Genomic DNA, 40,503 nt, shown 5'->3' with positions numbered 1-40,503 from the left:
CAACAAATCATGTTCGGAACGGGTGTTTGGGACGGTTTGCGCGAGTGGCATTGGGTCCTTACGGGGCTTCATTGACGGGCTTGGTCGGTGGAATTTTGGACGGAAAAATCTAGGGCCAGGGGAGGACTGGGTGACGTCGCGCCGGCGCTGCGGGCAAGGGCCTGCCGCAGCAGAGAACGGCGGGTTTGCGGCCGTTGGGGCGGCTCCGGGGACGCTGCGTGAAATTCGGGACTAAGGACTAGCGCGTATGGCTGGCCCTGGAATTCCCGCCTACGGGGACAATGGTGCCAAGGGCGCATTCAACCCCGTGCAAATGCATCCGCATGGCTTGGGATGCCTCGTCGGCTGATCCCTTCTCGATGGCAGCGAAAATGCGGGCATGCTCCTCGCCTGATTCCTTGCGCCGGTCCGCCACGAGGTTGAGGGTGTTCGATTGGTTGGCCATGGCGTCACAGATGTCCGACAGGAATGTCTCGAAGACGCCATTGCCGCTGGAGCGCGCGATTGTCACGTGGAACTCCGTGTTCAAAAGCACCCACTGCTGGAGATCGTCCTCCTCCGACATTTCCCGAAGGATTTCCCGAAGAGCCTCCAGGTCTTCGGCGCTGCGGCGCTGCGCAGCGAGGCCCGCGGCCGGAACTTCCACGTGGGGGCGGGCTTCCACGAGGGCGCTGGCCGAGTACTTGCCGAGTTTGAGGTCCTTGGCGACTTTGTCAGCAATGACGAAAGTTCCCTTGCCGGTGTGCGTCGCGGTCAGCCCCAGCGCGGTGCACGAACGCAGGGCCTCCCTGACCATCGTGCGGCTCACGCCGTACTGCTTCGCTAGCGCAGCCTCCGAGTCGAGGCGTGTTCCAACAGGAATCATGCCGCCTTCAATGGCGCCGCGGAGGGATGCGAAAACCGCTTCAGCCGCGCCAACGCGTACCACGCGGTCTTGTCTAGCTGTCCAGCTGTCCAACAGGTCCATACGGAAACTATGGCACCTGTCACACTGCCTGTCAAAGCATCCCGCAAGGTTGCGGAAAACGGCGCAAATGGTCTCGCACCCACGGCGGAATCCCATGGAGTTTTTGTCCAGATAAAGGGACTTCCGAAGAGATTTGGACCCATTATCTGGACAAAAACTCCCCGATTGGATCCATCATGGCGCAGACCTGCCAGTTACCGGCCCGCGCGCTGCGCCTCTGGCCGCCACCGGTGTTTTGTGCTGGACTGGCTTTCGGGCCGCGCCTCCCGTTGGGCAGCCCACCAGTCGGCCAGCCGGCTCAGACCGGCCCAAGGAAGGGATCTGTCGCATGGCAACGTTCAAGATCGGCTACTTTGTCGGAAGCCTGGCCAGTGGCTCCATCAACCGCATCCTCGCCAACGCCCTGATCAAACTGGCTCCCGAGGACCTCGAGTTCACGGAAATCCCCATCAAGGATCTCCCGCTCTACAGCTACGACTACGACAGCGATTTTCCGCCGGCCGGCCGTGCACTCAAGGAAGCCATCGAGGGCTCGGACGGCATCCTTTTCGTGTCGCCCGAATACAACCGCTCCATCCCCGGCGCCCTCAAAAACGCGATCGACTGGGGATCACGCCCGTGGGGCACCAACTCCTTCGCCCGCAAGCCCGCCGGGATCATCGGCGCCTCACCTGGCAGCATCGGCACAGCCGTCATGCAGTCCTCCATGCGCGCCGTCCTCAGCTTTCTCGACGCGCCCCAGCTGAACGCGCCTGAAGCCTACGTCAAGTTCAACCCCAAGGCGTTCGACGACGACGGCACCGTCACGGACCAAGGAACCGCCGACTTCCTGCGCCACTACATGGAGGAATACGGCGCCTTCGTTGAACGGGTGCTTGCCGCCAACGCGCCAGGCCACATCGGCGACCCCAACCCCGACAAAGCCAAGCTCTCCCGCTGAGGGCACTGCGCAGAATAGGTAGGGACCAGGCGTCCTTGTCATCTGCCTGGGTGCTTTCAGGAGTACAGAAGCCGCAGGCCCGCTTCGACGAGTTCACGCAGTTCACGGGGGTGGGAAGCCCGCGGGTTTTTCGCCCCTATGTACTCGTTGAGATTCTTGTGCAAAGCCGGCAGGTTCGGGAGCCCCGGAGGCGGCCGAAGAAACCAGTCGTAACCCCGCGGGCGGTGAGGAATCTTTGCGGCAGCCAGGTGTTCATCGATGGTGCTATCGATGATCTCTTGGTCATCCGCTTTGATCCCCCTGCCGCTTCGCAGTTGCCTCAACACGTTTCGTTCGCCTGCCAACGCTGAGATCAGTGCATCCCACGTCGAGTCTTCAAGCTGTATCCACTCGAAGGGCGGCGCTGACACCTTGACGAGCTCCCAATCAATCCAGTCCATGATCCTCCTGGCTGACGCGTCGGGTTAGGCCGGTGGCGAGCCGGTCTGCTCAAGAATGAACCGCACCGTCGCCTCGGGCTGGTCCCCTTGCGGGAAGTGGCCGCAGTTCTCGAACCAGTGAAACGTCGCGTCCGGGTACAGCGGGGCTGCGGCCGCGGCCTCGCTGGGCGGGGTGACCCTGTCCTGCCGACCCCAGCCGATGGCCAGCCGGCCCTTGAGCGACCCGCGCGGGGCCCCGGGCTGCTTGGGCCCGTGCGCCAGGGCCCTGCGCGCCTCGTCGAGACTGGGCGACGCCTTGATGCTGCGGAGCTCGGTCAGCACCTGCGCCGGGTCCAGCTTCCAGGGCTTGGCGGAAAACTGCGCCAGCAGTGCCGTCCGGCCCGCTGCATGCCTGGTGAGGAACGGCATGGCCTGCTGGAGGCGGCGCACCAGGGCCACGGTGGCGGTGGTGCTCGCATTGAAAACCGCCTGCTGCCGGTCATTCCAGAATCCGCCCGGATCCAGCGCCACCATCGCTCCCGTATGGCCGCGGCATGCCATTTCAACCACAATCCGGCCGCCCATCGAGCTGCCCACCACGTCGGCCCCCTCCAGCCCCTCTTCATTGAGGAACTCCTGTAAGGCATCGGTCAGGGTGGCGATGCTGACTTCCCCGGCCAGGGGCGCACTCGCCCCGAACCCCGGAAGGTCTACGGCCACCACCTCCCGTTCGGCGCTCAGCGCCGGGACCACCGGATCCCAGTTGCGGATGCTGGAACCCAGCCCGTGGACCAGCACCAGCGGTTTGCCGGCGCCCGTCCGCTCGACGTTCAAACTGGTCACGGCACACCTTTCGTAGGCTCCTGTGCAGCCGGAAGCCGCCCAACAGCAAGTGATGCGTTGTGATCCCAGTCTAGGCAGACGCAAGCGGACGACGGCGGGACGTCCCGCCGTCGTCCGCTCTGCTTTGGTTACTTCGCGGCTTGGCGCTGCGCACTTACGGTCGCTGCGACGTCGTAGTCCGCCCCGTGCATGTCCTCGCAGAGAGCAACGCACGCACCGATGCGGGTCCTGACCCAGACCCCCGAAGCGTAATGCTCTGCCATCGGTCTCACACCCTTTCCAGACTGCCCCAATACGTCAATTTTATTCCGGGGGACGGGCGAAGAACCCGGCCAATGCGTGGATCAGGGGACAACCTGGCAGGGCTGTTGAAACTCGTCACGTGCCTCTGAATACTTGAAAGCAGAAAATCACGAATCGGCCAGGGACGGTGGGAACATGCCGAGTGAAGGAGCGGGAAGCGAGTTCCGTCGCCGGGTGGAACGTGCCGCAGAACTCCGCGCAGTCCGGGCCACCGGCATGACGGCCCAGGAGGAAGCCGAGCTCGCCGCAGCCGAGGAGAAAGACCGCGAAACACTCCGGAAGGTGGACTCCGCCAAGAGGGCCGAATACCTGATCCGGGACGCCATGGCACAGGGCAAGTTCGACAACCTTGAGTACGCCGGGAAACCCATCCCCGGGCTGGGTGAGGGCTACGACCCCGACTGGTGGGTCAAGGGCCTTATCCAGCGCGAGAACATCACGGGAATGGGGCCTAAGGCGATCCTCCTGCGCACCGAAGACGCCGAGCTGGACGCCCGGATCGACGCCCAGTACTCGGAGAAACAGGTCCGGGACATCTTGCAGGACTTCAACAAACGGGTGATTGATGCCCGCCGCCAGCTCCAGGGCGGGCCGCCCGTCATCACCAAGACCCGCGACGTGGACGCGGAAGTGGAGCGCTGGCACGCGCGCCGCGCTGCCGCCGCCGTAACGGCGCCGCCACCGGAGCCTGTGGCAAAGCGCTCCTGGTGGCGGCGGCTGTGGGCGGGACCCGCCAAAGGCGGAACCGCCTAGTTGTGGGAGGTGCCGTGGCCGGAGGCTGCGCTCAGACGGTGCGCGAAGCCCGCTCAACGTTGGCAGCCAATTCGGCCGCGTTCTGGCGCACCACATAGGCCGGGCGGTCCCGCTCCACTCGCCAGCTTTCGGACAGCGGGCCGACGTTCACAGTGTCGAAGCCGAACTCGTCGTAGATCCTCGTCACCAGTTCCGCGGCTTCAGGGTAGTCGCTGGCCGTGGCGAGGGCGCGCCGGTTCGGCGTGCCTGCCGGTGTTCCGTCGGTGCCGATCTGCTTGGCCATGATGTGGTTGAAGCCCTTGGCCACCTTAGACGTGGGCATGTGCTTTTGCAGCAGCCCGGACGTGGTGGCTTCACCGTTGTCGAGCTCGGGGAAGCGTCCGTCCCGCTCCCAGTAGTAGTTGTTCGTGTCAATCACGACCTTGCCCTCAAGCGGCTCCACTGGAATGTCGCCCATGCTCCGGAGCGGGACCGCGACGACGGCGAAATCACCGGCCGCGGCGGCCTCCGCCGATGTTGCGGCCCGGGCCCTGGGTCCGAGTTCCGCTACGAGGCCAGCCAGTGTTTCCGGCCCCCGCGAATTGCTGATCACCACGTCGTAGCCGAGTTCCACCGCCTTGCGGGCGATCTGGCTTCCAATGTGTCCTGCACCGATGATTCCAATTGTTGTCATGTCCGGGCCAACACCGTTCCGGCCGGAGATATTTCAAGCCGTGATATTTCAGGAGGGGCAACGTCCAGCTTCCGTTTCGCTGAGGGAACGGCGCGCGCCATTCGTTATGGCCGGCAACGGTTCGGCTCCAATCAGCCCCGGGCAGGGTCCGAAGAGCCGGCTGGAAGCCACAATGTAAGGACCAGCGCCAGCTCATCAAGGAGGATGAATGCGCCCACCAACATCGCCCCGCCTTGCGGCTCCAACCGCCATCCTGGTTGCCTGCCTCATGGCCGGCTGTGGCCAGCCGGCGGCCCCGCCGGCACCGTCGCAAAACGCCAGCGACCTGCCTGCCTCTGTGACTTCCAGCGCGGCGCCGAATGCGACAGTCCCGCCGGGCTCGACGTCGGCACCGGAGGAAACGAAAGAACCCCAAGCCACCGGGGCTCCCGCCCAGACCGCGGCGTGGACCAGTTACACGACGACGGACGGCCTCATCTTCGACCATCCCGCCGCGTGGAGCGTGGAGGATCCGGCCGGCGAACTGGCAGAGGGCGGGGGCACCTTCGCGGAGATCACCAACGCCGCCGGACAACCGCTGGCTACGCTGCGGACCAACATGGCCACAGGCTCCACGTGCCTGGACCGGTTCCCGTACGCCGTGCTGGATTCGCAGGACATGACGGCGCTGACCTTGAAGGGGGCCACCCCGCGGTTCATTTTCGAGACCCGCGGGACTCCGGAGGATCCGGGGCCGGCAAACACTCCCGCTGCCGCCTACGGCATCACATCCGGGCCGGCGCCGTCCGGCGACTCCGCCTGCGCCATCTTCCACTTCTTCACCTGGCCGCCGAACGGCGCCATGTTCGGGGCGTTCTACAACCCGGAAAACAACAAGACGCCCGGGGACGCGTCCCTGACGTACCTGGAGAAAGCCAAGATCTATACCGAGACGGACGAATACCGTGACATCAAGCGGATGATCACCTCGCTGCGGCCCGCGGGCTAGCCGGGAAGACCATCCTGCTCACAACCAGTCCTGCTCAAAATCCGGATGGTCGGCATACGGCAACGCCAGGGCCTTCAATGAACGCGTGGTCCACTCGATGGCTTCCGGAATCCAGCGGGATTCCTCCTCGAAAGGGTCGCTGACCATGGAGGCCAGCGCCGTCTGCCGTGCCGACTCCACAATGCGGATGACCCTCTTCTTCGCCTCGCACTCCAGCAGGAGGCGGTGTTCATACCATTTTCCTGACTCGGAAACCGTGCGGTCGCTGAGGATTTTGCGGGCCGCCGCCTCGTCCTCCCTGATGCGCTCGGACAGGAAATCGATAATATCCACAATGGTTCAGCCGCTGGCGGCCGCCCCATCCGTGACGTCGGCGCCTTCAGCCGGTTCCTGTGAATGCACCCGGATATCCCGCGGATCAGCGTTCTCGTCACCCTCGGCCGGAGCCTCGCTGTGGACACGCTCCGACGACTGTGGGTTTTCCCTCATGTCCGCTCCTTTTGCTGTGGTTCCTGCCGTGACTTCTGAATCCCACTACTGATCATCTAGCTCCCCGAGCCGCAGGACTGTCAAGAACCATTCGCCCGTAGCCAGGACGGCGGAGTGAGGCACAATAAGTCCCATCGGATGACGGCCCAGACAAAGGAGTTCTACGGTGTCAGAGACAAACGGACCACGGCGTGCAGCCCAGCAGATGCAGGAGGCGGCCCGCTACCTGGCCCGCGCCACAAGGAACCTGGACACGCCAACGGACAGCCACCAAATCCTCACCAGCCTCGTGGAAACGCAGGCCTCCATCGCGCAGACCATCCGGGAACTGGCCCAATGGCACCGCGCAGCAGCCGCAGGTACCCACTACTCCCGGCCTCACAATGAAAGCGCGCGCGGCGTGATGACCGCAGTGTCCGAGCTGGACCTGGCGGCGCAGGAAGCCGACGCCCTCCAGGAGACACTCAACAGGGCCCACGGCGGCAGCAGCGTGGTGAACTGGCTGGAGACACCCGAGACGGAGTCACCCGAACCCGAGTCACCGGAACCTGAGTCACCCGATCGCGACGACGACTGAGGCCCGCAGCAACGGAAGGTGGCTGCCGCGGGCGCCGAAGACGCGGGAAGCAGAAAACCCAAGCGGCAGAAACGAAAGAGGACGACGGCGGTGGTTCCGCCGTCGTCCTCTGCTTTCAGTTAGTGGTGGCTGCTACGCGTGGGCGTAGGTGAGGCAGTCCGCGTTGTCGGCACCGGGGCCCACATGGACCTCAGGTGCCTTGCACATCAGATGGTCGTTGTGGACGCATTCCGAGCGCTGGCAGGCTCCGACGTCGGCCAGAACCTTCGGCAGGCCGCCATGGATGCCGGTGTCAATGAACGTGGCACATGATGCGTGGTCCGTGGTTCCGCCCACTGTGATGGCGGCTGCGTTGCAATTCGAATGGTCATTGAAGGAACAGTTGGAAACACTGCAGTCTGCTACGTGCGTAGTCATAGGAAGATCCTCCGTGATTCGGCTGCCCGGTCGGGCTGCTCCCTGTGCCCACGGTAGGCCTGTTCGGCCCGATCAAAAAGACCCAAACGTGTAACCTAATTACCGGCTCGTAGCCGATAGGGCATTAGGGCCTATTTCCCGGCGACGCCCTGCTATCTATGATGGAGGTAGGGCCGACGGCACGACTCCCGGCATGTCCGGGGGGCCTTCCCAAATCCGCCGCCGGCCCCTCAACCCCGCGTCTCCCAGCTCCAAGCCGGCTGTTAGACCAGGCTGTCTTCCTTTTCCTGCTGAGCCTGCTGAGCCTGCGCGTTCTGTTGCGCCTGCGCGGCTGCCGGGACCGGTGCGTAGTGGTGGAACGGGTTGAACCGGCTGCGGGACAGTTCGCCGAATGCATAGGCCGTCTCGGCGTGTTCGGACAGGTCCACGCCCGCCGTTTCGGCTTCCTCGCTGACCCGGAATCCACGGGTCTTGTGAATGGCCAGGCCCAGGACGCCTGTCACCAGGCCGGAGAGCAGCACGGTTACGAGCACGGCAACTGTCTGCGCCACCAACTGCTGGATGCCGCCGCCGTAGAAGAGCCCGCCGCCCTGGCCGTCCACCGGCAGGGCAATGAGGCCAAGGGCCAGCGTACCGATCAGGCCGCCGCCAAGGTGCACGCCCACAACGTCGAGGGAGTCGTCAAAGCCGAACCGGTACTTCAGATCCACAAAGATGCAGCAGAGGGCGCCCGCCACCAGGCCCAGGCCGATGGCGGCCACCGGACTGATGTTGGCGCAGGACGGTGTGATGGCTACGAGACCGGCGACCACACCGGAGGCGGCACCCAGGGATGTGGGATGGCCGTGGCGGACCTTTTCAACGACCAGCCAGCTCAGCATTGCGGCGGCCGGCGCCGCCAGGGTGTTGACCCAGATCAGGCCGGCCTGCTCGGCCGTGGTGGCTGCCCCGCCGTTGAAGCCGAACCAGCCGAACCAGAGGATGGCGGCACCGAGCATGATGAACGGGATGTTGTGCGGGCGGTGGTTGGGGTCCTTGCCGAAGCCCTGGCGCTTGCCCACGATTACAGCCAGGACCAGGGCAGCGACGCCGGAACTGATCTCCACCACGGTGCCGCCGGCAAAGTCGATGACCTGCCCGAACACGGATGTGATGGCTCCCTCGGCGCCCATCAGGCCGCCGCCCCAGACCATGTAGGCAAGGGGGCAGTACACGACGGTCACCCAGATGGGCACGAAGAGGGCCCAGGAGCTGAACTTGGCGCGGTCGGCGATGGCGCCGCTGATGAGGGCGACGGTGACCATGGCGAAAGTTCCTGCGTAGGCCGCCTTGATGAGGTCCGGGGACCCGATGAGGTTCGTAAGTCCGAAGCTGGCGAACGGGTTGCCAAAGATGCCCAGGACACCTTCCCCGCTGCTCATGGAGTAACCCCACAGGACCCAGATGACGCCAACGATGCCGGCCGAGATGAAGCTCATCATGATCATGTTCAGAGCAGCCTTGGCGCGGGTCATGCCGCCGTAAAAGAGGCCGAGGCCGGGCGTCATGATCAGCACGAGGGCCGTTGACACCAGCACCCAGACGTTTTCCGCAGTGATTTCCACCTGCGTGTCCCTTCTCATCAAGTCTTCTGTACGGGACCTCGTGTGATTCCGGGCCACGCCCCCGCTCAATGTTTCACGTTCCGTGTTTCCGATAATGGGGCGTTAAGTTGCCGGAAAGTTACAGGAACGGAGCGTGCGTGAAGATCACGTGACCACCTTGTTTCAGGCATGTTAACGGCGCCTCTTAGCTGTGGCTGCTGCGTACGGCCTGTCGGCGCGGAATCCTTGCAATGACGGGGCCCCCGGGAGGGCGGCCCGCCTCCAGGTGATAGGGGGTGGCCAAATGCGGGACGTTTCGGCAAGATGACAGGCTGCTCACCGGGTACGGGGAAGCGGTTAGGCCTGGAAACCGCGTTGAGCTGAGCGGGCGTTAAGCGGAAAGAACGACGGCGGGAGGTTCCGTCGTCGTTCTTTCTGCGTTGTCTTGAGGTGCTTTAGTCGGGCTAGCCGGCCAGGCCCGCCACTCCGAAGATCGCTGCAGCGATGGCGAAGCCCATGACGCCGATAAATGTTTCCATTACCGTCCAGGTCTTCAGGGTGGTCTTGACGTCCATGCCGAAGAAGCGGCCCACCAGCCAGAAGCCGGAGTCGTTGACGTGGGAAACCACCACGGAACCGGCAGCCACGGCAATTACCAGGGCAGCCACCTGCATGCCGTTCAGGCCGGCAGCGGCCACGGCCGGAGCGATCAGCCCGGCGGTGGTGGTGAGTGCCACCGTTGCCGAACCCTGGGCGATGCGGAGGATGGCCGAGATGAGGAAGCCTGCGAGGAGCAGGGGGATGCCCACGTCGCCCAGCACATCAGCGAGGGCGGCGCCGATGCCTGAGGTACGCAGCACCCCGCCGAACATGCCGCCGGCGCCGGTGATCAGGATGACCGAGCACACCGGGCCCAGCGAGGATTCCAGCAGCTTTTCCAGGGTGGCGCCGCGGGAACCCCGGAGCCGGCCCAGGACGAACATGGCCACCAGCACGGCGATCAGCAGTGCCACCGGCGTTTCACCCAGGGTGCGCAGGATCTGGAACCAGGCTTCGCCCTTGACGGACGCCGGGAGGACGCCGGAGGAAGCCAGGGTGCTCAGTCCGGTGTTGAGGAAGATCAGGACCAGCGGAAGGAGCAGCACGCCCACGATGGTGCGGAAGCGCGGCGGGTTCTCTTCGGCGGCCCGGTCAGCGTGGCCCAGCAGTTCGGGCACGGGGAGGACCATCTTCTTTCCGGTCCACAGGCCGTAGAGGTACGCGGTGACGTACCAGGTGGGGATGGCGGTGATGAGGCCGGCGATCATCACCAGGCCCACGTTGGCTTCGAAGAATGTTGCCGCCGAGACCGGGCCCGGGTGCGGGGGCAGGAAGATGTGCATCACGGAGAACGCGCCTGCGGCGGGCAGGCCGTAGCGCAGCACGCCGCCGCCGAGGCGGTGGGCCACCGCAAAGACCACGGGCAGCATGACCACCAGGCCGGCGTCGAAGAAGATGGGGAAACCGAAGATCAGCGAGGCAAGGCCCAGCGCGAACGGGGCACGCTTTTCGCCGAAGAGGTTGATGAGGTAGTCTGCCAGCGCCTTGGCGCCGCCGCTGGTCTCCACGATGCGGCCGAGCATTGCACCCAGGCCGACCAGCAGGGCCACCGTGCCCAGTGTGCTGCCGAACCCGTTGACCAGCACCGGAACCACTTTGTCCGCGGGGATGCCGGTGGCGAAGGCGGTGGCCAGGCTGATAAGGATCAGGGCCAGCAGGGCGTGCATGCGCAGCCTGATGATGAGGAACAGCAGCACCAGGATGGCGGCGCCGGCGATCAGCAGCAGGGGACCTGCGCCGAGGGTTTGAGTCCATCCTTCGATGGTCATGGTTCTCCTTTGAAACAGATGTGTTGGGGGTGTTGGGAGATTAGGAGGTACAGGGGGCGTGGCCGGCCGGCAGCTGAAGGGCCGCCTTGATGTCCTGCACCAGTTCTTCGGGCGTGCGGGTGATCTCGAGCCGCATGCTTCCGGCGGCGAGTTCTTCTGGCATCAACGGTTCCAGTGTGGCCAGCTGGCTTGGCAGGAGCGTCACGGGCATGAAGTGGCCCTCGCGTCCGCGCATGCGCTCGCCGAGCAGGGCGGGATCACCGTCGAGGTGGATAAACACCACACGGCCTTCGGCCTGGGACAGCAGTTCCCGGTAGCTGTGTTTCAGGGCGGAGCAGGTCAGTACGGTGCAGTGTCCTTCCGCGGCCTGGGCGGTCATCCAGTCGCGGATCGACTGCAGCCAGGGCCAGCGGTCCTCGTCCTGGAGCGGCGTTCCGGCATTCATCTTGGCGATGTTGGACTCCGGATGGAACTGGTCTGCTTCGGCCATGGCCCAGCCGAGATCCCGTGAGAGGGCGCCGGCGATGGTGGACTTGCCGGCTCCGGCGACACCCATGACTACCAAATGCATGGCAGGAAACTTCATTGTTCTACCTCCGTAGAAGACGTCGTTGGCTTCGCAATGAAGCTCAGTCCAGCGGCTGACACTGGATAGGAAAATAAGATAGCACCATTCGAAGCGATAAGTAGTATCTTTTTGTTACACAGATCATACCTTTTACGTTCTTGGCCTAGACTGGAAGCGGGCGCCGAGGCGCAGAGGGAGGCTTCACAGGATGTCGACGGCGACAGAAGACCACGCAGGGACAAATGACGATGAGGGGGCGGTTCCCGCCCTGCACCTGCGGATATTGGATGCGCTCGGCGAAGCCATCGTCTCAGGGGAGCTGGCCCCGGGCCGCCGCCTGACCCTGGATGACCTGCAGCAGCACTACAACGTCTCCCGCACCCTGGCGCGGGACACCATGCGTGTTTTGGAGTCGATGAACCTGGTGTATTCGCGGCGGCGGGTTGGCATTGTGGTGCAGGACCCGGAGCTGTGGAACGTTTTCGATCCCAAGCTGGTGCGGTGGCGGCTGGCGTCCGGCCGGCGGGCCGAACAGTACAGCAGCCTCACCGAACTCCGGATCGCCGTCGAGCCCATCGCGGCAGCCGGTGCCGCCCGGCGCGCCGGAGCAGCGGAACGCCGTCAGCTCACGGCGCTCGCTGCCGAACTTAGGCGGTTGGGCGAAGCGGGGGAACTCGAGGCCTTCCTCAAAGCCGACATCGCTTTCCACAGCCTGCTCCTGCACAGTTGCGGCAACGAAATGTTCAAGGCCCTGGACGGCATGGTGGCCGAGGTCCTGTCCAGCCGGACCCAGCAGGGATTGATGCCCTTCAAACCGCGTCCCGAAGCGCTGGCAGCACACGAGGCGGTGGCGGCGGCGGTGGCAGCCGGCGATGCCGGTACCGCGGAGACGGCCATGCATGCCATCCTCGACGAGGTCCGCACCGCGATGGGGCTGCCTTAGGCCCTAATTGGGCGCTTGCTGGCGTCCAAACTCAACTGGGCTTGTTCATGGAGGCCGGGGGACCGGGGAAGGGTGCCGCCGGGTAGAGCCCGGCAACCTGCATCATGTAGTTGGCCCACTGGGGTCCGGCAAGCATGTAGCCGTCGATGGCTTTGTAGAACTTGCCGTTGACGGTGATGTTCTGGCCGGCCCGTTTCTGGCCCTCCAGTGTGTCGCCAAAGAACGACCCCGTCGCGAGGCCCGTGGTGTAGCCCGCCACCCAGGTGGCGCCGTTGTTGTTGGAGGTTCCGGTCTTCGCAGCCACCGGTACCTTGCTCTGGACCTTCGGTTCGATGTAGACCCCGGATCCCTTTTTCAGTACTTCCTGGAGCACCGAATTGACGCCGCGTGCCACCTCCGGCTTCACCGCATTGCGGCAGGAACTGGCTTCGGCGGGCAGGTGCCGCCCCGCCTGGTCGCTCACGTCGGCGATGGCAATCGGAGCGCAGTAGCGGCCGTCGTTGGCGAACGTGGCGAAGGCATTCGCCAGGTGCAGCGGAGCCACTCCGATGGCACCGAGCAGGTTGCCCAGCTGGTGCATGTTCACCGGCGCACCGTCCAGGGCGCTGTGGAGGCCGACGGCGTCCACCATCTTTTGGATGCCGCAGAAGTCCAGCTGCGTGGCAGTCGCGAAGGTGGCGGTGTTGATGGAGTTATAGAGGCCGTAGTCGATGGGCATGCGGCGGTAGTAGCCCTCGTCATTGTTCTGCAGGTCGTCCGCGGTGCCCAGGCCGGCGTTCTTCTGCGCCGTGCTGTAGCCGCCCAGGACCTTGCCGCAACTGGACCGCCAGGGGAAGTCGAGCGGATACGTCCGCCGGGAGGCATCAACCTCGGCGTTGAGGGGCTTGCCTTCATTCAGCCACTCCGCGAACGTGAACGGCTTCATGGTGGATCCCGGCTGGAACCCGCCGGCCCCGTTGAGGTCATTGCCGTTGGCATCCTTGGAATCGACGTTGAAATTCAACTGGGTGTCGAACTTACCCTCCTGCGGGAGGAACACGGTGTTCTGCGCCATGGCGAGGATCCGGCCGGAGCCCGGCTGGATCGTCACCAGGGCGGCGCCCCATTTGTCCGGATTGGCGCCTGCCGTGGCATCCACCTGGGCCTGCGCGGCGCCCTGCAGCCGGCTGTCGAGGGTGGTGACGATGGTCAGGCCGCCGCGGTACAGCAGCCTCTCCCTGTCCTGGGGGTTCTGGCCGTAGGCCGGGTTGTTGAGGATCAGGTGGGACACGTAATCGCAGAAGTACGGTGCCATGACGGCGCCGGCGCAGCCCTGCCGGCCCGGGGAGACCTTCAGCTCCACCCCGGTGGCGACGGCGGCGTCGTGGTCGGCCTGGCTGATCTTTCCCTGTTCCAGCATGTAGTCCAGCACCTGGTTACGGCGTTGGAGCGAGTTCTCCGGATGCACGGCGGGGTCGTAGAAGCTGGGGCTGTTGACCAGGCCGGCTAGCAGCGCAGCCTGGGGCAAGGTGAGGTCCTTGGCGGACGTGCTGAAGAAGTGTCGGGCGGCGGCTTCGATGCCGTAGGCGTCCCGGTTGAAGAACACAATGTTCAGGTAGCCTTCGAGGATCTGGTCCTTGGTGAACTTCTTTTCCAGCTCAATGGCGAGCTTCATTTCCCGAACCTTGTCGCCCACCGTCTTTTGCCCGCTGAGAATCACTTCCTCGCTTTGGTCCGAGGAGATAAACCGCTCGTTAAGCACATTGGTGACGTACTGTTGGGTCAGTGTGGAAGCACCCTGCCTGCCGCCCTCGGTGACGTTGTACGTTAGGGCCCGGAGGATGCCCTGGGGGTCCACGCCGGCATGCTCATAGAAACGGCTGTCCTCGATGGCGATGATCGCGTCCTTAATGAACGGCGACATCTGGTCGAGAGGGACCCGCACGCGGTTTTCCTCATAGAACGTGGCGATGGGCTGGCCGTCCGAAGTGACCATCTTGGTGGACTGGGCCGGCGGTTCCACTGTCAGCTCGCCGGGAAGGCTGTTGAAGAAGGTAATCGAGTTGCTCACCGTCATCCCGGCGGCAGCAACACTGGGAAGCACCAGGCTGGCGGCCAGTACGCCGCAAATGGCGCTCACGGCCACGAATCCGACGAGCCTGCCCAAGCCCGCGGCAAAACCAGATCCAATGCGCTTCATCGGTGCCACTCTGTCCAGCTATCAAGGGTGCGAGGTGAATCAAGAATACGCCGGAGACCGCCCGCCAGCCAGAGTCGGGGCGCAGGTACCGGCAGCAAAATCCCCCGGCACTTTTCGGGATCAGCGGTGCTCGTGCCGGGGCTGGCCGCTGGACGCACGAGGGATGAGCGTGGGCATGGATTTCCGGACCCGGGGTTCCTTGTCCGGATCCGTGATGAGGTCGATGGCGGTCCGGGCGATCTGGTCCAGGGGAACCCGGACCGAGGTTAGCGGGGTGGGAAGCCGCGAGGAGAGGGGAGTGTCGTTGTAGCCAACCAAGGCCAGGTCCGCGCCGATGGTGAGCCGGTAGCGGTGTGCCGCCGCGATGATGCCCAGCGCGATGTTGTCATTGGCAGCGAATATGGCGGTGGGCCGTTTTTCCCGGTCGGAGTTGAGCAGGCTTTCCCCTGCGGCGAACCCGTTTTCGATGCCGTAACCGCCGGCCTGCATCCATTCCGCGGGAACTTCGATGCCTGCCTCGTCGAAGGCTCTTCGGGCGCCGGCGAGGCGTGCGACGGCTGTGGAAGTAAATGATGGTCCCGTGACGACGGCGATGTCCCGGTGGCCGAGGTCGATGAGGTGGCGGACGGCGAGGTATCCGCCGACTTCGTCGTCTCCGAGGGCTGAGGGGCTGACGCCGTCGGTCCGCAGCACGAGTGCGTGGGCCACATGCCGTTGCCGCAGGAGCCGGGGCAGTTCGTCATCCAGGCGCGCGGTGGCCAGGATCAGCCCGTCCACGTTGCGGTCAAGCAGGGTTTCGGCGGCCCGTTTCTCGTCCCCGGGGTCATCCCCGCTGGTGGCGACCATGGCGAAGTAGCCACGGTCCGAAGCGGCACGCTCGAGTTCCTCGAACATGAGGGCCATAACGGTGTCGCTGAGCCGCGGCACGAGCACACCGAGGGTGCGCGTTTCGCCGCGGCGCAGGCTTGAGGCGAAGGAGTTCCGTCGGTAGCCGAGTTCTTCGGCTACTTTCCGGACATGGGCCGCGGCGGCAGACCGCGAAGCCGTCCGTTCATCCAAGGCACGGCTCGCAGTCGAGACGCTTACGCCGCTGGCGGCGGCCACGTCCCTGAGCGTGACGGTCGTGCCTGGTCCGGCGGGTTCCATGGCGATCCTCCTCAACGGTGTTGTTAGAGACACTCTATTCCTCCTTTTTGCAAACGTTCTCTTGACAGTGAGGTACGACACGTTGCAGAATGAAAACGTTCCCGCAAACGTTCTCATCATAGCGGGACTGCCGACCATCAAAGAAGACATGAGGTAGCTCAAATGACCATCGATCTCCGCGGGCTGGTCCCCGCCCCCGTCACCCCGTTCAACCGCGACGGCAGCGTCGACGTCGAGGCAATCCACCGGCTCGGCGGCTGGCTGGCCAGCGTTGAAGGCGTCAAGGGCCTGGTGGTCCTGGGCCACGCCGGCGAAGGAACCTTCCTGACCCAGGACGAGCAGGCACTGGTGATCCGCGAGTTCAAGAACGCCGTCAACGGCGAGATCCCCATCATCGCCGGCATCACCGGCGAGGGAAACACCGTCGGAGCCCTCGAAGCCAAGCGGGCCGTGGAAGCCGGAGCGTCAGCCGGTTTGGTGTACCCCTCGCACGGCTGGCTGCGCTTCGGGTACCAGAAGGGCGCACCGCAGACCCGCTACAAGGAAATCTACGAAACGTCCGGGCTGCCGCTGATCCTCTTCCAGTACCCCGACGCCACCAAGGCCACCTACGACCTGGAAACCCAGCTCGAGATCGCCGGCATGGAAGGCGTGTTCGCCACCAAGAACGGCGTGCGGAACATGAAGCGCTGGGACACAGAGATCCCGGTGCTGCGGGCCACCTACCCGGACCTGCAGATCCTGACCTGCCATGACGAATACCTGTTGCACACCATGTTCGACGTGGACGGCGCCCTGGTGGGCTACGGCGGGCTCGCCCCGGAGCCGCTGGTGGAGCTGATCGCAGCCGGCAAGGCCAAGGATTACGCAGCCGCCCGGGCGATCCTTGACCGCCTCCTGCCGGTGACCAAGAACGTCTATCACCGCGGCTCCCACATGGAGGGTACCGTCGCCCTCAAGGAAGGCCTTGTGGCCCGCGGTATCCTCGAGCACGCCACCGTCCGCCCGCCCCTGCTTCCCCTCGCGGAAGGCGCCGGCGACGAAATCGCACTGGCACTGAAGTCCGCCAACCTCGGCAACGTCACCGTTTCCGCCTGATCCCGCTTCCCCAGGATCCCTCAGGGTGGCGGGCCCGGCCCGCCACCCGTTCCAATCCTCTCCACCCCGGTCAAGGACGACCCCCAGCAATGTCGCTGTATAAGGAGGACTCGCCGATGCGCGAGCAGAATAAGACCATCACCCACCCCGCAACCAGGGAAGAACAGATGGCAACCCAGCAAGGAAACCAGGCACCAAGCACCACCAAGAAACACCGTACTTTCCTGGGATACCTCGCCCTCATGGGCCCTGCCTTCGTGGTCGGAGCCTGGCAGTTCGGCCCCGGAAACCTCACCACCGCCGTGCAGGCCGGAAGCCGGTTCGACTACACCCTCGTCTGGGTCATCGCCGTATCCACGATCCTCATGATCTTCTTCACCGACATGAGCGTCCGCCTCGGCATCGCAACACCCACCTCCCTGATCACCTCGATCAAAGACCACCTCGGCAAATGGGCCGGCGTGCTGGCAGGCTTCGGCGTCTTTGGCATCACCCTCATGTTCTCCGTCGGCAACGCCGTCGGATCCGGCCTGGGACTCTCCCTGATTTTCGGCGGATCTCCGGTCATCTGGACCGTGGTCTGCACCGCCGCCGTCGGCTTCGTCCTGGCCTTCCGCAACGTTTACGGCATCGTCGAAAAAGCCCTCCTGGTCATCGTCGTTCTCATGGCCCTGGCCTTCATCGCCAGCACCGTGGTCGCCCAGCCGGACTGGTACCGGTCCCTGGAAGGCATGGTCCCGCAACTGCCCCCGGGCAGCGAAATCCTCATCGTGGCCCTGGTCGGCACCAACTTTTCCATCAACGCCGCCTTCTACACGTCCTACGGCATCAAAGAAAACAAGCGCACACGCGCCGACTACCGTGACATCACCCTCGTCGACACCGTTCCCGGGATCGTCGCCCCAGGCATCATGACCGCCCTGGTCATCATGGTCGCCGCCGCAGTGCTCGGCAAAACCGGCGCCGAAGCTGGAACCATTAACGCCCTCGCCTCCGTCTTCACGCCCCTGGCAGGCCCCGTCGGCGCTATAGTGTTCGCCCTAGGCCTCTCCGGAGCAGCCTTCTCATCCATGATCGCCAACGCGACCGCCGGCGGCACCATGCTCTCGGACGCCCTCGGCCGCGGAGCCAAGGCAGGATCACCCCCCCGCATATTCACCGGAGTCATCCTGGTCTTCGGCCTCATCATCACCCTGTCCTTCCAGGCCTCACCCGTGGGCCTCATCGTCATCGCCCAGTCGCTCACCGTCCTCATCGCACCCCTGCTGGGCTTCCTGATCGTCATCATGGCCAACAAAACCTCCGTCATGGGAGGCCTCCGCAACAAGTGGTGGCACAACCTCTTCGCAGCCATCGGCCTCATCGCCATCATCGCCTCCTCCATTAGGCTCATCACCACGCTGATTGGATAGCTAACAGCAGCGATGCAAAGCAACGCCCCCACCGTCGGTGGGGGCATTGCTGTGCGACTTCGGGCTTGCTTCCTGATCAGTTCGCGTACGGGTCCGCGATGCCGATGTACTGCGTGGTGGTGTATTCGGCGATGCCTTCGGAGCCGCCTTCGCGTCCCAGCCCGGACTGCTTGACGCCGCCGAAAGGTGCTGCCGCGTTGGAGATGACGCCGGCGTTGAACCCGACCATGCCGAATTCGATCTGCTCGGCCACGCGCAGGAGCCGGTTGAAGTCGCGGCTGTACACGTAGGAGGCCAGGCCGTATTCGCTGGCGTTGGCCAGCCGGATGGCGTCTTCCTCGGTGGTGAAGGTGGTGACGGGGGCCACGGGGCCGAAGATTTCCTGGTTGAGGATTTCCGCGTCGTTGGGGACGTTGGCCAGCACCGTGGGCTGGTAGAAGTAACCGGCTCCCTCAACCGGGGAGCCGCCGGTGAGGGCGGTGGCTCCGGCGTCGACGGCGGCACTCACCAGCGCGTGCACGTCGTCGCGGGCTCCGGCGTTGATCAGCGGACCGACCTGGGTGGACGGTTCGGTGCCGCGGCCGGTGGCCAGCGCCCCCATCGCTGCGGCGAACTTGGCCGTGAATTCAGCTGCGACTGATTCCTGAACCAGGAACCGGTTGGCGGCGGTGCAGGCCTCGCCCATGTTCCGCATCTTCGCCGCCATCGCGCCCTCGACGGCGGCATCCAGGTCGGCGTCCTCGAAAACGATGAACGGGGCATTGCCACCCAGCTCCATCGAGGTACGCAGCACGTTCTGGGCGGCGTCTGCCATCAGCCGCTTGCCCACCGGGGTGGACCCGGTGAAGGAGACCTTGCGCAGCCGCGGATCCACCAGTAACGGCCCCGAGATCCCGGAGGCAGAGGACGAAGACACCACGTTCAGCACACCGGCGGGCAGCCCGGCGTCGAGCATGGTCTGCGCGAACAGCTGCGCCGTGAGCGGGGTGAGCTTCGCGGGCTTGAGGACCATGGTGCAGCCCGCGGCGACGGCGGGGGCCACCTTGCGGGTGGCCATGGCCAGCGGGAAGTTCCACGGCGTGATCAGCAGGCACGGGCCGACGGGCTTGTGCTGGACCAGGATCTTGTTCTTGCCTTCAGGGGTGGTGAGGTAACGGCCGTAATCGCGGACCGTTTCCTCGGAGAACCAGCGCAGGAACTCGGCGCCGTAGGCCACCTCGCCGCGGGCTTCGGCCAGCGGCTTGCCCATTTCCAGGGTCATCAGCAGCGCGAAGTCCTCGGCGCGTTCGGTGACCAGGTCGAAAGCGCGGCGCAAAATCTCGGCCCGCACCCGCGGCGCGGTGCGCGCCCAGGAGGCCTGGACGGCGTCGGCCGCGTCGAGGGCAGCAACAGCATCCTCGCTCGTGGCCGAGGCCAGCGTGGCGAGTACTTCCCCGGTGGCGGGGTCGTGGACGTCGAACGTGCCGCCGTCGGACGCGCCCCGCCACTGGCCGTCAATCAGCAGGCCGGTGGGCACCGACGCCAGGAGCGATGCTTCGCGCTCGGGCGCGATGGCAGGCGGGATGGCAGGGGAGAAGGCAGGCGAAACTGTCATGGAGAAGTCCTTAAGAAGTGTCAGTAGCTGGCGGGGGCGTCGCCGTCGGACGTTTTGATGTACTTGCCCGCGAGGGCTTCGGAGCCGCGCGCCAGCAGGGCGACGTCGGCGCCCACCAGGATGAAACCGGCGCCGTTGGCGAGGTAGTGCCGGGCGGTGTCGGGGTTGAAGGCGTTGACGCCGGCAGGCTTTCCCGCCGCCTTTGCGGCGGAGAGGCAGTGTTCGACGGCGGCGCGCACCTCGGGGTGTTCCTGCTGGCCCAGCAGCCCCATGGAGGCGGCGAGGTCGGAGGGTCCCATGAAGACGGCGTCCACGCCGTCGACCTTCAGAATGTCCTCCACTGCCTCCACGGAGGCCGTGGATTCGATCTGGACGGTGACGCTGATGGTTTCCGCGGCGCGGGCCAGGTAGTCCGGGATCCGGTTCCAGCGGGCGGCGCGGGCCAATGCCGAGCCCACACCGCGGACGCCCCGGGGCGGGTAGCGGGTGGCCGCCACGGCAGCCTCCGCTTCGGCCACGGAATTGACCATGGGGATCAGCAGGTTCTGCACGCCGAGGTCCAGGTACTGCTTGATCACCACCACGTCGTTCACCGGCGGCCGGACCAGGGTGTGGACCGGGTAGCCGTGGATGGCCTGGAGCTGGGCGAGGATGGATTCGAGCCCGTTCGGGCTGTGCTCGGCATCCACGAGCAGCCAGTCCAGGCCGGACCCCGCGCAGATCTCAGCCACCAGCGGACTGCCGGAGCACACCCACATTCCTGCCAGCGGACGGTTGGCCCCGGCAAGGGCGCCCCGGAACGTGTCTTCTACACGAAACGGCATGTCACAGCTCCCAGCGGTCCGTAGTCGGCGTGGACGGTGTCGCCCTTGTAGACCCAGAGGGGCCGGGTGAAGGAGCCTGCGAGGATGATGTCGCCGGCCTTCATGCTGTCGCCGTGGGCGGCGATCTTGTTGGCCAGCCAGTGCACGCCGTTGGCCGGGTGGTCCAGGACGCCGGCGGCCACGCCTGTCTCCTCCACGGTCTGGTTCTTGTAGAGGATGGCGGAAACCCAGCGGAGGTCGACGGCGTCCGGCTTCACAGGGCGGCCGCCCACCACCATCGCCCCCATGGCGGCGTTGTCGGAGATGGTGTCCACGATGGTCCGGCCCTCCATCTCGATCCGGGAATCCAGGATCTCGAGGGCCGGAACCACGTAGTCGGTGGCCTTCAGGACATCGAAGATGGTGCAGCCGGGGCCTTTGAGGGCGTCCTTCAGGACGAACGCCAGCTCCACTTCCACCCGGGGGTGGGTGTACTGGTCCCACTCCACTGCGCAGCCGGTTTCCAGGACCATGTCATCGAAGATGGCGCCGTAGTCCGGTTCGGTGATGCCGGTGGCGGCCTGCATTGCCTTGGATGTGAGGCCGATCTTGCGGCCCACCAAGGTCCGGCCGGCTTCCTCGTTGCGGCGGCGCCACAACTGCTGGACGGTGTAGGAGTCCTCCACTGTCATGTCGGGGTAGCGAGCCGTCAGCCGGGGGACCGGGGTGCGGGTCCGGCCAGCCTCAAGCAGTTCGTCCGCGATGGCCTCAATCGTCTTGGCATCAAGCATGGCTACAGCTGCGCCCCCAGCTTGAAGCCTTCAGCCTCGGCAGTCTCGCCCGGCTTCCGGGTGTAGGAGAAGCCGTCGGCTCCGACGGTGACAGCCATCTCGCTCTTTTCCTCGCGGATGATGACGGGCTGCGGGTTGCCGTCCAGGTCCAGGACCAGGGAGGCCTCGGTGTACCAGGACGGGACCACGGGGTTGCCCCACCAGTCGCGGCGTTGGTTGTCGTGGACGTCCCAGGTGATGGTGGGGTTGTCCGGGTCGCCGGTGTAGTAGTCCTGGGTGTAGATCTCGATGCGGTGGCCGTCCGGGTCCAGGATGTAGAGGTAGAACGCGTTGGACACACCGTGGCGGCCGGGGCCGCGTTCGATCCGGTCGCTGATGCGCAGGGCGCCCATCTTGTCGCAGATCTGGATGATGTTGTGCTTCTCGTGGGTGGCGAAGGCGACGTGGTGCATGCGCGGGCCGTTGCCGCCGGTGAGGGCGGTGTCGTGGACGGTCTGCTTGCGGTGCATCCACGCAGCGTAGGTGACGCCGTCGGAATCCTTGATGTCCTCGGAGACGCGGAAGCCCAGGTCCTCCAGGTACTTGCGGCCGCGGGGAACGTCCGGGGTGACCTGGTTGAAGTGGTCCAGGCGGACCAGTTCGCCGGCGGAGTAGAGGTCGTAGCGCTGGGTGAGGCGCTCCACGTGCTCCACGTCGTAGAAGAACTCGTAGGGGAAGCCGAGCGGGTCCTCGACCCGGACGGAATCGCCGATGCCCTTGGTGAAGCCTTCCTTGCGGCGTTCGGTGCGGCAGCCCAGTTCCTTGTAGTAGGCCTCGGCGGCGTCTACCTCGGCGGGGGACTTCACCCGGTACGCGAAGGCTGCGACGGCGGCGATGGGTCCCTTGCGCAGCACCAGGTTGTGGTGGATGAACTCCTCCAGGGGGCGCAGGTAGATGTTGTTCTCATCTTCCTCGGTGACGTGCAGGCCCAGGACGTCGACGTAGAACTCGCGTGACTTGGCGAGGTCCGTGACCACGATTTCCATGTAGGCGCAGCGGACGATGTCCGGAGCGGGAACGGTGGGGGTGGGGACGAAGTTGGTCATGGTGTGCTCTCTTCTTAGAAGGGGGTTAGTAGGCGCTGTCAGGCGCCGAATTTGGGGGTGTGGACGGTGCCGAGGCTGATGTGCACGGCCTGCTGGTCGGTGTAGAAGTCGATGGAGCGGTAGCCGCCCTCGTGGCCCAGGCCGGAGGCCTTGACGCCGCCGAACGGGGTGCGCAGGTCACGCACGTTGTGGCTGTTCAGCCACACCATGCCGGCCTCCACGTTCTGCGAGAAGTTGTGCGCGCGGGTCAGGTTCTGGGTCCAGATGTAGGCAGCCAGCCCGTACTTGGTGTTGTTCGCCAGGGCGAGGGCTTCGTCGTCGTTCTCGAACGGGGTGATGGCGACGACGGGTCCGAAGATTTCCTCCTGGAAGATCCGGGCGTCGGGGGAGACGTCGGCGAAGACGGTGGGGGCGATGTAGTTGCCCTCGGGGAGGCCTTCCGGGCGTCCGCCGCCGGCCAGCAGCCGGCCTTCGGACTTGCCGATCTCCACGTAGGAGGCCACCTTTTCGTAGTGCTCCGGGTGCACCAGGGCACCCACCTGGGTCTTGGGGTCATGGGGATCGCCGACGACGATGTTCTTCGCGCGGGCGGCGTACTTCTCGCAGAACTCGTCATAGATGGCGCGTTCCACCAGGATGCGGGAGCCGGCGGTGCAGCGCTCACCGTTGAGCGAGAAGACCCCGAACAGGGCGGAGTCGATCGCGGCGTCGAGGTCGGCGTCGGCAAACACCACGCAGGGGGACTTGCCGCCGAGCTCCATGGAGAGGCCTTTGAGGTTGGCGGCGGCGTTGCGGAAGATGGTCTGGCCCGTGGTGGTCTCACCGGTGAAGGAGATCAGCGGGACGTCCGGGTGCTTGACCAGCGCGTCGCCGGCTTCCTCGCCCAGGCCGTTGACCAGGTTGAAGACGCCGTCCGGCAGGCCCGCCTCCTTGAAGATGGTGGCCCAGAGCGACGCGGAGAGCGGGGTGAACTCGGCCGGCTTGAGGACCACGGTATTGCCGGTGGCCAGGGCCGGGGCCAGCTTCCAGGACTCAAGCATGAACGGGGTGTTCCACGGGGTGATGAGCCCGGCGACACCGATCGGCTTGCGGTTCACGTAGTTGATCTGGGAGCCGGGGACCTTCATGGCGTCGTCGAACTGGGCCACGATCAGGTCCGCGAAGAAGCGGAAGTTTTCCGCCGCGCGCAGGGCCTGGCCTTTCGCCTGGGTGATCGGCAGGCCGGTGTCGAAGGTCTCCAGCTCCGCGAGCCGGGCTTCCTGGGCCTCGACCGCGTCGGCGATCTTGTTCAGGATGCGGGCGCGCTCACGCGGCTTCATCTTCGGCCAGGGGCCGTTGACGAATGCTTCGCGGGCGGCCGCGACGGCGAGGTCGATGTCTTCCTTCTGGCCTGCCGCGGCGGTGGCGTAGTTGGTGTTGGACACCGGGTCCAGGACGTCGAAGGTCTTGCCGCCCACGGAATCAACGAACTGGCCGTTGATGTAGTGCTGGATGTGGGTGGGCAGGTCCCGGGGTACGTAATGCGTGGCGGTCTGTTCTGCAGTGAACGTCATTGTTGTTTCCTTACTGCTCGGGTGGTCTGTTGCTCTGCTCTGTGAGCGGGTCAGATGTTTTTGGCCTGGGCGAGGTAGGCGTCCAGTGTGGCGGAGCGGTGGAGCCTGGCGGCTTTTTCGATGGTGTCCGCGTCGGCTCCGGATTCGATCAGTTGCAGGAGCGCCTCGTGCTCATCCACCGATTCGTGGGCCCGGCCCGGAACGAAGCGGAACGTGGAGGACCGGAGGGATGCCAGCCGGTTCCACCCGCGGTGGACCAGGTCCAGGATGTGGGGGTTGGGGCAGTGCTCGAACAGGACGCTGTGGAAGTCCTGGTTGAGCTGGGTAAACCGGACGGGGTTGAAGTGCTGAAGGCATTCCCGCATTTCGGCGTTCACCGCGCGGGCGCGGGCGATGTCCATTGCGCTGACCAGGGGTGCAGACAGCGCGGTGGCGGCACCTTCCACGATGCTCAGCGTCTGCATCGTGTAGAGGTACTCTGTGGGGTCGATGCCGGCGACGGTCGCACCGACATTGCGTTCGAACTTCACCAGGCCCTCGGCCTCGAGCCGCCGGATGGCTTCGCGGACCGGGACCACACTGAAGCCCAGGTCCTTGGCGATGATGCTCAGGACCAGGCGGTAGCCCGGGGTGTAGGTGCCTTCGACGATCCGCGCCTTGACGGCCTGGTAGGCCTGTTCGGACTTGCTGCCGGCAACCAGAACGGTTTCAGTCATCAGAGTTGCCTTTTTCCGATTTCAGATTGCCTGCTTCCCATTCCTCATACCGCGCCTGCCAGCCGGCGTTCATCGGGTAGAGCCCGTCCACGCTGTTGCCTTGCTGGACCATCTCGAAGATGAAGGCTTCTTCCTTTTCCTGCTGGATGCAGTCATCCACCAGTTCCGCGGCGATGGCCGGCGGGATCACCAGGATGCCGTCCGAGTCCGCCACGATGATGTCGCCCGGCTGCACGGTGGCACCGCCGCACGCGATGGTGATGTCCGTGTCCCACGGAATGTGGCGGCGGCCGAGTACGGCGGGGTGCGGGTTCGCAAAGTAAGTGGGCATCTCCAGCCCGGCCACGGCGGTGAAATCGCGGACGCCGCCGTCGGTAATGATGGCTGCGGCACCTCGCACCTGGGCGCGCAGGGCGAGGATGTCGCCGACGGTGCCGGTTCCCTTCTCGCCCCGGGCCTCCATGACCAGGATTTCGCCCTCGTTGACGGAGTCGATGGCGCGCTTCTGGGCGTTGAACCCGCCGCCGTAGGTCTTGAAGAGGTCCTCGCGGTTGGGGACGTAGCGCAGTGTCCGGGCCAGTCCCACGACGCGGCGGTCCGGGCGGGTGGCCTGCAGGCCGTCGATGCTCACGTTGTTCAGCCCGCGCTTGCGCATCTGGGAGGACAGGGTGGCCGTGGCGACGCTTTCCAGCTTGGCCTTCAGTTCCGGGGTCAGCACGCCCTGCGCTTCGGGAAGCCCGGCCGCTTCGCGGGAACCGTACGCCTCCTCCCGCTGCAGGTCATCGGTCTTGGGCAGGGCGCCGAAGCCGGCGAACGGCGTCGTGCCTTCCTCCACCGTGGTGACCAGGCGGCCGGTGGTGAGTTCGACGCCGTCGGCACCCGCCGTCGTCGTGCTGACTTCCACCTCCAGGACGTCGCCCGGCACGGCGACTGAGGCGCCGGCGGGGGTTCCGGTGAGGATGATGTCCCCCTCTTCGAGGGTGAGAAGCTGGGAGAGGTCCGCCACGAGCCGGGCGAACGGGAAGAGCAGGTCCCCGGTGGTGTCGTCCTGCACCAGTTCGCCGTTGTGCCAAGTGCGGATGCGCAGCTTTGCGGGGTCGACGGTGTCTGCCGGAATAAGGCCGGGGCCCACCGGGGTGAAGCCGTCGCCGCCCTTGGAGCGGAGGTTGGAGCCCTTGTCCGCATAGCGCAGGTCGTAGACGCCGAGGTCGTTGCTGGCGGTGACTGCGGCCACGTGGCTCCAGGCGTCCTCAATGCCGACGCGGCGGGCGCTCTTGCCGATGATCAGTGCGATCTCACCTTCGTAGCCGAGCAGTTCACAGCCGGCCGGGCGCTCCACGGGGTTCCCCGTCAGCGCCAGCGAGCTCGAGGGCTTGAGGAAGTAGGAGGGCTGGGCCGGAGTCCGGCCGCGCTGGGCGGCGCGGCTGGGGTAGTTGATATGCACAGCGACCACCTTGCGTGCTGCCGCCAGGGTGTCGTCGTTGACGTGCTCCAAAGCTGTCTCCTCATCAAGTACGAAATCGTATACGATCACTATTGCCCATCAGGAGCGGTCCGTCAACCCCCCGATCCCGGCGGATTTTCAGACGCTGAAAGTGCCGCTTGTCGCCTGCGTCACACCTGTCGTACAGTGGATGCAATAATTCTGATTTCGATTATCGAATTGCGTGTTCTGATATAGAACACGATTCCAGCGATGATCACCCACAACGAAGTGAGGAAAGCCCGTGCAGTTCCACCATCACGGTTACGTATCCGGTGACCCGCGAGTCCAGCCCGCAGCCGGCGTCGGCATCAACCGGCCAACCGAGCTTCCGGACGAAGTCGACGTACTCATCGTGGGCACCGGGCCTGCCGGCATGCTCGCCGCCGCCCAGCTGTCCCAGTTCCCGAATGTCACCACCCGCATCGTCGAGCGCCGCGCCGGAAGGCTTGCCATCGGCCAGGCCGACGGCATCCAGGCCCGGAGCGTCGAGACCTTCCAGGCCTTTGGCTTCGCCGAACGGATCATCGCCGAGGCCTACCGGATCACCGAGATGGCGTTCTGGAAGCCGGACACCGTGGACCCCTCGCGCATCGTCCGGACCGCCCGGGCGGTCGACGACGAAATGGGCATCAGCGAGTTCCCGCACCTCATCGTCAACCAGGCCCGGGTGCTGGATTACTTCGCCGAGTACATGGCGAACGCACCGACGCGGATGGCACCGGACTATGGCTTTGAGTTTCGCAGCCTCGAGGTCACCGGCGAGGGTGAATACCCCGTCACCGTCACCCTTCTGCACACCGCAGGGCCCAACGAAGGCCGGGAACGCATTGTCCGGGCCAAGTACGTCGTGGGCGCGGACGGCGCCCGCAGCAAGGTGCGCGAGTCGATCGGCTGCACGCTCGCAGGCGACCAGGCCAACCACGCGTGGGGCGTCATGGACGCACTCGCCGTCACCGACTTCCCGGACATCCGCACCAAGTGCGCCATCCAGTCCGGCTCCGGCGGCAGCATCCTGCTGATCCCCCGTGAAGGCGGCCACCTCTTCCGCATGTACGTGGATCTCGGCGAGGTGGACCCGAACGACAAAGGCGCGGTGCGCAACACCACCATCGAGGAGATCATCGGCAAGGCCAACGAGATCCTCCACCCCTACACGCTCGATGTGCGCAACGTCGCCTGGCACAGCGTGTACGAGGTGGGCCACCGCCTCACGGACCGGTTCGACGACGTCCTCCCGGAGGACCGCGGCACCCGCACGCCGCGCGTATTCATCACCGGCGACGCCTGCCACACGCACAGCGCCAAGGCCGGCCAGGGCATGAACGTCTCCATGCAGGACGGCTTCAACCTGGCCTGGAAGCTGGGGCACGTGCTCGAGGGCCGCAGCCCGGAAAGCCTGTTGTCCACGTACTCCGCCGAGCGCCAGGTCATCGCGAAGAACCTGATCGACTTCGACAAGGAGTGGTCAACCCTCATGGCGAAGAAGCCCGAGGAATTCGCAGACCCCTCGGAGCTCGAGGACTTCTACGTCCGCACCGCCGAGTTCCCTGCCGGCTTCATGACGCAGTACGCGCCGTCGCTGCTGGTCGGCGCCTCGGACCACCAGGCCCTGGCCACCGGCTACACGGTGGGTAAGCGCTTCAAGTCCGCGCCGGTTGTCCGGGTGGGTGACACCAACCCGCTGCACCTCGGCCACCACGCTACGGCGGACGGCCGGTGGCGGATCTACGTCTTCGCTGACGCTGCGTTGCCGGGCACCGGCTCCGCGACCGACCGGTTCGCCGAGTGGGTTGCCGGCTCCCCGGACTCGCCGCTCGCCGCCACCCCCGAAGGTGCCGACCCCGATGCGTGGTTCGATGTGAAGGTGATCTACCAGCAGGACCACACCGCCATCGACTTCGGCGCCGTTCCCGTGGCGTTCAAGCCCGAGGTGGGGCCGTTCAAGCTGATGGACTACGAGAAGGTCTACGCTGCCGATCCGAAGGCGGACATCTTTGAGCAGCGCGGCCTGGACCGCGGCGGCGTCGTGGTGGTGGTCCGCCCGGACCAATACGTGGCCAACGTCCTGCCGCTGACCGCGACGGCGGAGCTCGCCGAGTTCTTCGCGCCGCTGCTGCCGGGCCGGAAGGCCGAGCCGGTACGGACCGGGGCCGAACGTATCCCGTCCCTCTAACAGGACGGTCAGGCGCTGGCCGCCTGTCCGGACCTGTACTCCGCGGCCGCGTAGACGCCGAGAATCCGCACCTCGGTGGTGAAAAACTCCAGTTCCTCCAGCGCCAGGCTAAGCGGCAGGTCCTCGGGGTGGCCCTCGACGTCGGCCATGAACATGGTGGCGGCGAACTCGTTGCCCACCATGTAGCTCTCGAGCCGGGTCATGTTCACCCCGTTCGTGGCGAAGCCGCCGAGCGCCTTGTACAGCGCGGACGGGACGTTGCGGACACGGAACACAAAGCTGGTGACCGCCGGCCCGGGCAGTTCGTCCCGGGCCGGCAGTTCCTTTTCACGGGCCAGGACCACGAAGCGCGTGGTGTTGGAGGGGTCATCCTCAACGGCGGACGCCAGCACCTCCAGCCCGTAGAGCTGCGCGGCCAGCGGGGGAGCGAGGGAAAGTTTCCGGGGATCATTCCACTCGCTGACTTCGCGGGCGGACCCGGCGGTGTCGCCGGCGATCACGGGGCGGAGGCCGGCGTCGCGGATCAACTTGCGGCACTGGCCCAGGGCGTGGATGTGGCTGTGGACCTCGGTTGCTGCCTCGATGGTGCTGCCCGGGATGCCCAGCAGGTCGAAGTGGATGGGCAGGAAGAACTCGCCGACGATCTGCAGGTGGGACTGGGGCAGGAGGATGTGGATGTCGGCCACCCGGCCCGCGATGGAATTCTCGATCGGGATCATGGCAAGCTCGGCTTCGCCGCTGGAGACCAGTTCGAAGGCGTCCTCGAAGCTGGCGCAGGGAACGCTTTCGAACTCGGGGAACATCTGTTTGCACGCGATATTGGAGTTGGCGCCGGGCTCACCCTGGTACGCAATCTTCTGGGCCATGCTCCGTATGGTTTCACGCCTTGCCCCCGCCCGCCCAACCCGGTCAGGCGAGGGCCAGCCGCATCGACACCTGGTACCGGTCCGAACGGTACGTCGAGATCGAATACTCGATGGGCGTGCCCGGATCGTCCTGCCCGGTGAACGAGCGGCGCCGGAAGAGCAGCACCGGCGCGCCTGGCTCGATCTCAAGGAGTACAGCGGTTTCCTCCGGCGCTGCAGAGGCCTCGACGGTCTGCTCGGCGTGCTGCACCGGATGTCCGGACGCCGCGAGGACCCGGTAGAGGGACCCGGTCAAATCCTCCGACAGCAGGCCCGGCAAGGCCCCGGGCGGCAGCCAGGATTCGTCCACGCTGACAGGCGCCCCGTTGGCCAGGCGCAGCCGCCGCACCTGATAGGCCTCGTCGCCCTCAGCGAGCCCCAGGTGCTCGGCGGCTGCAGCAGGCGGCACAGCGACGGCAGCGTTGATCACCCGGGTGCTCGGTTCGTAGCCGGCCGCCCGCATGTCCTCGTTGAAGGAGGCCAGATGCAGGGTTGAGCGCACCAGTCCATGCGAGACAAAGGTTCCCTTGCCTTTGATCCGGACCAGCGCTCCGTCCTGGACGAGGTCCGAGATGGCCCGGCGCACCGTGATGCGCGAGACCCCGAACTGCTCCTCCAGCTGGCGTTCGCCCAGCAGCGCGTCACCGGGCCGCAGCGTGCTCGCCACCAGCTCCTGCAGCTGCCTGCGCACCCGGACGTGCTTTAGTTCCCCTGCCGTATCCATGCCTCTCCTGCCGTATCCATGCCTCTATTGTCCGGGCAGGTTGAACAGGTGCCCGCCGGCTTCCACCCGTGCACCGGAGGCCGGTGAATCGATGGCGTCCGGTTTGCTGTCCAGGAGCACCACGGGGCTGCACATGCTGAGGTTCATCGAGCGGACGAATGTGACATCAACGCTGATCATGGCGTCGCCGGCCTTCACCTGGTCACCCTTTTGCGCGATGACCGTGAAACCCTCGCCTTTGAGGCCGACCGTATCGATGCCGACATGGACCAGCACGGCGGGACCCGAGGCGTGCTGGACGATGTACGCGTGCGGCATCACCTTGATGACGCGCCCGTCCAAGGGAGCGACGGCGGTCAGCACGCCAGCGTCGTCATCAGGGACGACGGCGGCACCGCCGCCCACCAGCCCTTTGGCGAACACCGGATCCGGTACTTCGCCCAGCGGGATGAGCCGGCCCGGCAGGGGAGAGGCCACGCTGATGGCCACGGCGGGTGCTGCCGTGCCCGCATCAGGCGTGTTCACGTCAGCCGTGCCCACATCGGGCGTGCTCACATCAGGTCCTGGATGTCTTCGGCGAGGCTCTCGGCTTCCGGGCCTACGACCACCTGCACCACCGTGCCGGCCACCATGACGCCGTGGGCGCCTGCCGCCTTGAGCGCTGCTTGATCCACGCGGCCGGCGTCCACCACTTCGGTGCGCAACCGGGTGATGCACCCTTCGATTTCCTCGACGTTATCCGCGCCGCCCAGAGCGGCGAGGATGGTTTCTGCTTTGGACATGTCCACTCCTGTTGATCGTTTCGGTGAAGGCGGGCCGGCTCTGCAGGTTTTTTCGGCCTGAGGTTGACAAGGGAGCCCACCGCGCTTCACAGTGATGATTGTCACTGGTTATAACCAGTCAGCAAAACTCTACTGAATCCCGCATCCCCGCACAAGCACCCCTTTTCGAAACGAGGAACCACATGTCCACGGAAAACCCGTCCGCTTCCGCCGGGGCCGGCCCGTTGGCCGCTCCGGCCGGGGGAAAAACCAAGGGCAGCGGCAAGGTCCTGCAGAACATGCAGCGCTTCGGCCGCAGCCTGATGCTCCCCATCGCCGCCCTTCCCGCCGCCGCGCTCCTTCTGCGCCTGGGCCAGGACGACCTGCTGGGCAGGTTCGAGTCGCTCCACACGGTCGCCCAGGTGATCGGCGCGGCCGGCGGCGCCCTGTTCGAGAACCTTCCGCTGCTTTTCGCCGTCGGCATTTCCTTCGGCTTCGCCAAGAAGGGCGACGGGTCAACCGCGCTGGCCGCCGTCGTCGGCTATTTGGTCCTCACCAACGTTTTCAAAGTCATGGCACCGCTGGTGCTGGGTCCCGCCCCCGAGGGCGGCAAGGATCCCGTCATCAACTACGGGGTGCTGGCCGGCATCGTGATGGGCCTGACCACGGCGTGGCTGTGGCAGAAATTCCACCGGACCACCCTCCCGGACTGGCTCGGATTCTTCGCCGGCCGCCGACTGGTGCCCATCCTGACCTCGTTCGCCGCCATCGTGATCGGCGTGGTCCTGGCCCTCATCTACCCGTTCTTCAACTCGGGCCTCACCGCGGTGGGCAACGCCGTCGCGGACAACACCGTGGTGGGCAGCGGAGTCTACGGCACCCTGAACCGGCTGCTCATCCCGCTGGGCCTGCACCACATCCTGAACTCGATCGTCTGGTTCATCATCGGCGACTACAACGGCGCCCACGGCGACTTGAACCGGTTCTTTGCCGGTGACCCCTCCGCGGGTGTGTTCATGACCGGGTTCTTCCCGATTATGATGTTTGCCCTGCCCGCGGCCGCCCTGGCCATCTGGCACGAAGCCAAGCCTTCGCAGAAGAAGATCGTCGGCGGCGTGATGCTCTCCACCGGCCTCACCGCCTTCCTCACCGGCATCACCGAACCGCTCGAGTTCTCCTTCATGTTCGTCGCATGGCCGCTGTACCTGGTTCATGCCATCCTGACCGGAACGTCGATGATGCTGGTCAACTTCCTGGGCATCCACCACGGGTTCGGCTTCTCCGCCGGGGCCATCGACTACCTGCTCAACTTCGGCATTGCGCAGAATCCGCTCTGGCTGGTGCCTATCGGCCTGGGCTACGCGGCCATCTACTACGTCGTGTTCCGCTTCGTGATCCGTCGCTGGAACCTGCGCACCATGGGCCGTGAAGATGAAACTGACGAGAACGGTTCGATGGCCAAAGCCGATGCGAGCTGATCCCGGCGTGCCGGGACCAGGTCAGTCCGGGAACGGCGGCATCGAACTGGGGCTGCGGGGGCGCCTCATTACCGGCCGGCCCGGCGAAACTGTGATCGACGACGGCACCGTGCTGATCGCCGGGGAGCGCATCCTGTGGTGCGGTCCGACGGCGGAGCTGCCCGCCGGCGTCGACGTCGACACCCAACAGGTGCCGGTCATCCTGCCCGGCCTTGTGGACGTGCACTGCCACGGCGCCGTGGGGCGCACCTTCTCCGCGGATGCGGAGGGAGCGCGCTTGGCCGCCGCCTACCACGCCGCCCAAGGTACGACGTCGGTACTCGCCTCGCTGGTTTCGGCACCTTCCAGCGTGCTGCTGGAGCAGATTGCCGTGCTGCGGGAGCTGGTGCAGGACGGGACGCTGGCGGGCCTGCACCTGGAAGGGCCGTTCATCGCCAAAAGCATGTGCGGCGCGCAGGACCCGGCCGCCATCATCGACGGCGACCCGGAGCTCCTGCGGCAGTGGCTCGAGGCCGGACAGGGCACGCTGCGTTCCCTCACGCTGGCCCCGGAAACTGCGCACTTTGGCGACCTTGTGGCGCTCTGCCGGCGCTACGGGGTGGTCCCGTCGCTCGGCCATACCGATGCGACGGCGGCCCTGACGCGGGAGGCGCTCGGCGGTGCCATCGAGGCGGGTGCGGCCAGTGCCGGTGCCGTCACTGGAACCTGGTCCGCCACGCACCTGTTCAACCGGATGCCTCCTTTGGGCCACCGCCAGCCGGGACCCATCCCGGTCCTGTTGCAGGCGGCCGTAGATGCACCGGACCGCATGGTCCTGGAACTCGTGGCCGACGGGGTGCACCTGGACCCGGAGATCGTCCGCATGGTCTTTGGCTTGGTGGGTCCGGGTTCAATCGCGCTGATTACGGACGCGATGGCGGCGGCCGGAATGTCCGACGGCCACTACACGCTCGGCAGCCTGGACGTCCTGGTCCAGGACCGGGTGGCGCGGCTGGTTCCGGGTGCCGGAGATGCGATTCCCGGGGCAATCGCGGGCGCAACGAGCCTGCTGCTGGACAATGTCCGCCGCTGCGTCGAATGGGGAGTGCCGCTGGCCGATGCAGTTGCCGCGGCTTCTAGCACGCCGGCCCGGCTCATGGGGCTGGACCGGCGGGGTGCGGCGGAGGGTAGCCCGTATCCGGTCGGTTCCATTGCCCGGGGGTACCGCGCGGACGTGCTGGTCACCACCGAAGAACTTGAACTGCTGCAGGCCTACCGGGCCGGCGCATCGCTAACTCAGGAAAGGAAGACGCGTGCAGATCATTCTGTGTGAGTCCGCGGAACACGTAGGGGGCAGGGCGGCCGACATCATCGACGCCCGGGTCCGGCAGGGACCGGCCGTCCTGGGACTGGCCACCGGAGGGTCACCGAAATCCACGTACCAGGAACTTATCCGGCGGCACCGGGAGGAGGACCTGAGCTTCAGCCGGGTGACCGCCTTCACCCTGGACGAATATGCCGGGCTGCCGCCGGAGCATGAACAGAGCTACTACTCCACCATCCGGCGGGAATTCGCCGATCATGTGGACCTGCCGCTGGAGCAGCTCATCACCCCGCAGGGGGATGCGCCTGACCTCATTGGGGAAGCGGACCGCTACGACGGCGCCATCACGGCGGCCGGCGGGGTGGACATCCAGATCCTCGGCATCGGAGCGAACGGGCACATAGGGTTCAACGAGCCGACGTCGTCCCTTGCCTCCCGCACCAGGGTGAAGACGCTGGCGGGAGCCACCCGCGCGGACAACGCGCGGTTCTTTCCCGACGGCGACGTTCCCCGGCTGTGCCTCACTCAGGGGCTGGGGACCATCCGCGAGGCCAAGCTTGCGGTGCTCGTGGCCATGGGGGAGAACAAGGCCGACGCAGTCCAGGCCATGGTGGAGGGCCCGGTCAGAGCGCACTGCCCTGCGTCGGTGCTGCAGATGCACCGCCGGGCCGTCGTCATCCTGGACCCCGCGGCCGCGTCACGCCTGAGCCTGCTGGAGTACTACCGCGACGCCCAGGACTTCAACGACCAGCTGGGCCAGACGCCGACCCGGCCCTGGCTCCAGCAGGCCCAGGCCCGACAAAGCTAGCCCTAGGTGTTTTTGTCCAGATAATGGGCGCTAATCGTCCCCAAAGTCCCTCCATCTGGACAAAAACTCCTAGCCGCGTCAGCCGTTGATGACCTGCGGGACACCGACCGCCTTCAGGCCTTCGACGCCGAATTCCAGGCCGTAGCCGGACTGCTTCGCACCGCCGAAGGGTACGCGGGGATCCACCGCGCCGTGCTTGTTGATCCAGACGGTTCCGGCCTGGATTCGGGCTGCGACCTTGCGGGCTGCCGGGAGGTCGGAGGACCAGACGGAGGCGCCGAGTCCGACGTCGAGCCCGTTGGCGTACTCGACCGCCTCGTCCACGGTGCTGTAGCGGATGATCGGCAGGGCCGGGCCGAACTGTTCCTCCGCCACGAGGGGGTTGTCGTTGTCGATGTCGGCGACCAGGGTGGCGGGGTAGAAGTGGCCGGGCTGGTCGGTGTCCGGGTTGCCGCCGAGCAGGATGCGGGCGCCGGACTCCCTGGCGGACTCGACCAGTCGGGCCACGATGTCGTACTGCGACCGGTTCTGCAACGGGCCGAGGACATTGTTCTCGTCCAGGCCGACGCCCATCGGCATCGCGGCGGCCACGGCAGTGAGTTCCTCGCAGACGGAGTCGTAGATGTCGTCGTGGACGTAGAGGCGTTTGAGGGCGGCACAGGTCTGGCCGGTGTTGATGAAGGCGCCCCAGAAGAGGTCCTGGGCGATGGCTTTGGGGTCGGCGTCGGGCAGGACGATGCCGGCGTCGTTGCCGCCCAGCTCCAGGGTGAGCCGCTTGACGGTGGCCGCCGAGGACTTGATGATCGAACGGCCCGCGTCGGTGGAGCCGGTGAACATGACCTTGCCGATGGCCGGGTGTTCGGCCAGCCGGGCTCCCACGGCACGGTCGCCGGAGACCACGGACAGCAGCCCTTCGGGGAGTTCCTCGTTCAGGACCTTGGCCAGCGCGAGCACGGACAGCGGCGTCATCTTGGAGGGCTTCACCACGACGGCGTTGCCCATCCGAAGGGCGGGGGCGATCTGCCAGATGGTGATCATCATGGGCCAGTTCCACGGGCCGATCGCACCCACGACGCCGATGGGCCGGTAGTGCAGTTCGGCGTAGGTTTCGCCGTCGTCCACCACGGTTTCCGGTTCCAGCGGCGTGGTAGCGGCGGCCCGGATCCACGCGACACAGGCGCCGACTTCAAAGCGGGCGTTCGGGCCGTTGAGCGGCTTGCCCTGCTCGCGGGAGAGCAGCCGGGCGAGCTCTTCGGCAGAGCGTTCGACGGCGTCGGCTGCCTTGAGCAGCACGGCGGACCGGGCCTCGTGGCCCAGGGCAGCCCAGGCTGGCTGGGCTGCGACGGCAGCGGCCACCGTGGCTTCGAGGTCCTCAACGGTGTGGACCGGGGCTTCGCCCACAGGGGTGCCGGTGGCGGGGTCAATGATGGTCCGGGTCTCGCCGGCGTCCGGGGTGATCGAGGCCAGGAGGGCGTCGTAAGTTTCCAAGGAGTACTCCACTTCGAGTTGGCGATGCGCACGGCCAGCGCGGCCTGAGCTATTCCTCGAGTCTGCCCGGCCGTCCTTTGAAGTGTCTTGTCTTTCCGCGAACGCCCCTTGACGCCAGGCGAACAGATGCGGGAACGGCGCCTACTCCGGCTGTTCAACCAGGGCTGTGCCGCTGCGTCCCTGCCCGTTGCCTAACTCTGCGTGCCTGCCCCGATCCGGAAGAGCAGGACGGCGTGGACTTCCTCAAGCGAAGCCGCAATGAGGGCACGGTCCACGCCTGCCAGGTACTGAAGGACCAGACCGTCCAAGGAAGCAAAGAGCGTCCGCGCAACCACCTCTACATTCCGGTTCAGCCCGGAGGCGGCGAGGCCTTCGGCCAGGGCACTGACGTAGTTCTCATAGAGGGCAGAGACCGCTCCCGCGAGTTCCGGGCGCCGCCGCGCCTCAAGGATCATCTCGTATTGGAAGACCTGCAGCTCAGGTTCGGCGAGCAGCAGATCCAGGAGCGACTCCGTGAAGGAATGGCCCAGGGCCGCGGCCTCACGGAGCTTGGATGCACTGATGGACTGTTCGGCAGCCCAGTCCAGGGCCGCGGCAATCAAGGCGTCCCGCGAGCCGAAGTGGTGGGCCACGAGCGTGTTGTTGACGCCGGCGGCTTCCGCCACCGAGCGGTACGTGAGGCCACGGAGGCCTTTGGCCGCCACCACCTCAACGGCGGCGCGAAGCAGCGCCTCCTTGCCGGTCCCGTATTTCGACGGCGGGACAGGAACGGGTGTCTTCATGAACCGAGTCTAGCCAGTGGCCCAGAAAGCTCAGGAGCTCTTGACTTAAAACTAAGCACTTGCTTAGATCTATCCAAGCGTGATGCGTCTCACTTTGCAGCCGCTCCGCCTCTCCGCCTCTCCGCCTCATTCAGAGGCTCATCCGGGAACCCGGCACGTCCCCTCACAACATCGTCAGCCTCAACATCTGGAGCCAAAATGTCAGAAACCATTGCCTTCACCACCTCATCCGCCCTCGATCCGTCCAAGAACGAACCCTTCGAACTTGGCCAGGTGCAGTGGGTCCGCCGCTTCGGAGAGGGCAACCGCCCGGCCCTCGCCTGCGGCTACTGGCATGTAACGCCGGCAGAGGCACCCGAGCCGTTTGAGCTGGTGATCCACGCTGACGAAACCATCTCCATCGTCGAAGGGCACCTGCGCATCGAAGTGGAGGACGGCGATACTTTCGATCTCAACCCAGGCGGCGCCGCTTCCTTCAATAAGGGCGCCCGCACCAGGTGGGCCGTCCTCGCGCCCACCGTCGAATTCTTTGTGTACTCCTAAGGGCCCGCAATGGATCACACGATGGAACACGACACGATGGAACACGAACTGTATGACGTCGTCGTGGTGGGTGCCGGCTTCGCCGGACTCACCGCAGCCCGCGAACTCAGCAGGCAGGGCCTGGCGGTCCATATCGTGGAGGCGCGGGACCGGATCGGCGGGCGGACGTGGTTGGATCACCGGCTTGGCCGGGACCTCGAAATCGGCGGCACCTGGGTGCACTGGACCCAGCCGTATGTCTGGGCGGAGCTGAAGCGCTACGGACTGGACACTACGCCCAGCCCTGAGCCGGAACGCGCGTTCTGGTGGGCGGAAGGCAGCCGGCACGAGGGCGGGCCCGATGAGTTGCTCGGGCTCATAGGCCAGTCCAATGAGGAGTTCGTCCGGGACTCCCGGAAGTACTTTCCGGAGCCCTTCAGACCGCTGGCCCGCGACGGGTTTAAGGCGATCGACCACGTTTCCGTCCAGGACCGGATCCGTGAACAGTTTCCGGCTGGCGGGCAGCGGGACGTCCTCGAGTCCTTCTGGGCTTTGAACTTCAACGGTCCGCTGGAAAACGCGGCCCTGACCCAGGCCCTCCGCTGGGTTGCCCTGACCAACGGAGACTGGGCCGTGAACTTCGAAGCCTGCGCCACCTACAAAATCGTGGGAGGCACTGCCGCCCTGGCCGCAGCAATCCTTGCGGACTCGAAGGCGAGCATCGATTACGGCTTCACCGTGGATACCATGGCGGATGACTCCGTCATGGCGGACAATTCAGTGAACATCAAAAGCACCGACGGCCGGACGGTCCGCGCCCGAACAGCGATCGTCACGGTTCCGCTCCATGCCATGGAAACCGTGAGCTTCGAACCACCCCTGCCGGGGGCCAAGACCGAAGGCTGCGCCCTCGGCCAGGTCGCCAAGGGAGCCAAGGTCTGGTTCAAGATCCGCGGCGAACACGCCCCGTTCGTGGCGCTGGGCGGCGCCGACTGGCCCCTCAATTTCTTCCAGGTTGAGTACGCGCTCGACGGCGACACGATCGCCGTCGGGTTCGGTCCGGATGCGTCAAAGATTGACGTTGAGGACCCGGCGGCCGTCCAGGCGCAGCTCACCCGGCTGGTGCCCGGCGTCGAAGTGGTGGACGTGGCCAGCCACAACTGGGTGGCGGATCCGCTGTCCGGTGAAACCTGGCCCATGCACCGCACCGGCTTCCTGTCCGCCTACCTTTCCGCTTTGCAGGCGGCCCATGGCCGGATCCTTTTTGCCGGTTCCGACATCGCCAACGGGTGGGGCGGCTTTATTGACGGGGCAATTGAAAGCGGCATGGAGGCCGCGTGTGCCGCCGCTTCCCTGCTGGCAAAAGAGCCATCCCGTGCGTGACTGCGCTCACGCACAACAACTGAGCGCTATCCGACAAGGCGCATCCGTGGCTGGCTGCCATGCTGGATTTAACGGTGCGATCATCCACTGGCAGGCACCCTCCCCAGCACTTTCCAGAACTCATGACCGTTAAGAAGGATCCAATGAGTATTTCGAATCCCGAATCCCGGACCGCGGAACCCGGTTCCCGCCAGGAACACTCCACTGCCCTGCGCGCAGGCAGCATCGGAGTCCTGGGCATCCTGTTTTTTGTCCTGTCGGCCCAGGCCCCGCTGACCGGAATCGTCGGAGCAGCACCCCTGGCTGCCGCGCTTGGCAACGGTGCCGGCGCCCCGGGGGCCTACCTCGTCGTCGGCATCGTCATTGTCATCTTCGCTGTCGGCTTTGTGGCCATGAGCCGGAAGGTCCAGACCAACGGCGCCTTTTACGCCTATGTCACCGCGGCGTTCGGCCGCAAAGTCGGCGCCGGTGCGGCGTGGCTTGCCCTGCTGGCCTACAGCACTGTGCAGGCTGCCATGTACGGACTGTACGGTGCCGCCTTCTCCGGCCTGCTGGCCTCCGCAGGCGTAACCGTTCCGTGGTGGCTGCTCGCCGTCGTCACGATGGCCGGCGTCCAGGTCCTGGGATCGATGAACATTGAGCTGGGCGCCCGCGTCCTTGCCGTGCTGGTCGGCCTGGAAGTGGCCATCCTGCTGATGTTCGGGTTCTCCGTCCTGTTCAAGGGCGGCGGCCCCGAAGGCCTGAACATAGCCGCCTCGTTCGCGCCGGAAGCGATCGCCAGCGGAGCTCCCGGCGTCGCCATCATGTTCGCCGTGGCCTCCATGTTCGGCTTCGAATCGACCGCCATCTACTCCGCGGAAGCCAAGGACCCGCACCGGACCGTTGCGCGGGCCACTTATCTCTCCGTGGGCATCATCGCCGTCTTCTTCTCCTTCATCACCTGGATGCTGGTCAGCTTCTACGGCCCCTCGCATGTGGTCGAGGCAGCGGGCGCGGCACTCGAGTCCGGCGACGCAACGTCATTCGTGATCGGCCCCATCGTTGAGATGTTCGGCCCCTGGGCCGGCGTCACTGCCGGTGTGTTGCTGGTGACGTCCCTGTTGGCCGGCATCATCGCGTTCCACAACGGCATCAACCGCTACCTCCACTCGCTGGCACTGCGCGGCTCCATGCCCGCCGTCGTGGCCCGGACCAACAGGCACCGCGCCCCGGCCACGGCGGCGTGGATCCAGACCGCGGTCGCGGCCCTGCTTGTGGCGCCCTTTGCCGTACTGGGACTGGACCCGGTGCTGACCCTGTTTTCCTGGTTCAGCGGCCTGGCCGTCGCGGCGCTGCTGGTGCTGTACATGCTGTGTTCCCTCGCCGTCGTCGCCTATTTCCGCCGGGAACGCGTGACAGGGCAGCACTGGCAGACATTCATCGCACCGGTGTTCGCCGCCGCGCTGCTGGCGTGGGTGCTCTACCTGGTGGTCAGCAACTTCACCTCCCTCATCGGCGGAAGCGCCGAAACGGCCGCAGGACTGCTGGCAGCCGTCCCGGTGATCTTCCTGGCCGGAGTGCTGGTGGAGATCAAAGTGGAAACGCGCGTGCGGACCCTAGGAGCCTGCTGAATTAATCGCGAGCGTCAAGGCGCGTCGGCTGGACTGGCGCGGCTGGTGGTTAAGACTGGTCTTATGCAGGGACGCGAGGACGCGCAGCGCGGGTATTTGGATGTGGAGGCACTGGCCGGGGAGTTGTTGGCTCCGGGCAGTGTGTTCGCTTTTCTGGCCGGGCATCGGGGCCGGTTGTTTCCCGATTCAATGATGGAGGACCTCTTCCCGTCACGGCGGGGCCGCCCTTCAGTTCCGGCACCCGTGATCGGATCGGTGCTGGTGCTGCAGGCGTTGCAGGGTCTTTCTGACCGCGAAGCGGCGGAGGCTTTGACGTACGACCTGCGCTGGAAGGCCGCGTGCGGGTACGGGCTCACCGATACGGCGTTTCAC

At 65.8% G+C, this 40,503-nt stretch carries 41 protein-coding genes; 15 read left to right on the top strand and 26 right to left on the bottom strand.

All coding sequences use genetic code 11. The annotated features are described in order from the left end of the window. Nucleotides 1-238: 238 nt before the first annotated feature. A complete protein-coding gene (locus tag J7I92_RS20250; RefSeq protein WP_214843427.1) occupies nucleotides 239-967 on the bottom strand; it encodes a FadR/GntR family transcriptional regulator in 729 nt (242 codons plus the stop codon). 328 nt (nucleotides 968-1,295) lie between these two features. Here J7I92_RS20250 and J7I92_RS20245 point away from each other — a divergent pair, with 328 nt between their 5' ends. Then, nucleotides 1,296-1,907, top strand: coding sequence for an NADPH-dependent FMN reductase (locus tag J7I92_RS20245; protein WP_214843425.1), 612 nt, complete (start codon nucleotides 1,296-1,298; stop codon nucleotides 1,905-1,907). Nucleotides 1,908-1,963: 56 nt separating this feature from the next. On the opposite strand, the gene J7I92_RS20240 is transcribed toward J7I92_RS20245, so the two are convergent. The 3 genes from J7I92_RS20240 to J7I92_RS24255 form a co-directional block, all read right to left on the bottom strand. Then, nucleotides 1,964-2,347 carry a DUF5956 family protein gene (locus J7I92_RS20240; protein ID WP_214843423.1) on the bottom strand — a complete coding sequence of 128 codons (384 nt, stop codon included), beginning with the start codon at nucleotides 2,345-2,347 and terminating at the stop codon, nucleotides 1,964-1,966. Between the two features lie 24 nt (nucleotides 2,348-2,371). Further along, nucleotides 2,372-3,169 carry an alpha/beta fold hydrolase gene (locus J7I92_RS20235; RefSeq protein WP_311380449.1) on the bottom strand — a complete coding sequence of 266 codons (798 nt, stop codon included), beginning with the start codon at nucleotides 3,167-3,169 and terminating at the stop codon, nucleotides 2,372-2,374. A 128-nt stretch (nucleotides 3,170-3,297) separates the two neighbouring features. After that, nucleotides 3,298-3,432 carry a hypothetical protein gene (locus J7I92_RS24255; protein WP_285290139.1) on the bottom strand — a complete coding sequence of 45 codons (135 nt, stop codon included), beginning with the start codon at nucleotides 3,430-3,432 and terminating at the stop codon, nucleotides 3,298-3,300. 175 nt (nucleotides 3,433-3,607) lie between these two features. Between J7I92_RS24255 and J7I92_RS20230 the strand changes: the two genes are divergently transcribed. Next, nucleotides 3,608-4,225, top strand: coding sequence for a DUF1992 domain-containing protein (locus J7I92_RS20230; protein WP_214843422.1), 618 nt, complete (start codon nucleotides 3,608-3,610; stop codon nucleotides 4,223-4,225). Between the two features lie 31 nt (nucleotides 4,226-4,256). On the opposite strand, the gene J7I92_RS20225 is transcribed toward J7I92_RS20230, so the two are convergent. Then, the gene (locus J7I92_RS20225; protein WP_214843421.1) at nucleotides 4,257-4,898 is read right to left on the bottom strand and encodes an NADPH-dependent F420 reductase; all 642 of its coding nucleotides are present in this window, start codon (nucleotides 4,896-4,898) and stop codon (nucleotides 4,257-4,259) included. A gap of 208 nt (nucleotides 4,899-5,106) precedes the next feature. Here J7I92_RS20225 and J7I92_RS20220 point away from each other — a divergent pair, with 208 nt between their 5' ends. Beyond that, on the top strand, nucleotides 5,107-5,886 hold the full coding sequence (locus J7I92_RS20220) for a hypothetical protein (protein WP_214843420.1): 780 nt from the start codon (nucleotides 5,107-5,109) through the stop codon (nucleotides 5,884-5,886). Nucleotides 5,887-5,904: 18 nt separating this feature from the next. Here J7I92_RS20220 and J7I92_RS20215 read toward each other — a convergent pair whose 3' ends face one another. Further along, the gene (locus tag J7I92_RS20215) at nucleotides 5,905-6,219 is read right to left on the bottom strand and encodes a DUF6221 family protein (RefSeq protein WP_214843419.1); all 315 of its coding nucleotides are present in this window, start codon (nucleotides 6,217-6,219) and stop codon (nucleotides 5,905-5,907) included. 6 nt (nucleotides 6,220-6,225) lie between these two features. After that, complete coding sequence (locus J7I92_RS20210; protein ID WP_214843418.1) at nucleotides 6,226-6,375, bottom strand: hypothetical protein; 150 nt, start codon at nucleotides 6,373-6,375, stop codon at nucleotides 6,226-6,228. Nucleotides 6,376-6,541: 166 nt separating this feature from the next. Between J7I92_RS20210 and J7I92_RS20205 the strand changes: the two genes are divergently transcribed. Further along, complete coding sequence (locus J7I92_RS20205) at nucleotides 6,542-6,952, top strand: hypothetical protein (protein ID WP_214843417.1); 411 nt, start codon at nucleotides 6,542-6,544, stop codon at nucleotides 6,950-6,952. A 132-nt stretch (nucleotides 6,953-7,084) separates the two neighbouring features. Here J7I92_RS20205 and J7I92_RS20200 read toward each other — a convergent pair whose 3' ends face one another. The 4 genes from J7I92_RS20200 to J7I92_RS20185 all read right to left on the bottom strand — a co-directional run bounded on the left by J7I92_RS20200 (nucleotide 7,085) and on the right by J7I92_RS20185 (nucleotide 11,406). After that, nucleotides 7,085-7,369 (bottom strand): DUF1540 domain-containing protein, encoded by a 285-nt coding sequence (locus J7I92_RS20200; RefSeq protein ID WP_214843415.1) that lies wholly within the window; start codon nucleotides 7,367-7,369, stop codon nucleotides 7,085-7,087. 263 nt (nucleotides 7,370-7,632) lie between these two features. After that, complete coding sequence (locus tag J7I92_RS20195) at nucleotides 7,633-8,991, bottom strand: ammonium transporter (protein ID WP_251040233.1); 1,359 nt, start codon at nucleotides 8,989-8,991, stop codon at nucleotides 7,633-7,635. A 425-nt stretch (nucleotides 8,992-9,416) separates the two neighbouring features. Continuing rightward, on the bottom strand, nucleotides 9,417-10,820 hold the full coding sequence (locus J7I92_RS20190; RefSeq protein WP_214843413.1) for a GntP family permease: 1,404 nt from the start codon (nucleotides 10,818-10,820) through the stop codon (nucleotides 9,417-9,419). Nucleotides 10,821-10,860: 40 nt separating this feature from the next. Then, complete coding sequence (locus J7I92_RS20185) at nucleotides 10,861-11,406, bottom strand: gluconokinase (protein ID WP_214843411.1); 546 nt, start codon at nucleotides 11,404-11,406, stop codon at nucleotides 10,861-10,863. A 190-nt stretch (nucleotides 11,407-11,596) separates the two neighbouring features. Here J7I92_RS20185 and J7I92_RS20180 point away from each other — a divergent pair, with 190 nt between their 5' ends. Beyond that, nucleotides 11,597-12,331, top strand: coding sequence for a FadR/GntR family transcriptional regulator (locus J7I92_RS20180; protein WP_214843410.1), 735 nt, complete (start codon nucleotides 11,597-11,599; stop codon nucleotides 12,329-12,331). Between the two features lie 31 nt (nucleotides 12,332-12,362). Here the strand turns inward: J7I92_RS20180 and J7I92_RS20175 are convergent, their stop codons facing one another. Next, nucleotides 12,363-14,510: a transglycosylase domain-containing protein gene (locus tag J7I92_RS20175; protein WP_214843409.1), complete on the bottom strand. Its 2,148-nt coding sequence runs from the start codon at nucleotides 14,508-14,510 to the stop codon at nucleotides 12,363-12,365. 120 nt (nucleotides 14,511-14,630) lie between these two features. Next, entirely contained in the window at nucleotides 14,631-15,656 is a 1,026-nt protein-coding gene (locus tag J7I92_RS20170) for a LacI family DNA-binding transcriptional regulator (protein ID WP_214843429.1), read from the bottom strand. A 162-nt stretch (nucleotides 15,657-15,818) separates the two neighbouring features. On the opposite strand from J7I92_RS20170, the gene J7I92_RS20165 reads away from it, so the two are divergent. After that, nucleotides 15,819-16,754 (top strand): dihydrodipicolinate synthase family protein, encoded by a 936-nt coding sequence (locus J7I92_RS20165; RefSeq protein WP_214843408.1) that lies wholly within the window; start codon nucleotides 15,819-15,821, stop codon nucleotides 16,752-16,754. Between the two features lie 116 nt (nucleotides 16,755-16,870). Further along, nucleotides 16,871-18,166 carry an Nramp family divalent metal transporter gene (locus tag J7I92_RS20160; protein WP_214843407.1) on the top strand — a complete coding sequence of 432 codons (1,296 nt, stop codon included), beginning with the start codon at nucleotides 16,871-16,873 and terminating at the stop codon, nucleotides 18,164-18,166. 76 nt (nucleotides 18,167-18,242) lie between these two features. Here the strand turns inward: J7I92_RS20160 and J7I92_RS20155 are convergent, their stop codons facing one another. From J7I92_RS20155 to J7I92_RS20125, 7 genes are read right to left on the bottom strand one after another with little or no spacing between them, the layout of a single operon-like run. Next, nucleotides 18,243-19,760 (bottom strand): NAD-dependent succinate-semialdehyde dehydrogenase, encoded by a 1,518-nt coding sequence (locus J7I92_RS20155; protein WP_214843406.1) that lies wholly within the window; start codon nucleotides 19,758-19,760, stop codon nucleotides 18,243-18,245. A 20-nt stretch (nucleotides 19,761-19,780) separates the two neighbouring features. Further along, nucleotides 19,781-20,584: an aldolase/citrate lyase family protein gene (locus J7I92_RS20150; protein ID WP_214843405.1), complete on the bottom strand. Its 804-nt coding sequence runs from the start codon at nucleotides 20,582-20,584 to the stop codon at nucleotides 19,781-19,783. Further along, on the bottom strand, nucleotides 20,569-21,354 hold the full coding sequence (gene hpaH, locus J7I92_RS20145) for a 2-oxo-hept-4-ene-1,7-dioate hydratase (RefSeq protein WP_214843404.1): 786 nt from the start codon (nucleotides 21,352-21,354) through the stop codon (nucleotides 20,569-20,571). The genes J7I92_RS20150 and hpaH overlap by 16 nt, the downstream gene beginning before the upstream one ends. Before the next feature lie 2 nt (nucleotides 21,355-21,356). Beyond that, nucleotides 21,357-22,439: a 3,4-dihydroxyphenylacetate 2,3-dioxygenase gene (gene hpaD, locus J7I92_RS20140; RefSeq protein ID WP_214843402.1), complete on the bottom strand. Its 1,083-nt coding sequence runs from the start codon at nucleotides 22,437-22,439 to the stop codon at nucleotides 21,357-21,359. A gap of 38 nt (nucleotides 22,440-22,477) precedes the next feature. Beyond that, a complete protein-coding gene (hpaE, locus tag J7I92_RS20135) occupies nucleotides 22,478-23,992 on the bottom strand; it encodes a 5-carboxymethyl-2-hydroxymuconate semialdehyde dehydrogenase (RefSeq protein ID WP_214843400.1) in 1,515 nt (504 codons plus the stop codon). Between the two features lie 50 nt (nucleotides 23,993-24,042). Further along, complete coding sequence (locus J7I92_RS20130; RefSeq protein WP_214843398.1) at nucleotides 24,043-24,708, bottom strand: GntR family transcriptional regulator; 666 nt, start codon at nucleotides 24,706-24,708, stop codon at nucleotides 24,043-24,045. Next, nucleotides 24,701-26,203 carry a fumarylacetoacetate hydrolase family protein gene (locus J7I92_RS20125; protein ID WP_214843396.1) on the bottom strand — a complete coding sequence of 501 codons (1,503 nt, stop codon included), beginning with the start codon at nucleotides 26,201-26,203 and terminating at the stop codon, nucleotides 24,701-24,703. The genes J7I92_RS20130 and J7I92_RS20125 overlap by 8 nt, the downstream gene beginning before the upstream one ends. A 232-nt stretch (nucleotides 26,204-26,435) precedes the next feature. Between J7I92_RS20125 and J7I92_RS20120 the strand changes: the two genes are divergently transcribed. Further along, a complete protein-coding gene (locus J7I92_RS20120; protein ID WP_214843394.1) occupies nucleotides 26,436-28,367 on the top strand; it encodes an FAD-binding monooxygenase in 1,932 nt (643 codons plus the stop codon). Between the two features lie 8 nt (nucleotides 28,368-28,375). Here the strand turns inward: J7I92_RS20120 and J7I92_RS20115 are convergent, their stop codons facing one another. Genes J7I92_RS20115 through J7I92_RS20100 form a run of 4 tightly spaced genes read right to left on the bottom strand, consistent with a single transcriptional unit; the run spans nucleotide 28,376 to nucleotide 30,778 of the window. Continuing rightward, nucleotides 28,376-29,233 (bottom strand): prephenate dehydratase, encoded by an 858-nt coding sequence (locus tag J7I92_RS20115; protein ID WP_214843392.1) that lies wholly within the window; start codon nucleotides 29,231-29,233, stop codon nucleotides 28,376-28,378. Nucleotides 29,234-29,276: 43 nt separating this feature from the next. Then, nucleotides 29,277-29,996 (bottom strand): GntR family transcriptional regulator, encoded by a 720-nt coding sequence (locus J7I92_RS20110; RefSeq protein ID WP_214843389.1) that lies wholly within the window; start codon nucleotides 29,994-29,996, stop codon nucleotides 29,277-29,279. 24 nt (nucleotides 29,997-30,020) lie between these two features. Further along, a complete protein-coding gene (locus J7I92_RS20105; protein ID WP_311380448.1) occupies nucleotides 30,021-30,551 on the bottom strand; it encodes a PTS glucose transporter subunit IIA in 531 nt (176 codons plus the stop codon). Continuing rightward, the gene (locus J7I92_RS20100; protein WP_214843387.1) at nucleotides 30,548-30,778 is read right to left on the bottom strand and encodes a glucose PTS transporter subunit EIIB; all 231 of its coding nucleotides are present in this window, start codon (nucleotides 30,776-30,778) and stop codon (nucleotides 30,548-30,550) included. Before J7I92_RS20100 ends, J7I92_RS20105 begins: the two co-directional genes overlap by 4 nt. Before the next feature lie 182 nt (nucleotides 30,779-30,960). On the opposite strand from J7I92_RS20100, the gene J7I92_RS20095 reads away from it, so the two are divergent. Genes J7I92_RS20095 through nagB form a run of 3 tightly spaced genes read left to right on the top strand, consistent with a single transcriptional unit; the run spans nucleotide 30,961 to nucleotide 34,346 of the window. Beyond that, nucleotides 30,961-32,235 carry a PTS transporter subunit EIIC gene (locus tag J7I92_RS20095; RefSeq protein WP_214843385.1) on the top strand — a complete coding sequence of 425 codons (1,275 nt, stop codon included), beginning with the start codon at nucleotides 30,961-30,963 and terminating at the stop codon, nucleotides 32,233-32,235. Continuing rightward, entirely contained in the window at nucleotides 32,225-33,547 is a 1,323-nt protein-coding gene (locus J7I92_RS20090; RefSeq protein ID WP_214843383.1) for an N-acetylglucosamine-6-phosphate deacetylase, read from the top strand. The genes J7I92_RS20095 and J7I92_RS20090 overlap by 11 nt, the downstream gene beginning before the upstream one ends. Further along, nucleotides 33,528-34,346 carry a glucosamine-6-phosphate deaminase gene (nagB, locus tag J7I92_RS20085; RefSeq protein WP_214843382.1) on the top strand — a complete coding sequence of 273 codons (819 nt, stop codon included), beginning with the start codon at nucleotides 33,528-33,530 and terminating at the stop codon, nucleotides 34,344-34,346. The genes J7I92_RS20090 and nagB overlap by 20 nt, the downstream gene beginning before the upstream one ends. A 78-nt stretch (nucleotides 34,347-34,424) precedes the next feature. Here nagB and J7I92_RS20080 read toward each other — a convergent pair whose 3' ends face one another. Beyond that, nucleotides 34,425-35,834, bottom strand: a complete 1,410-nt coding sequence (locus J7I92_RS20080) for an aldehyde dehydrogenase family protein (protein WP_214843381.1) — start codon at nucleotides 35,832-35,834, stop codon at nucleotides 34,425-34,427. Between the two features lie 191 nt (nucleotides 35,835-36,025). After that, complete coding sequence (locus J7I92_RS20075) at nucleotides 36,026-36,616, bottom strand: TetR/AcrR family transcriptional regulator (RefSeq protein ID WP_214843380.1); 591 nt, start codon at nucleotides 36,614-36,616, stop codon at nucleotides 36,026-36,028. Nucleotides 36,617-36,814: 198 nt separating this feature from the next. On the opposite strand from J7I92_RS20075, the gene J7I92_RS20070 reads away from it, so the two are divergent. The 4 genes from J7I92_RS20070 to J7I92_RS20055 form a co-directional block, all read left to right on the top strand. Continuing rightward, complete coding sequence (locus J7I92_RS20070) at nucleotides 36,815-37,159, top strand: cupin domain-containing protein (RefSeq protein ID WP_214843379.1); 345 nt, start codon at nucleotides 36,815-36,817, stop codon at nucleotides 37,157-37,159. A 21-nt stretch (nucleotides 37,160-37,180) separates the two neighbouring features. Further along, the gene (locus J7I92_RS20065) at nucleotides 37,181-38,521 is read left to right on the top strand and encodes an NAD(P)/FAD-dependent oxidoreductase (protein ID WP_214843378.1); all 1,341 of its coding nucleotides are present in this window, start codon (nucleotides 37,181-37,183) and stop codon (nucleotides 38,519-38,521) included. Nucleotides 38,522-38,664: 143 nt separating this feature from the next. Further along, nucleotides 38,665-40,131, top strand: a complete 1,467-nt coding sequence (locus J7I92_RS20060) for an APC family permease (RefSeq protein ID WP_214843376.1) — start codon at nucleotides 38,665-38,667, stop codon at nucleotides 40,129-40,131. A 63-nt stretch (nucleotides 40,132-40,194) separates the two neighbouring features. After that, on the top strand, nucleotides 40,195-40,503 hold a 309-nt coding region (locus J7I92_RS20055; RefSeq protein WP_214840820.1), incomplete at its 3' end, for a transposase.

Origin of the sequence: Arthrobacter sp. ISL-72 (assembly GCF_018613755.1) — a bacterium.
Classification (GTDB): domain Bacteria; phylum Actinomycetota; class Actinomycetes; order Actinomycetales; family Micrococcaceae; genus Arthrobacter.
Note: the sequence above shows the minus strand (reverse complement) of the source record. Positions and strands in the feature narration are given on the sequence as shown.

Excerpts from the sequence above, each read along its gene's own strand:
- J7I92_RS20250 (WP_214843427.1), bottom strand. The coding sequence starts at position 967 with ATGGACCTGTTGGACAGCTGGACAGCTAGACAAGACCGCGTGGTACGC.
- J7I92_RS20245 (WP_214843425.1), top strand. The coding sequence starts at position 1,296 with ATGGCAACGTTCAAGATCGGCTACTTTGTCGGAAGCCTGGCCAGTGGC.
- J7I92_RS20240 (WP_214843423.1), bottom strand. The coding sequence starts at position 2,347 with ATGGACTGGATTGATTGGGAGCTCGTCAAGGTGTCAGCGCCGCCCTTC.
- J7I92_RS24255 (WP_285290139.1), bottom strand. The coding sequence starts at position 3,432 with ATGGCAGAGCATTACGCTTCGGGGGTCTGGGTCAGGACCCGCATCGGT.
- J7I92_RS20230 (WP_214843422.1), top strand. The coding sequence starts at position 3,608 with ATGCCGAGTGAAGGAGCGGGAAGCGAGTTCCGTCGCCGGGTGGAACGT.
- J7I92_RS20225 (WP_214843421.1), bottom strand. The coding sequence starts at position 4,898 with ATGACAACAATTGGAATCATCGGTGCAGGACACATTGGAAGCCAGATC.
- J7I92_RS20220 (WP_214843420.1), top strand. The coding sequence starts at position 5,107 with ATGCGCCCACCAACATCGCCCCGCCTTGCGGCTCCAACCGCCATCCTG.
- J7I92_RS20210 (WP_214843418.1), bottom strand. The coding sequence starts at position 6,375 with ATGAGGGAAAACCCACAGTCGTCGGAGCGTGTCCACAGCGAGGCTCCG.
- J7I92_RS20200 (WP_214843415.1), bottom strand. The coding sequence starts at position 7,369 with ATGACTACGCACGTAGCAGACTGCAGTGTTTCCAACTGTTCCTTCAAT.
- J7I92_RS20195 (WP_251040233.1), bottom strand. The coding sequence starts at position 8,991 with ATGAGAAGGGACACGCAGGTGGAAATCACTGCGGAAAACGTCTGGGTG.
- J7I92_RS20190 (WP_214843413.1), bottom strand. The coding sequence starts at position 10,820 with ATGACCATCGAAGGATGGACTCAAACCCTCGGCGCAGGTCCCCTGCTG.
- J7I92_RS20185 (WP_214843411.1), bottom strand. The coding sequence starts at position 11,406 with ATGAAGTTTCCTGCCATGCATTTGGTAGTCATGGGTGTCGCCGGAGCC.
- J7I92_RS20180 (WP_214843410.1), top strand. The coding sequence starts at position 11,597 with ATGTCGACGGCGACAGAAGACCACGCAGGGACAAATGACGATGAGGGG.
- J7I92_RS20175 (WP_214843409.1), bottom strand. The coding sequence starts at position 14,510 with ATGAAGCGCATTGGATCTGGTTTTGCCGCGGGCTTGGGCAGGCTCGTC.
- J7I92_RS20170 (WP_214843429.1), bottom strand. The coding sequence starts at position 15,656 with ATGGAACCCGCCGGACCAGGCACGACCGTCACGCTCAGGGACGTGGCC.
- J7I92_RS20165 (WP_214843408.1), top strand. The coding sequence starts at position 15,819 with ATGACCATCGATCTCCGCGGGCTGGTCCCCGCCCCCGTCACCCCGTTC.
- J7I92_RS20160 (WP_214843407.1), top strand. The coding sequence starts at position 16,871 with ATGCGCGAGCAGAATAAGACCATCACCCACCCCGCAACCAGGGAAGAA.
- J7I92_RS20155 (WP_214843406.1), bottom strand. The coding sequence starts at position 19,760 with ATGACAGTTTCGCCTGCCTTCTCCCCTGCCATCCCGCCTGCCATCGCG.
- J7I92_RS20150 (WP_214843405.1), bottom strand. The coding sequence starts at position 20,584 with ATGCCGTTTCGTGTAGAAGACACGTTCCGGGGCGCCCTTGCCGGGGCC.
- hpaH (WP_214843404.1), bottom strand. The coding sequence starts at position 21,354 with ATGCTTGATGCCAAGACGATTGAGGCCATCGCGGACGAACTGCTTGAG.
- hpaD (WP_214843402.1), bottom strand. The coding sequence starts at position 22,439 with ATGACCAACTTCGTCCCCACCCCCACCGTTCCCGCTCCGGACATCGTC.
- hpaE (WP_214843400.1), bottom strand. The coding sequence starts at position 23,992 with ATGACGTTCACTGCAGAACAGACCGCCACGCATTACGTACCCCGGGAC.
- J7I92_RS20130 (WP_214843398.1), bottom strand. The coding sequence starts at position 24,708 with ATGACTGAAACCGTTCTGGTTGCCGGCAGCAAGTCCGAACAGGCCTAC.
- J7I92_RS20115 (WP_214843392.1), bottom strand. The coding sequence starts at position 29,233 with ATGGCCCAGAAGATTGCGTACCAGGGTGAGCCCGGCGCCAACTCCAAT.
- J7I92_RS20110 (WP_214843389.1), bottom strand. The coding sequence starts at position 29,996 with ATGGATACGGCAGGGGAACTAAAGCACGTCCGGGTGCGCAGGCAGCTG.
- J7I92_RS20100 (WP_214843387.1), bottom strand. The coding sequence starts at position 30,778 with ATGTCCAAAGCAGAAACCATCCTCGCCGCTCTGGGCGGCGCGGATAAC.
- J7I92_RS20095 (WP_214843385.1), top strand. The coding sequence starts at position 30,961 with ATGTCCACGGAAAACCCGTCCGCTTCCGCCGGGGCCGGCCCGTTGGCC.
- J7I92_RS20090 (WP_214843383.1), top strand. The coding sequence starts at position 32,225 with ATGCGAGCTGATCCCGGCGTGCCGGGACCAGGTCAGTCCGGGAACGGC.
- J7I92_RS20075 (WP_214843380.1), bottom strand. The coding sequence starts at position 36,616 with ATGAAGACACCCGTTCCTGTCCCGCCGTCGAAATACGGGACCGGCAAG.
- J7I92_RS20070 (WP_214843379.1), top strand. The coding sequence starts at position 36,815 with ATGTCAGAAACCATTGCCTTCACCACCTCATCCGCCCTCGATCCGTCC.
- J7I92_RS20065 (WP_214843378.1), top strand. The coding sequence starts at position 37,181 with ATGGAACACGACACGATGGAACACGAACTGTATGACGTCGTCGTGGTG.
- J7I92_RS20060 (WP_214843376.1), top strand. The coding sequence starts at position 38,665 with ATGAGTATTTCGAATCCCGAATCCCGGACCGCGGAACCCGGTTCCCGC.